Source organism: Cupriavidus sp. 05T42, from assembly GCF_056396345.1.
The window spans coordinates 1-57,671 of record NZ_JBFTLH010000024.1 but is presented as its reverse complement, the minus strand read 5'-3'; the positions used below and the strand labels follow the sequence as shown (position 1 = coordinate 57,671).

The 57,671-nt window shown below is 68.1% G+C and carries 46 protein-coding genes (1 of these 46 running past the window's edge); 19 read left to right on the top strand and 27 right to left on the bottom strand.

The genetic code is table 11. The features are described from left to right. Positions 1-343, top strand: the end of a protein-coding gene (locus tag AC1EJR_RS24140) for an ornithine cyclodeaminase (RefSeq protein WP_255370922.1). The gene continues 707 nt to the left of window position 1, outside the view; only the last 343 of its 1,050 coding nucleotides appear in the window; its start codon lies beyond the left edge, outside the window; it ends in the stop codon at positions 341-343. Positions 344-439: 96 nt separating this feature from the next. Here the strand turns inward: AC1EJR_RS24140 and AC1EJR_RS24135 are convergent, their stop codons facing one another. From AC1EJR_RS24135 to AC1EJR_RS24115, 5 genes are all read right to left on the bottom strand, one after another. Beyond that, positions 440-1,039: a helix-turn-helix domain-containing protein gene (locus AC1EJR_RS24135; protein WP_092298228.1), complete on the bottom strand. Its 600-nt coding sequence runs from the start codon at positions 1,037-1,039 to the stop codon at positions 440-442. 466 nt (positions 1,040-1,505) lie between these two features. Then, positions 1,506-2,825: a sigma-54-dependent transcriptional regulator gene (locus AC1EJR_RS24130; protein ID WP_477147673.1), complete on the bottom strand. Its 1,320-nt coding sequence runs from the start codon at positions 2,823-2,825 to the stop codon at positions 1,506-1,508. Between the two features lie 31 nt (positions 2,826-2,856). Continuing rightward, on the bottom strand, positions 2,857-4,779 hold the full coding sequence (locus AC1EJR_RS24125) for a sensor histidine kinase (RefSeq protein ID WP_477113803.1): 1,923 nt from the start codon (positions 4,777-4,779) through the stop codon (positions 2,857-2,859). Positions 4,780-4,986: 207 nt separating this feature from the next. After that, positions 4,987-6,297: a dicarboxylate/amino acid:cation symporter gene (locus AC1EJR_RS24120; protein WP_477147661.1), complete on the bottom strand. Its 1,311-nt coding sequence runs from the start codon at positions 6,295-6,297 to the stop codon at positions 4,987-4,989. Between the two features lie 423 nt (positions 6,298-6,720). After that, complete coding sequence (locus AC1EJR_RS24115; RefSeq protein WP_255370923.1) at positions 6,721-9,465, bottom strand: diguanylate cyclase; 2,745 nt, start codon at positions 9,463-9,465, stop codon at positions 6,721-6,723. A gap of 324 nt (positions 9,466-9,789) precedes the next feature. Here AC1EJR_RS24115 and AC1EJR_RS24110 point away from each other — a divergent pair, with 324 nt between their 5' ends. From AC1EJR_RS24110 to AC1EJR_RS24090, 5 genes are all read left to right on the top strand, one after another. Next, on the top strand, positions 9,790-10,671 hold the full coding sequence (locus tag AC1EJR_RS24110) for a c-type cytochrome (protein ID WP_477147660.1): 882 nt from the start codon (positions 9,790-9,792) through the stop codon (positions 10,669-10,671). A gap of 220 nt (positions 10,672-10,891) precedes the next feature. After that, positions 10,892-11,350 (top strand): (2Fe-2S)-binding protein, encoded by a 459-nt coding sequence (locus AC1EJR_RS24105; RefSeq protein WP_092298240.1) that lies wholly within the window; start codon positions 10,892-10,894, stop codon positions 11,348-11,350. 13 nt (positions 11,351-11,363) lie between these two features. Beyond that, the gene (locus tag AC1EJR_RS24100) at positions 11,364-13,622 is read left to right on the top strand and encodes a xanthine dehydrogenase family protein molybdopterin-binding subunit (RefSeq protein ID WP_477147659.1); all 2,259 of its coding nucleotides are present in this window, start codon (positions 11,364-11,366) and stop codon (positions 13,620-13,622) included. 700 nt (positions 13,623-14,322) lie between these two features. Beyond that, positions 14,323-17,259, top strand: coding sequence for an autotransporter family protein (locus tag AC1EJR_RS24095; RefSeq protein WP_441591846.1), 2,937 nt, complete (start codon positions 14,323-14,325; stop codon positions 17,257-17,259). A gap of 110 nt (positions 17,260-17,369) precedes the next feature. Continuing rightward, positions 17,370-17,654 (top strand): winged helix-turn-helix domain-containing protein, encoded by a 285-nt coding sequence (locus AC1EJR_RS24090; protein WP_092298249.1) that lies wholly within the window; start codon positions 17,370-17,372, stop codon positions 17,652-17,654. On the opposite strand, the gene AC1EJR_RS24085 is transcribed toward AC1EJR_RS24090, so the two are convergent. After that, on the bottom strand, positions 17,651-18,484 hold the full coding sequence (locus AC1EJR_RS24085) for a DUF1653 domain-containing protein (protein ID WP_477113809.1): 834 nt from the start codon (positions 18,482-18,484) through the stop codon (positions 17,651-17,653). The two genes, AC1EJR_RS24090 and AC1EJR_RS24085, sit on opposite strands and share 4 nt — an antisense overlap. Positions 18,485-18,741: 257 nt before the next feature. Here AC1EJR_RS24085 and groES point away from each other — a divergent pair, with 257 nt between their 5' ends. Next, positions 18,742-19,032, top strand: a complete 291-nt coding sequence (gene groES, locus AC1EJR_RS24080) for a co-chaperone GroES (RefSeq protein WP_008644494.1) — start codon at positions 18,742-18,744, stop codon at positions 19,030-19,032. A gap of 37 nt (positions 19,033-19,069) precedes the next feature. Then, positions 19,070-20,713 (top strand): chaperonin GroEL, encoded by a 1,644-nt coding sequence (gene groL / locus AC1EJR_RS24075; protein ID WP_477147658.1) that lies wholly within the window; start codon positions 19,070-19,072, stop codon positions 20,711-20,713. Positions 20,714-20,820: 107 nt separating this feature from the next. On the opposite strand, the gene AC1EJR_RS24070 is transcribed toward groL, so the two are convergent. The 12 genes from AC1EJR_RS24070 to AC1EJR_RS24015 all read right to left on the bottom strand — a co-directional run bounded on the left by AC1EJR_RS24070 (position 20,821) and on the right by AC1EJR_RS24015 (position 32,093). After that, positions 20,821-21,609: a metallophosphoesterase gene (locus tag AC1EJR_RS24070; RefSeq protein ID WP_092298255.1), complete on the bottom strand. Its 789-nt coding sequence runs from the start codon at positions 21,607-21,609 to the stop codon at positions 20,821-20,823. Positions 21,610-21,784: 175 nt separating this feature from the next. Beyond that, a complete protein-coding gene (locus tag AC1EJR_RS24065) occupies positions 21,785-22,834 on the bottom strand; it encodes a TadG family pilus assembly protein (protein ID WP_255370924.1) in 1,050 nt (349 codons plus the stop codon). Between the two features lie 27 nt (positions 22,835-22,861). Further along, a complete protein-coding gene (locus AC1EJR_RS24060; protein ID WP_477113800.1) occupies positions 22,862-23,329 on the bottom strand; it encodes a TadE family protein in 468 nt (155 codons plus the stop codon). A 17-nt stretch (positions 23,330-23,346) separates the two neighbouring features. Then, entirely contained in the window at positions 23,347-24,291 is a 945-nt protein-coding gene (locus AC1EJR_RS24055; RefSeq protein WP_441591851.1) for a type II secretion system F family protein, read from the bottom strand. A 51-nt stretch (positions 24,292-24,342) separates the two neighbouring features. After that, positions 24,343-25,320 carry a type II secretion system F family protein gene (locus AC1EJR_RS24050; RefSeq protein WP_441591853.1) on the bottom strand — a complete coding sequence of 326 codons (978 nt, stop codon included), beginning with the start codon at positions 25,318-25,320 and terminating at the stop codon, positions 24,343-24,345. Between the two features lie 9 nt (positions 25,321-25,329). Continuing rightward, positions 25,330-26,745, bottom strand: a complete 1,416-nt coding sequence (locus tag AC1EJR_RS24045; RefSeq protein WP_477113799.1) for a CpaF family protein — start codon at positions 26,743-26,745, stop codon at positions 25,330-25,332. 33 nt (positions 26,746-26,778) lie between these two features. Further along, a complete protein-coding gene (locus tag AC1EJR_RS24040; RefSeq protein WP_477147657.1) occupies positions 26,779-27,972 on the bottom strand; it encodes a CpaE/TadZ family protein in 1,194 nt (397 codons plus the stop codon). 39 nt (positions 27,973-28,011) lie between these two features. Further along, complete coding sequence (locus tag AC1EJR_RS24035) at positions 28,012-28,323, bottom strand: hypothetical protein (protein ID WP_092298273.1); 312 nt, start codon at positions 28,321-28,323, stop codon at positions 28,012-28,014. Positions 28,324-28,349: 26 nt separating this feature from the next. Further along, positions 28,350-30,083: a type II and III secretion system protein family protein gene (locus tag AC1EJR_RS24030; RefSeq protein WP_092298276.1), complete on the bottom strand. Its 1,734-nt coding sequence runs from the start codon at positions 30,081-30,083 to the stop codon at positions 28,350-28,352. A gap of 81 nt (positions 30,084-30,164) precedes the next feature. Further along, positions 30,165-31,010 carry a Flp pilus assembly protein CpaB gene (gene cpaB / locus AC1EJR_RS24025; protein ID WP_477113798.1) on the bottom strand — a complete coding sequence of 282 codons (846 nt, stop codon included), beginning with the start codon at positions 31,008-31,010 and terminating at the stop codon, positions 30,165-30,167. A 332-nt stretch (positions 31,011-31,342) separates the two neighbouring features. Then, a complete protein-coding gene (locus AC1EJR_RS24020; RefSeq protein WP_369823511.1) occupies positions 31,343-31,849 on the bottom strand; it encodes an A24 family peptidase in 507 nt (168 codons plus the stop codon). Positions 31,850-31,913: 64 nt separating this feature from the next. Beyond that, positions 31,914-32,093: a Flp family type IVb pilin gene (locus AC1EJR_RS24015; protein WP_369823509.1), complete on the bottom strand. Its 180-nt coding sequence runs from the start codon at positions 32,091-32,093 to the stop codon at positions 31,914-31,916. 1,175 nt (positions 32,094-33,268) lie between these two features. Here AC1EJR_RS24015 and AC1EJR_RS24010 point away from each other — a divergent pair. After that, positions 33,269-34,537, top strand: a complete 1,269-nt coding sequence (locus AC1EJR_RS24010) for an MFS transporter (protein ID WP_092298460.1) — start codon at positions 33,269-33,271, stop codon at positions 34,535-34,537. Positions 34,538-34,581: 44 nt separating this feature from the next. Here the strand turns inward: AC1EJR_RS24010 and AC1EJR_RS24005 are convergent, their stop codons facing one another. The 4 genes from AC1EJR_RS24005 to hemL all read right to left on the bottom strand — a co-directional run bounded on the left by AC1EJR_RS24005 (position 34,582) and on the right by hemL (position 38,032). Continuing rightward, entirely contained in the window at positions 34,582-35,100 is a 519-nt protein-coding gene (locus AC1EJR_RS24005) for a TPM domain-containing protein (protein ID WP_477113797.1), read from the bottom strand. 15 nt (positions 35,101-35,115) lie between these two features. Then, entirely contained in the window at positions 35,116-35,958 is an 843-nt protein-coding gene (locus AC1EJR_RS24000; protein WP_477105974.1) for a TPM domain-containing protein, read from the bottom strand. Between the two features lie 17 nt (positions 35,959-35,975). After that, positions 35,976-36,602: a LemA family protein gene (locus AC1EJR_RS23995; RefSeq protein ID WP_092298288.1), complete on the bottom strand. Its 627-nt coding sequence runs from the start codon at positions 36,600-36,602 to the stop codon at positions 35,976-35,978. Positions 36,603-36,739: 137 nt separating this feature from the next. After that, positions 36,740-38,032 (bottom strand): glutamate-1-semialdehyde 2,1-aminomutase, encoded by a 1,293-nt coding sequence (hemL, locus tag AC1EJR_RS23990; RefSeq protein WP_477113796.1) that lies wholly within the window; start codon positions 38,030-38,032, stop codon positions 36,740-36,742. A gap of 249 nt (positions 38,033-38,281) precedes the next feature. On the opposite strand from hemL, the gene AC1EJR_RS23985 reads away from it, so the two are divergent. The 6 genes from AC1EJR_RS23985 (at position 38,282) to AC1EJR_RS23960 (ending at position 48,722) form a co-directional block, all read left to right on the top strand. Beyond that, entirely contained in the window at positions 38,282-38,452 is a 171-nt protein-coding gene (locus tag AC1EJR_RS23985; protein WP_092298462.1) for a rubredoxin, read from the top strand. A 323-nt stretch (positions 38,453-38,775) separates the two neighbouring features. Then, positions 38,776-39,261: a response regulator gene (locus AC1EJR_RS23980; RefSeq protein ID WP_092298294.1), complete on the top strand. Its 486-nt coding sequence runs from the start codon at positions 38,776-38,778 to the stop codon at positions 39,259-39,261. A 41-nt stretch (positions 39,262-39,302) separates the two neighbouring features. Then, positions 39,303-39,671, top strand: a complete 369-nt coding sequence (locus tag AC1EJR_RS23975; protein WP_092298297.1) for a response regulator — start codon at positions 39,303-39,305, stop codon at positions 39,669-39,671. A 130-nt stretch (positions 39,672-39,801) separates the two neighbouring features. Then, positions 39,802-40,365: a chemotaxis protein CheW gene (locus AC1EJR_RS23970; RefSeq protein WP_092298465.1), complete on the top strand. Its 564-nt coding sequence runs from the start codon at positions 39,802-39,804 to the stop codon at positions 40,363-40,365. A 92-nt stretch (positions 40,366-40,457) separates the two neighbouring features. Beyond that, on the top strand, positions 40,458-42,659 hold the full coding sequence (locus AC1EJR_RS23965; protein WP_092298300.1) for a methyl-accepting chemotaxis protein: 2,202 nt from the start codon (positions 40,458-40,460) through the stop codon (positions 42,657-42,659). 51 nt (positions 42,660-42,710) lie between these two features. Beyond that, positions 42,711-48,722 (top strand): hybrid sensor histidine kinase/response regulator, encoded by a 6,012-nt coding sequence (locus AC1EJR_RS23960; RefSeq protein WP_477147656.1) that lies wholly within the window; start codon positions 42,711-42,713, stop codon positions 48,720-48,722. A 152-nt stretch (positions 48,723-48,874) separates the two neighbouring features. On the opposite strand, the gene AC1EJR_RS23955 is transcribed toward AC1EJR_RS23960, so the two are convergent. The 4 genes from AC1EJR_RS23955 to AC1EJR_RS23940 form a co-directional block, all read right to left on the bottom strand. Further along, entirely contained in the window at positions 48,875-50,185 is a 1,311-nt protein-coding gene (locus AC1EJR_RS23955) for an MFS transporter (RefSeq protein ID WP_477147655.1), read from the bottom strand. A 59-nt stretch (positions 50,186-50,244) separates the two neighbouring features. Then, positions 50,245-51,018: an SDR family oxidoreductase gene (locus AC1EJR_RS23950; protein WP_477147654.1), complete on the bottom strand. Its 774-nt coding sequence runs from the start codon at positions 51,016-51,018 to the stop codon at positions 50,245-50,247. A gap of 68 nt (positions 51,019-51,086) precedes the next feature. Beyond that, a complete protein-coding gene (locus AC1EJR_RS23945; protein ID WP_092298312.1) occupies positions 51,087-51,329 on the bottom strand; it encodes a hypothetical protein in 243 nt (80 codons plus the stop codon). After that, positions 51,322-52,758 (bottom strand): aldehyde dehydrogenase family protein, encoded by a 1,437-nt coding sequence (locus AC1EJR_RS23940; protein WP_477113793.1) that lies wholly within the window; start codon positions 52,756-52,758, stop codon positions 51,322-51,324. Before AC1EJR_RS23940 ends, AC1EJR_RS23945 begins: the two co-directional genes overlap by 8 nt. A gap of 188 nt (positions 52,759-52,946) precedes the next feature. Here AC1EJR_RS23940 and ppa point away from each other — a divergent pair, with 188 nt between their 5' ends. After that, on the top strand, positions 52,947-53,474 hold the full coding sequence (gene ppa / locus AC1EJR_RS23935) for an inorganic diphosphatase (RefSeq protein ID WP_092298318.1): 528 nt from the start codon (positions 52,947-52,949) through the stop codon (positions 53,472-53,474). Positions 53,475-53,529: 55 nt separating this feature from the next. Here the strand turns inward: ppa and AC1EJR_RS23930 are convergent, their stop codons facing one another. Further along, entirely contained in the window at positions 53,530-54,765 is a 1,236-nt protein-coding gene (locus AC1EJR_RS23930) for a GNAT family N-acetyltransferase (protein ID WP_477147653.1), read from the bottom strand. A gap of 208 nt (positions 54,766-54,973) precedes the next feature. Between AC1EJR_RS23930 and AC1EJR_RS23925 the strand changes: the two genes are divergently transcribed. From AC1EJR_RS23925 to AC1EJR_RS23915, 3 genes are all read left to right on the top strand, one after another. Further along, entirely contained in the window at positions 54,974-57,040 is a 2,067-nt protein-coding gene (locus AC1EJR_RS23925) for an NAD(+) synthase (RefSeq protein WP_092298324.1), read from the top strand. Positions 57,041-57,143: 103 nt separating this feature from the next. Continuing rightward, positions 57,144-57,482, top strand: a complete 339-nt coding sequence (gene glnK / locus AC1EJR_RS23920; RefSeq protein ID WP_061957551.1) for a P-II family nitrogen regulator — start codon at positions 57,144-57,146, stop codon at positions 57,480-57,482. Between the two features lie 83 nt (positions 57,483-57,565). Continuing rightward, positions 57,566-57,671, top strand: a 106-nt coding sequence (locus tag AC1EJR_RS23915; RefSeq protein ID WP_477147672.1) for a transposase, incomplete at its 3' end; no start/stop codon positions are given.

The window sequence follows — 57,671 nt, the reverse complement described above, 5'->3', positions numbered from 1 at the left end:
GACCGAGCTGCACGCGGACATCCTGCACGCCGCGCGCATCGTGGTGGAGTACGCCCCGCAGTCGCGCATCGAGGGCGAGATCCAGCAATGGCCCGAGGCKCCGGTGCATGAGTTGTGGGAAGTGCTGTCAGGCGCCGCGCCGGGCCGGGTGTCGGCGGACGATGTGACGATCTTCGATTCGGTGGGATTCGCGCTGGAGGACTACGCCGTGCTGCGCTGGCTCCATGCCGCCGCGCGCGCCCATGGGGTGGGACGGCCGATCGCGCTCGTGGCGCTGCCGCCGGACCCGCGCGACCTGTACGGCTGGATGATGGCGTCCTGCCAGGAAGCCGTGGCGGCCTGAGGGGAAGGGGAGCGGGAGTGTACGGGGCTCTTACTTAATACCGGACGCGTGGTCTTGCTCCCCTCTCCCGGAAGGAGGAGGGGAGCCAGCCTGCGCTCAGGCGCCCACGCGCCCCATCATCAGCTGCGCGCGCAGGAAGCCCTTGATCTCTTCCAGCGACGGCGTCTTCAGGAACACCATGATGCCCCATTGCTGGAGTGCATCGGCCACGCCGTCATAGGCCTGGCGGTTGGTGATCACGGCGAAGATCACGCGTTGCCGCGCGAAGAAGTTCTGGAGCTTCTCGATGGTCGCCGACTCGGCGTCGTTCAGCTCCTCCACGTAGTAGAGCACCACGCGCGGCCGGGCGTCGACCGAGGTGATGACCGTGTCGACCACGTCCTCGAGCACCTGGCTCTTGAGCGGCAGCGACCACTTGCCCAGCTGGGCGCTGATGCGCTGCGCTTCCTGGTGGTTCGGGTGAAACACCACAAGGTCGAGGTCGTGCTCGGCGGCCATGTCAGGCGTGGCGCGGCTCGCCAGCAGGCGATGGACGGTTTCCTTGTGAATGCGCCGATGGCCGCCGTTGGTCTTCCACGCGCCCAATTCGCCGCGTTCGACCATTTTCTGGACGGTGCCCAACGAGACGTTGAGAAGTTTTGCCGCGGTCCGCGTGCTGTAGTAGGGCTTTTCAGCCAGTTCCGGATCCAGTTTCATCCAATCACCCGTAGTGTCGATCGGCAGCACGGCGCCAGTTGCTCGCCGCGTGGCACCCTCGGACGCGCCACGCCGTTTTGATCCGGGCTGCCGGATTTACTGACCCTGACATTTGCGACCCGCTCCCCGGCCGGTCTTTGTTGCTTTTACGCGTGCGTGGGCTCAGGTGCCCGCGCGCGCGGTTGGAACCTGGCAGTCTGTGCCGCCTGTCGGTAGGGTTCCGCCATGCCAATAGTATGGCTTCATCGCGCTGTGCCGCCACAGGGAAACCCGTGGTTGGCGTCACACTTTTGTTGTTTAACGTACATCGGGCAGCTTCGGTGGACGGCACCAACGCTGCCGGTTCGCATTCTCGCCGGCATTTTTGCCCGCGTGCCAGTCCCAGCGCACCTCTCAAGGGACAGGTGCCAGGCGCGGCAGTTCCCCCGCTCGTACATTCGATACATTGCCGTCGACGGCGTGACGGTCAGTTCAGCCCGTACTTCCTCACCTTGTCGAACAGCGTGGTCTTGGCCACGCCCAGCGCCTCGCCGGCGCGGCTCAGGTTGCCATCGTGGCGGCGCAGCGCATCGGCGATCAGCGCGCGCTCGAACTGCTCCACGGCCTGGGGGAGCGGCAGCGCGTGCGGCGCGGCGCCACCCTGGGCGGGGTCGCAGCCCAGGCCGAGCACGTGGCGTTCGGCCAGGTTGCGCAGCTCGCGCACATTGCCGGGCCAGGGGTAGGCCACCAGCCGGGCCAGCTCGGCCGCTGTGGCCGGCACGGCCTCGCGCTCGAAGCGCAGCGCGGCCTGGGCGACGAAATGCTMGAATAGCTGCGGCACGTCCTCGCGCCGCTCGCGCAGCGGCGGCAGGGCCAGCGTCACCACGTTCAGCCGGTAGTACAGGTCGGCGCGGAACTGGCCGGCATCCGCCAGCGCGCGCAGGTCCGCCTTGGTCGCCGCCACCACGCGTGCGTTCACCGGCACCGGCAGGTTGGAGCCCAGCCGCTCCACCACGCGCTCCTGCAGCACGCGCAGCAGCTTGATCTGCATCGGCATCGGCATGCTCTCGATCTCGTCGAGGAATAGCGTGCCGCCGTCGGCATGCTCGATCTTGCCGATGCGGCGCCGCGCGGCGCCCGTGAACGAGCCGGCCTCGTGGCCGAAGATCTCCGATTCGAACAGCTGTTCGGGCAGGCCGCCGCAGTTGATCGGCACGAAATGGCGCGCCCGCCGGCCGCTGGCTTCGTGCAGGCAGCGCGCCACCAGCTCCTTGCCGGTGCCGGTCTCGCCGTGGATCAGCACGTTGGCGGCGGTGTCGGCCAGGTCGGCAATCATCTGGCGCAGCCGGCCGATGGCCGGGGAGTCGCCGATCAGCCGGGCGGACAGCGTCTCGCGCCCGGCCAGCCGCGCGCGCAGCTCGGCCACTTCCAGCGCCAGCCGGCGCTTGTCGAGCGCGCGGCGGCACGTGGCCACCAGCCGCTCGGGCGAGAACGGCTTCTCGAGGAAGTCGTACGCGCCTTGTTTCATCGCCTGCACGGCCAGCGACACGTCGCCGTGACCGGTGATCATGATGACCGGCAGCGCGGCGTCGCGCGTCATCAGCTCGCGCAGCAGCGCCATGCCGTCGGCGCCGGGCAGGTGGATGTCGCTGACGACGATGCCGGCGTAGCCGGCCTGCACCTCGCGCAGCGCGGCCTCGGCGMTGGGCACGCCGCGCGTGGCCATGCCTTCGAGCCGCAGCGCCTGCTCGCAGCCGAGCCGCACGTCCGGGTCGTCCTCGACGATCATCACCGTCATCGTCGTCATGCCAGCCGTCATGGCGTCCGGCTGCTGCACCTCAGCCGACATGCCGCGCCTCCGGCCCGGCCTCGGGCAGGGCGAGCGTAAAGCAGGCGCCGCCCTCGGGATGGTTGATMGCGGTCAGCGTGCCGCCGTTCTCGTTCAGGATGCCGGCGGACAGCGTCAGGCCGAGGCCCAGCCCCTCGCCAGCCGGCTTGGTCGTGAAGAACGGCTCGAACAGCCGCGCGAAGGCCGCCTCGGACAGCCCCGGGCCGCTGTCGCGCACGGTGAGGTGCACCAGCCCGCCGCTCTGGTAGGCGTGCAGCGAGAGCCGGGGCGCGGCGCGGCCGCCCATCGCGGTCATTGCATCGAGTGCATTGCCGACGAGGTTGACGAGCACCTGCTCGAGCCGGTTCGGGTCGCAGGCCACCATCAGATGGGGGTCGATGTCGCGCTCGATGGCCGGCGCCACCGCCGCGATGCGCGTCTCCAGCAGGAACAGCGCGTTGTCCACTGCCTCGGCCAGGCGGGCCGTGCCGCGCTGGCCCACCGACGGGTTGCGCGCGAAGGACTTCAGCGCGCCCGTGATGCGCCCCATGCGGTCCACCAGCCCGATGATCTTGCCGAGGTTTTCCTGCGCCGTGGCGTGGTCGCCGCGTTCGAGGAACTTGCCGGTGTTGCCCGAGAGCGTGCGCAGCGCCGCGAGCGGCTGGTTCAGTTCATGGGCGATGCCGGCCGACATCTGGCCCACCGCCGCGAGCTTGCCGGCCTGCATCAACCCGTCCTGCGCCTGGCGCAGGAAGGTCTCGGTGCGGGTGCGTTCGGCCACTTCGGCATGCAGTTGCTGGTTCGCGGCGAAGAGGTCGGCGGTGCGTTCGGCCACCTTGCGTTCGAGTTCGCTGTTGGCCGCCTCCAGCGCCGTGCGCGCCGCCAGCCGCTCGCTGACGATGCGCCGCCGCACGTTCCAGGCCGCCCCGAGCAGCAGCACGAACGCCGCCAGCACGCCGGCCAGCGCCGCGCTGTTGAGCGCGGCCACGCGGGCCTGCGAGGTATTGGTCAGCAGGGTCAGGTTCCAGTCGGTGCCGGGCAGGGCCAGGTGCTGGGCCAGCATCGGCGGGCCCTGGCGCAGCCGTACCAGGGCGTCGCCGCCCTCGCTGGGGCCGGGGCCGAGTTCGCGCACCGTGGTCAGCGCCAGCGGGGGCAGCGGGGCGCGGTTGTACTGGAGCGAGCGGTCCAGCTTCTCGCGCTGGGCCGGCGCCAGCGGCCGCGTGGCGGCCAGCTTCCAGGACGGGTCCGAAGCGAGGATCACCACGCCGTTCTCGTCGCTCAGCAGCATCTGGCTGTCGTTGCCCTGCCAGCGGTTCTCGAGCGGCTCCAGGCCGATCTTGACCACCGCCACGCCCACCGGCTTGTCACGGTCGCCCAGCGGGGCGGAGAGGTAGTAGCCAGACTCGCTGCGCGTGGTGCCCACGCCGTAGAAGCGGCCGAGCTGGCCTTCGATGGCGCTGCGGAAGTAGGGGCGGAAGCTCAGGTCTTCGCCGAGATAGCTGTCGGGACGCTGGAAATTGCTGGTCGCGAGGACTTTGCCGCGCGCGTCGAGGATATAGACCACGCGGGTGCCGGCCCGGCCGTTCAGCGCGGCGAGGTAGGCGTTGGCGGCGGCCACGCGCTCGGAGTTGCCCGGCTGGCGCAGCAGCCCCTCGATGCGGGCATCGAGCGAGAGCAGGCTCGGCACGTAGTCGAAACGGGCCAGTTCGCTCTCCAGCGCCTGGGCGTACAGGCGCATCTGCACCTGGCCACGTTCGGCCTGGCGGTTCAGCGCGGTGTCATAGGTAAAGCGATAGCCGAGCCAGCCCGCGGCCGTCACCAGCGCGGCCAGGGCCAGCAGGGCGACGATCGGCGCGGCGCGGCGCCAGGGCGAGGTGCCGCCGCCCCCGCCAGGAGCGAGGCCGGTTTCGGCGGAGGACAGGGGGCCGGTCATGAGGAATTCTGTGAGGCGGATGCACAGCCGTCGGGTGACGCCGACGCCGCATGCTGCTGGCGCGGTGCGGGCCGGATCCGCGGCGAGGCCCACGTTTTACCACACCCCATGCAAGTGCCGGCCAAATCGGACAGGTCAGACGTCCCGGTAAACGCAAAAAGGCCCGGCCGCCTGATCGGCAACCGGGCCCTGGCACGCCTGGCCGGCTTACTTGCTGGCCAGCGCCTGAGCGGGTGTCAGGCCGGTGTTGCTGTCCGCCGAGGTGTMGTCCTCGTCGGAGAGATCCGGCGCGCCGATCGCGCTTTCGCTTTTGGCGACGACGGTCGTGGCAATGGCATTGCCCAGCACATTGGTGACGGTACGGCCCATGTCCAGGATGTGATCGATCCCCAACACGAGCAGGATGCCGGCCTCAGGCAGGCCGAACATCGGCAGCACGGCGGCCACCACCACCAGCGAGGCGCGCGGCACGCCCGCGATGCCCTTGCTGGTCACCAGCAGCACCAGCAGCATGGTGATCTGCTGCGTGAGCGAGAGCTGGATGCCGTACACCTGCGCCACGAACAGCGCGGCGAACGAGGTGTACATGATGGAGCCGTCCAGGTTGAACGAGTAGCCGAGCGGCAGTACGAAGCCGGTGATGCGCGGCTTCACGCCGAAGCGCGTGAGCTGCTCGATCACCTTCGGGTAGGCCGATTCGCTGCTGGCCGTGGCGAAGCCGATCATCAGCGGCGCACGGAGCTGGCGGATCAGGCGGAAGATGTCACTTCCCAGGAAGTAGTAGCCGCCGGCGATCAGCGCCACCCAGAGCAGGGCCAGCGACAGGTACAGGCTGCCCAGCAGCTTGGCGTAGACGGTCAACACGCCCAGGCCCTGCGCCGTGATCACGGCGGCCACGGCGCCGAACACGCCCGCCGGCGCGAACGCCATCACGTAGTTGGTGACCTTCAGCATGACGTGGCCGAGGCCGTCCACGCCCTGCAGCACCGGCTTGCCGATGCCGTCCTTGAGCGTGCCGAGCGCGAAGCCGAAGAACAGCGAGAACACCACGATCTGCAGGATCTCGTTKGTGGCCATGGCCTCCACGAAGCTCTTGGGGAACATGTGCGCGATGAACTCGCGCAGGTTCAGCGCCCCGGTCTTCAGGTTCGAGGCGGCGTCCGCGGCTGGCAGCGGCAGGTTCATGCCGTGGCCCGGCGCCAGCAGGTTGGCCATCACCAGACCCAGCAGCAGCGAGGTGATCGAGGCGCCCAGGAACCAGGCCATCGCCTTCAGGCCGATGCGGCCGACGGCCTTGCCGTCGCCCATGCCGGCGATGCCGGCGACCAGCGTGGCGAACACCAGCGGGCCGATGATCATCTTGATCATCCGCATGAAGATGTCGGTGAGGATGGCGAAGTGGTCCGCGATCGATTTCGCGGTGGCGGCGTCGGGCGCCAGGTGGTGGGCAGCGGTGCCGGCCAGAACGCCGAGCAGCATCGCGATGAAGATCAGTGTGGGCAGTCGCTTCATTGTCATCGTCAGTACATCCTCCTTGGGGTCGGGCACGTAGGCGTCGCGCCCTGACAGCGGCGCCTAGGTGTGCACGAGGCGTGCCAGCGCGGCGGCGCCTGGGGGAGGGGGTAAGTCGATGAATAGAAAGGAAATTTACGCGCGCTGGCGGCGCGGCGTTCGGGAATCCGGACGGATGGGTGGGAAGGCCGTTCGGGAATCCGAACGGCCATGTGATGTTTTGCTCCCCTCGCCCGCTTGCGGGAGAGGGGTTGGGGGAGAGGGCCGGCGCTGGCCGAAGCCTGCGCGCTGGAGCACACCGAGGGCCCCGCTGTGTGTGGTCGCTTGCTAGACCACCCCTCTCCCCGGCCCTCTCCCGCTGAGGGGAGAGGGAGAAACGGTGGTGTCGATGTGCGCCTGGGCGTGGTTTGCGGTGTCGCCGTTAACAGGTCAGGCCGCGTCCGCCTCGTGCTCCCACGCCTCGAGCAACTGCTCCACCGGCACCGGCCGGCCGATCACATAGCCCTGGGCGTAGTCCACGCCGATCGCGCGCAGCGTGCCCAGCGTTTCCTCGTCCTCCACGGACTCGGCCACGGTCTGCACGCCCAGCCGGTGGCCGATGTCGTTGATCGAACTGACGATCTCGCGGTCCACCACGCTGCCGGTGAGGTTGCGGATAAAGCTGCCGTCGATCTTGAGGTAGTCCACCGGGAACTGCTTCAGATAGGAAAACGACGAAAGGCCGGCGCCGAAGTCGTCCAGCGCCACGGTGCAGCCGGTGCTGCGCATCTCGGCCACCAGCCGGCTGGCGGCGGTCATGTTGTTGATCAGCGCGGTCTCGGTGATCTCCAGCCGGATGCGGTTGGCGGGGAGCACGGAGTCGCGCAGGGCGTCGTGCAGGAAGGGCAGCAGGAAGGGCTCGCCCAGCGAGTTGGCCGACAGGTTGATCGACACCGACAGCCCCGGCACCGCCGCCAGCCGCCGCCCGTACTGGTGCAGCACGTTGCGGATCACCCAGCGGTCGATGTGACCCATCAGGTCGTAGCGTTCGGCGGCCGGGATGAACGCGCCGGGCATGATCAGCGCGCCTTGCTCATCGACCATGCGGACCAGGATCTCGACGTGCCGGCCCTGCTCGCCCTCGCGCAGCGAGCGGATCTCCTGGGCGTAGAGGCGGAAGCGGTTGGCGTCGAGGGCCGAATGGATGCCGGCGGCTACCTCCAGCTCGCGGTGATGGCGCCGCGCGTCGCTTTCATCGCGCCGGTAGACCGAGACCCGGTTGCGACCGGCGGCCTTGGCGGCGTAGCAGGCCACGTCGGCGCGGCTCATCAGCTCGCCTACCGGCGGGGTGTCCGCGTCGATGGCGGCGATGCCGATGCTCGCGCCCACGTCGTAGACGCGGCCTTCCCACGGGAAGCGGCGCTCGCGCACGGCGTCGATGACCTTCTGGCACACGTGCTCGGCTTGGTCCACCGAGCAGTCCTTGAGCAGCAGCGCGAATTCGTCGCCGCCCAGCCGGGCGAGCAGGTCGTCCGGGCGCACGTGGTGGCGGATCACGTAGCCCAGTTCGCGCAGCAGCACGTCGCCGGCGCCGTGGCCGGCGGTGTCGTTGACGATCTTGAAGCGGTCCAGATCGATAAAGCACAGCGCGGCGCGGTGGCCGTGCAGCCKGGCGGCCTCGCAGGACTCGCGCAGGCGCTTTTCGAACCAGGCGCGGTTGGGCAGGCCGGTCAGGGCGTCGTGGGTGGCCGAGTGGGCCAGTTCGCGCTGCAGCGCCCGGGAGGTCGTGATGTCCTGGAACACCAGCACGGCGCCGAGCACGCCGCCGTCATTGGTCAGCACCGGCGCGGCGGAGTCCTGCACGTCGTGGCGCTCGCCGGTCAGGCTTTGCAGCACCGCGCCTTCCTGGAGGTAGGCCGGGCGCAGGGTTTGCAGGCACTGCTCCACCGGGCTGGGGATGGTCACCCCGGTGATTTCATCGACGATGCGGAAGACCTGCTCGAGCGGCTGGCCCATCGCGGCGTCCATGCTCCAGCCGGTGAGCTGCTCGGCGATCGGGTTCATGAAGGTCACGCGCATCACGCGGTCCGTGCAGATCACCGCGTCGCCGATCGAGCGCAAGGTGATGTGCAGCCGCTCCTTTTCCTCGAACAGCGCGCGGTTCAGACGGCGCTGCTCGGTGATGTCCCAGTTCGTGCCGACCAGGGCGCGCGTCATGCCGCGGCGCGTGGGGGTGCCTGCGCTGGCGCCGCCGCCGCCATCGTCGTCGTCCTCATCGTCGTGGTGCGAGACCATGGCCATGGCGCGCACGTGGCGCACCTCGCCGGTGGGGCAGACCACGCGGTATTCGGTATCGAAGCGATGCACGCCGCGAATCGCCTGGCGCATCTCGGTGCTGACCCGGCTCACGTCCTCGGGGTGCAGCATGGCGATCCACTGCGCCAGCGTGGGCGCGCCCAGCTCCACCGAGGTGCCGTGCAGCGCGTGCATGCGGGCATCCCACGTGATGGTGGCGTTGGTGAAATCCCATTCCCAGATGCCCACGCCGCCGGCTTCCACGGCCAGTTCCATGCGGCGTGCCAGTTGTTCCATGCGCTCGTGGTCCAGCTTGCGGCTGTGGATATCCTCGATCTGGGCGATGTAATGGTCCGGCTGGCCGGTCTGCTGGTTGCGCACCATCGACACGGCCAGCAGCGCCCAGCGGTAGCGGCCGTCCTTGTGGCGGTAGCGCTTTTCCATGCGATAGGCGTCGATCTCGCCGGCGGTCAGGCGTTCCAGCTGGCGCAGGTCGGCGTCCAGGTCGTCCGGGTGGGTCATCCGCTGGAACGGAATCTCCCGGAACTCCTCGGGCGTGTACCCGAGCAGCTCGCACATGGCCCGGTTCACCAGTTGCCAGCGCCCGTCCAGCCCGACCAGCGCCATGCCGATGGCCGAATGCTCCAGCGCCTGCCGGAAGCGCTGCTCGCTGCTGCGCAGGTTGGCGCGGCTCTTGCGATTCTGCGCGCTCATGAAGGCGATGCAGGCCGGGAAGATCGCCACCAGCGCGGCCGAGACCAGCAGTTCGTGGCCGGCCCAGATGGCCGCCACCCCGGCGAGCGTGCACAGTGCCAGCAGCGCGCCCTGCAGCCGCCGCCGCCAGGGGGCAGCCGCCGGGGGCGGGGGTTGGAGGGGGTTCGCGGCCGTCTCTGGCGTCATGTCTTGTGTTGTCGATGGCTGCCCCTGTGCATCAGGAGGCGGTCCGGGGTACGGCGGGTGCCGGTGCAACGGTCGCACCCCTGCCCAGCGTATGGCGCAATGTAGTCGTTCTGCGGGGCGGACGAGCCCCGAGATACGGGGCATGGCGGGGCGTTGTTGGGGCTGGCGCTCGGGCGCATTTTTTGGTAGGGGGTGGGGAAGACCCGATGCCGCGGGCGGTCGGCGTCTGTATCATCGCGCACAGAATCCGCGCCCCGATCCGGCTGCAATCAGGCCGGGGCGGGCCGCGCGGCGGCCGTGCCTCCGCCACGGAGAGGGGAACCCATGGATATTGCGCGATTCTTCCGCATCGCCAGTTCGGCGTCGATTACCTTCGTTGTCGTGGTGGTGGTGGCCGTGGGCAGTACCTATTGGTGGGGCGGACGCAAGCTCGCGCGGACCGTGAAGGTCAACGTGACCCCGGTGACGATTCCCACCGACACCGCCGCCATCGCCCATGGCAAATATCTCTACGAATCGCGCGGCTGCATGGACTGCCACGGCGCCAAGGGCGCCGGCAAGCAGGTCTTCGACGAGCCCAACGGCCTGCGCGTGCGGGCGCCGGACATCACCCAGGCCAACCCCGACGTCGCCAAATACCGCCCGGAGGACTGGGACCGCGCCATCCGCCACGGCGTGGCGCCAACGGGCCGGCCGCTGCTGATCATGCCGAGCGAGGATTACAACCGGCTTTCAAACGAGGACTTCGGTGCGCTGGTGGCCTACGTGCGCAGCCTGCCGCCGGCCAACGGGCAGCCGGCCGAAGTGCGCTTCCCGTGGTTCGCGCAGGGGCTGTACGGCGCGGGCGTGATCCGGGACGCCGCCGAGAAGATCAACCATGACCTGCCGCCCGCGCCGGCGATTGCCGCCGCGGTGACGCCGGCCTATGGCCAGTACATGGCCAATGCCTGCATGGGCTGCCATGGCGGCGACCTGCGCGGCGGCCATATCCCCKGCGCGCCGCCCGACTGGCCGCCGGCCGCCGACCTGCGCCCGAACGGCGTGATGAAGCGCTACCCCCAGCCGGACCAGTTCGTCGCCATGATGCGCACCGGCAAGCGGCCGGACGGCACCGACGTCAGCCGGGTCATGCCGTTCTCCTCGTTCGCCAAGATGAACGACACCGACCTCAACGCGCTGCATCTCTATTTGTCCGCGACTAAATAGAAGGGGCGCTACGTAATTAGCAGGGCCCAGAAACTTTCGTTTCGCCCCATCCCGGTGCACGCCMACCCGTGTGCGTAGGGCGGCGCACGTTTCTCGAATTTGTTCTATCCTCCGTGGGCGCCGCCGGGTGGCCAGGGATCCCGTGCCACGTTGCTTGCCAACGAGCCCGGCGGTGCGATGCAAGAAGACTAAGGGCAACGCACCCAAGGAGTTCCCCGCAATGACTACCCTCACCCTCAACGGCAAGACCGTGGACGTGGACGCCGATCCGTCCACGCCACTGCTCTGGGCCCTGCGCGACAACCTCGGCATGACCGGCACCAAGTTCGGCTGCGGCATGGCCGCCTGCGGCGCCTGCACGGTCCACATCAACGGCCAGGCCACGCGTAGCTGCGTGATGCCGATCTCGGCCGTGGCCGGCAGCAAGGTCGGCACCATCGAATCGATGCCGGACGACAAGATCGGCCGCGCCGTGCTCGACGCCTGGCTGCGCCACGACGTGGCCCAGTGCGGCTACTGCCAGAACGGGCAGGTGATGAGCGCCGTGGGCCTGCTGCGCAGCAAGCCGCGCCCCACCGACGCCGACATCGACCAGGCCATGGCTGGCAACATCTGCCGCTGTGGCACCTATCAACGGATTCGCGCGGCCATCAAGGATGCCGCCCGGGCCATCGCCTGAGCGGGGAATCATCATGCGAATTCGTGGCATTGAAGCACTGGCCGGCGGCAGCGGCGCGCCGGTGAACGAGGCGTCCGCGCCGGCAGAAGGCATCGCCCCGCTCTCGCGGCGCAGCTTCCTGAAGCTGGGCGGGCTGGCTGGCGGCGGGCTGGCGATCGGCATCGGCGGGCTCAGCGCGGTTGCGCAGGCCCAGGAAGGCGCCCCCAAGGCGCCGTCCGCGCCGCAGGCGTTCCTGATCATCGCCCCGGACAACACCGTGACGGTGGCCGTGAACCGGCTCGAGTTCGGCCAGGGCGTGCACACGGCCCTGCCGATGGCGCTGGCCGAGGAACTGGATGTGGACTGGAAGAACGTGCGCGCGGTGCTGGCCCCGGCCGGCGACGCGTACAAGGACCCGGCCTTCGGCATCCAGATCACCGGGGGCTCCACGGCCCTGAACCACTCGTTCCAGCAGTATCGTGAGCTGGGCGCGCGCGCCCGGGCGATGCTGATCTCGGCGGCGGCCCAGCAGTGGAAGGTGGACCCGGCGAGCTGCAGCACGTCGCTGGGCGTGGTCACCTCCGGCAGCCATCGCGCGACGTATGGCGAGCTGGCCAACGCCGCCATGGGCCTGCCCGTGCCGGCGCAGGTCACGCTCAAGGACCCGGCGCAGTTCCGCATCGTCGGCAAGCCCACGCCGCGCCTGGATTCGGCGGCCAAGCTGCACGGCGACGCCGTGTTCGGCATCGACACCCGGCTCAAGGACATGGTCGTGGCCGTGGTGGCCCGCCCGCCGCGCTTTGGCGGCAAGGTCAAGACGTTCAACKCCGACCGCGCGCGCAAGATCAAGGGCGTGGTCGATGTGATGCTGGTGCCCGTGGACCGTGGCGGCACCGGCGTGGCCGTGGTGGCCGATGGCTACTGGCCCGCCAAGACCGCGCGCGAGGCGCTGGAGATCGTCTGGGAAGACACCGGCTCGACGGTGAGCACCGCCGCGCTGTTCGACCAGTACAGCAAGCTGGCCACGCAGCCGGGCACGGTGGCCAGGCCGCTGGACGGCATCGACGCCTCGCTCAAGGGCGCGGCGAAGGTCATCGACGCCGAATACCGCCTGCCGTACCTGGCCCACGCGCCGATGGAGCCGCTCAACTGCACCATGCAGGCCGAGGTTGCCGGCAACAAGGCCACGGCGGTGAAGGTGTGGGTGGGCTCGCAGTTCCAGACCGTCGACCAGGCCGCCATCGCCCGCACGCTGGGGCTGGCGCCGGAGAAGGTCACGCTGAACACGATGATGGCCGGCGGTGGTTTCGGCCGGCGCGCGGTGCCGACCTCGGACTATCTGGTGGAAGCCGCCAACGTGCTGCGCACGTGGGTCGGCAACGGCCACACCGAGCCGCTCAAGGTGATGTGGAGCCGCGAGGACGACATCAAGGGCGGCTACTACCGGCCGCTGCACGTGCACCGCGCGCGCATCGGCGTGGACGCCAAGGGCGCCGTGGTGGGCTGGCAGCACACCATCGTCGGCCAGTCGATCGTCAGCGGCACGCCGTTCGAGTCGATGATGGTCAAGAACGGCGTGGACGTGACGATGACCGAGGGCATCGTCGAGAACGACTACGACGTGCCGCTGCAACTGGCCGTGCATCATCCGAAGGTGGACGTGCCGGTGCTCTGGTGGCGCTCGGTGGGCAACACGCACACGGGCTTCGTCAAGGAAACGCTGGCCGACGAGATGGCTACCGCCGCCAGGCAGGACCCGGTGGCGTGGCGCCTGGCCCGGCTGGACCCGCAAAAGCACGCCCGGCACCGCGCCGCGCTGCAACTGGCGGTGGACAAGTCCGGCTACGGCAAGAAGAAGCTGCCGAAGGGGCATGCCTGGGGTGTGGCCGTGCATGAGTCGTTCGGCTCGGTGGTGGCCTATGTGGTGGACGTGTCGGTAGTCAAGGGTGAGCCGCGCGTGCACCGTGTGACCGCCGGCGTGCACGCGAACCGCGTGGTCAATCCGCTCTCGGCCGAGGCGCAGATCCAGGGCGGCTGCGTGTTCGGGCTGTCGATGACCCGGCCCGGGTTTGCCATCGAGATCGAGAACGGCGCGGTGAAGAACAGCAACTTCCCCGACTACCCGCCGCCCCGCATGCCGRACGCCCCGCAGGTGGACGTGTTCTTCGTCCCCTCGCAGGACAACCCGACCGGCCTCGGGGAACCGGGCGTGCCGGCCATCGCGCCGGCAGTGGCCAACGCGCTGTTCCGCCTCACTGGCAAGCGCCAGCGCCAGTTGCCGTTCGTGGTCTGAGGCACGCTGGCCGCGTCGGCCAGATACCGTTCCTCACCTCCCGCCCCTCTCCTGCCATGCATCCTGCAAGTGGGAGAGGGGCCATCACCGACAGCGACACCGCTGTTACGTGCCAGCGGCGACGCCGCGCCTCCATCCTCCTCTGACAGTAGTGTTCCGCCCCGAATCTGACGGGCCTGAATTGTCGCGCGCAGTCACTCGCACATCCCCCGGGGATGTGTTGTGGCGATGTAAAACATCATCATTTGACGTACCTCTTTCAGCGCCTAGGATGGTTGTACTTTCACGCCGATGCCGCGTGATGGCGCAGTCCACRCAGACTCTGACAAGGATGTTTCTAGAGAGGGCGCATATGAAAACCTTCAAAGCGAAGCTCGCTGCGGCAACGCTGGTGGCGCCATATTCACTGCTTCATGCGCAAGTCGTCACCGTTCCATCCTCGACCTCCACGGTCCGTTTGCAGACGCTMGATCCTGCGGCGACGAACTTTGAGGCGCCCGCCGGTACCGTTATCGCGGTAGCCACGGATGATGGCCTGAATGCGAATAACACGCGGAACTGGAATCTCGTCAATCGCGGCACGATCACGGGAACCAATGACGGGATCTCCCTTGACGCTCTCACTCCGGGTGGCTCACGCTTCGAGAATTACGGCACGGTGAGCACCTCGGCAACGACGGGGGCCGGACCATTCGGCGGCTTGTACGCGAATAGCGGGGCGACGGTGATCAATCACGCCGGCGCCACGATCTCCAGCGGAGACCGTGCCATCCACATGGGCGCGCCCGGCACGGTGACCAACAACGGACTGTTGCAAGGGGGGCAGGACACGGTCATCTTCGTGCAGGGCGGGACGTTCACGCAGGGCGCCACGGGCCAGGTTTCTGGCCTGAATGGGGTCGTCTTCAGCGCCAATACGCTGGCAGGCACCAACGCAGGGTTGATACGCGTGGCAGGTACCGGGTTATGGGTGCGCGGCGGCGCAGCCGGAACGTTCGACAACACGGGAGGGACCATCGAGGTCATTGCCACGGGCGGGCTGCGCACCGCGGTGGTGGCTGATACTGGCGCGAAGCTCGACTTGGTGGGCGGCTTCGTCCTGGCGGCCGGCGGGTTTTCGCGGGGGCTTGTCGCGCAAGACGTGCAATCGACGATCAACGCCCGCGACCTGTCGATTGAAGCCGATGGAAACCAGGCGCGGGCCGCCAACGCGATTGCCGGCGGCGTGACCACATTGACCAATACGAGCGTGACAGCGCGGGGCCCTGGCAGTGCGGGTGTCGTGGCGTTGACCGCAGGGCGTGTCCAGGTAAGCGGCGGCACGGTGACGACGACGGGCGCTGACGGTGACGGTCTGGTGGCCTACGGCGACAGTGCGGGCGGGGCAGGTGGCGTGGTCGTGGCCGATGGCGTGCGGATCAGCACGTCTGGCGCCACCGCCTATGGAGCACGTGCTGCGGGCGCGGGAACGGGCACGCCGGCATCCGTAACGATGACGGGCGGTTCGGTGGAGACGTCGGGTGATGGCGCCATCGGGCTGGTTGCCATCACGCAGACCACGCTGACCGCGGGCAACGTCGCCGTGACCACGCGTGGCGTGGGCAGCGAAGGCGCTACGGCGAGGAACGCCGCGCGACTTGTCATGAACGGTGGTTCCGTGACAACGACGGGCAATGACGCCGTGGGCCTCAGCACGGTGGGCTCGGGCGAACCTGACCAGGTGGGTGCCGTGAATGATCCGGATGCGGCGATCATTCCAGGCGCGTCCGTGGGCGGCGCCTCACTCGCGGCGACCGGGGTCACCGTCAACACAAGCGGTACGGGGTCGCATGGCGTTCGTGTGCGTGGCGACAGTGTGCTGTCGTTGGTCGACAGCACGGTCACGGCCAGCGGCGCCGGCGCCAACGCGGTGCAATACGAAGCGGCCGGCGGCGCGGGCACGCTGACCGCTGCGGGTTCGACCCTCGTCTCCCAGCAGGGCGCTGGCATTGCCATGAACGGGGGGACGATGAACGTGTCGATGACAACGTCATCATTGCATGGCAGCGGGGCGTTGTTCAACGTCACGGGTGGCGGCACGCTGAACCTGAATGCTGACGCCGGCTCCACGCTGACCGGTGCGGCGCTGACCGAGGCAGGCAGTACGTCGAATCTCGTCCTGCGGGACAGCACGTGGAACCTCACCGGCGACTCGCGGCTCACGACGCTCAACAACGACCCAAGCCAGATCCTGTTTTCCGCACCGGTGGGCGGGGTGTTCAAGACGCTGACCGTCGGCCAGTACAGCGGCGACGGCGTCATCGGGCTCAACACCTATCTGGGTGGCGATGGCTCGCCATCGGACAAGCTGGTGATCGACGGCGGGACAGCCTCCGGCACGTCCAGGCTACGGGTGACGAATGCGGGGGGGCCGGGGCTGGTCACGAGCGCGAGCGGCATCCAGCTCGTCGATACGATCAACGGCGGCACGACGCAGGCCGGTGCGTTCTCGATCGACGGCCGCGCGGTGGCCGGCCCTTATGAATACCGGTTGTTCCGGGGCAGCATCGACGGCACCGCGCCGCAAGCCTGGTACCTGCGCTCCGAGCAGGACCCGCCTCCGCCGCCGCCCGACCCCGCGCCGGGCCCCGCTCCGAGCCCGGCGCCGGACCCTGTGCCCGATGTGCCCAGGCCGGTACGTCCGCTGTATCGGCCAGAGGTGGGCGCGTATCTTGCCAATCAACGCCTGTCGGGCCAGATGTTCGTGCATAGCCTGCATGATCGCCGCGGCGAGCCGCAGTATGCGGAGGGGGTGGGCCTCGTGGGGCAAGGCAAGCCGGGTGCGGGCTGGCTGCGCATGGTGGGCAAGTGGGAAGGCGGGCGTAGCAAGGATGGCGTGTTCAAGACCAGCACCGATTCGTTCCTGCTGCAAGGCGGCGCGGAGTTGGCGACGTGGCAGGCGGGCGGCGTGGCGAGCCGCCTGCATGCGGGCGTGATGGGCAGCTACGGCTACGCCAGCAGCGATGCCGAGGCGCAAGCCAACAGTGCACACGCGAAAGGCAAGGTCGAGGGCTGGAGCCTCGGGATCTACGGCACCTGGTACCAGGACGACGAGAAGAAGCACGGCGCCTATGCCGACGCATGGTTCCAGTACGGCTGGTTCAGCAACCGCGTGGAAGGCGACCAGTTGCCCACGGTGAAGTACAGCGCGAACGGGCTGGCGGTGTCTGGCGAGGTCGGCTATGCCATGCCGCTGCGCGGCGGCTGGGTCGTCGAACCGCAGGCGCAGTTGATCTACGTCGACTACAACGAGAGCGACATCGACGAGCCGAACGGCACCCGCGTGCGTGGCGCCAGTGCGAGCGGCATCCTGACGCGGCTGGGCGTGCGAACGCACCGCACGTTCGTGCGCGAAGACGGTCGCAAGCTGCAACCCTATGTCACGCTCAACTGGTGGTACTCGGACACCGAGAGCCACATCGCCTTCAACCAGGTGCAACTGGGTTCGATGTACCCGCGCAACCGCTTCGAAGCCAAGGTGGGCATGAACCTGGCGCTGAACAAGTCGTGGTCGGGCTGGACCAGCGTGTCCGGCGCATGGGGCCAGCAGGATTACTACCAATACGCGGTGCGTGTGGGCGTGCGATACGCGTGGTGACCGGCACGGCCTGCCGGATGAGGGGTCAGCGCAACACCCGGACCGCAGACTTGCGTTTGCCGCGTCAGCACGGTACAAACGAACGCAACCATCACGACACGGGGTTGGACATGGCCACTCAGGAAAGCGCGCTGACGTTTGCGCTGCTCGCCGTGCCCGCGCGCGCGGCCATCTGCCGCGCCTTGCTCGAGGCCGGCGATGACGGCCTGCCGGCCGACCAGCTCGCCCAGCTTGCCGGGCTCACCCTCCATCGCGCGGCCCATCACTTCAGCGAGATGGTGCAGGCCGAGGTGCTCGTCCTCGTCATTCGCGACCGCCGGGTCGGCTATGTGCTCAAGGCGCGCCGCGAGGTGCGCGAGGCGCTGGGCTACCTCGACAGCAGCGGACTCGACTAAGCCGGGGGCCGGGCGGCCGCGATCCGGGCGATGTTGTCGCGCGCGGCTTGCTCGGCATCGGCAAAGGCGGGCGTCAGGAACAGCCGCTCGCGCTGCGCCAGCGTAGTGAGGAAGCCCACGCGGCGTGCCATGAAGGCCGCGTGCAGCGCCGCGCCGGCCAGCCCGGTGCGCCGGGCCAGCAGCGCGCGGTTCTCCTCGAACACGGCGTGCGTATAGGCGTCGAACGCCTCGGCGGGGGCCGCCAGCCGGTACAGGTCCAGATCGAGCACCGTGGCCGCGTCGGGCGCCGTCGGCGTGTGCGCGCGGGTGTCCAGCACGATCTGCATGGCCTGGCGCAGCACGTCGTCGTCCACCTCATCCACCATGGTTTCGATCAACGCCGCCGAGGCGGCCTCGTTGTGCTCGCAGCCGGGCACGTACACGGCGTCATGAAACAGCACCGCCAGCGCCTGCGCCGGGTTCAGCGCGAGGCCCCGGGCGTGCGCCACCTCGAACATCTCGAGCACATGGGTGCGGCCGTGGTAGCGGCGATAGGGCGCCTCATAGAGCGCCAGCGCCTGGAGCACGGTCTGGCGCGGCAGGAAGTCCAGGCGGGCCAGCGCGGCCGGCCAGTCCGGCGCGAAGCGGGGCATCTCGCCCGCGTCGGTCCGCACCGGCTCGGTGAAGACTTCCGCCGTGCGCACCCACAGGATCGAGCGGTCGCGCATGGACTCGTAGACCACCACGGGCGCCAGGTCGGCCTCGAAGCGGCCCAGGCCGGTCACACGGTAGGCGCCGCCCTTGTAGTGGCGGTAAGGCATGCCCGGCACGAGGTCCGGGTCGTTCGGCATCGGTATCGACTTCGGAATGGGATTCGCCAAGATATAGACTCCACGGTTGCGGCGGATCATAAGTCATAGGGTAAACCCTTGTGTAGGGAAACCCCGTATTCAGCGCCTGTCTTGAAAACGACAACCCTCGTCCCTATAATTAGCACTCCCCGGGGGTGAGTGCTAACAGAGCCCTTGCGGTACCCGAAAACCGTTGGCCGTCGCCTTCAGACGGCCATTTGTGAATCAAAACTCACTTTTTGTACCTAGGAGTCCGTATGAACCTGCGTCCTCTGCACGACCGTGTGATCGTGAAGCGTCTGGACAATGAAACCAAGACCGCATCCGGCATCGTGATTCCCGACAATGCTGCCGAGAAGCCCGATCAAGGCGAAGTCCTCGCCATCGGCCCCGGCAAGAAGGATGACAAGGGCAACAACATTGCCCTCGACGTCAAGGTGGGTGACCGCGTGCTGTTCGGCAAGTATGCCGGCCAAGGCGTGAAGGTGGATGGCCAGGAACTGCTGGTCATGCGCGAAGAAGACATCATGGCCGTGGTCAACAAGTAATCMACGCGTCACTCGTACAGATCAGGAGAAACAGAACATGGCAGCAAAAGACGTAGTGTTCGGCGACGCCGCCCGTGCCAAGATGGTCGAAGGCKTGAACATTCTCGCCAACGCAGTGAAGGTGACCCTGGGCCCGAAGGGTCGCAACGTGGTGCTGGAGCGCAGCTTCGGCGGCCCGACCGTGACCAAGGACGGCGTGTCCGTGGCCAAGGAAATCGAACTGAAGGACAAGCTCCAGAACATGGGCGCGCAGATGGTCAAGGAAGTGGCTTCCAAGACCAGCGACAACGCCGGTGACGGTACCACCACCGCTACCGTGCTGGCCCAGTCGATCGTCCGCGAAGGCATGAAGTTCGTTGCCGCCGGCATGAACCCGATGGACCTGAAGCGCGGCATCGACAAGGCTGTCGGCGCTGCCGTGGAAGAGCTGAAGAAGCTGTCCAAGCCCACCACCACCAGCAAGGAAATCGCCCAGGTTGGCGCGATCTCGGCCAACAGCGACGCCTCGATCGGCGAGCGCATTGCCGAAGCCATGGACAAGGTTGGCAAGGAAGGCGTGATCACCGTGGAAGACGGCAAGTCGCTGGCCGACGAGCTGGAAGTCGTGGAAGGCATGCAGTTCGACCGCGGCTACCTGTCGCCGTACTTCATCAACAACCCGGAAAAGCAGGTTGTTGCCCTGGACAGCCCGTTCGTCCTGCTGTTCGACAAGAAGGTGTCGAACATCCGTGACCTGCTGCCGGTGCTGGAGCAAGTGGCCAAGGCTGGCCGTCCGCTGCTGATCATCGCCGAAGACGTCGAGGGCGAAGCCCTGGCAACGCTGGTGGTGAACAACATCCGTGGCATCCTGAAGACCGCTGCCGTGAAGGCCCCGGGCTTCGGCGACCGCCGCAAGGCCATGCTGGAAGACATCGCCATCCTGACCGGCGGTACCGTGATCGCCGAGGAAATCGGCCTGACGCTGGAAAAGGCGACCCTGAACGACCTGGGCCAAGCCAAGCGCATCGAGATCGGCAAGGAAAACACGATCATCATCGACGGCGCCGGCGACGGCTCGGCCATCGAAGGCCGTGTGAAGCAGATCCGCGCCCAGATCGAAGAAGCCACTTCGGACTACGACCGTGAAAAGCTGCAAGAGCGCGTGGCCAAGCTGGCCGGCGGTGTTGCCGTGATCAAGGTTGGCGCTGCCACCGAAGTCGAAATGAAGGAAAAGAAGGCACGCGTGGAAGACGCGCTGCACGCCACCCGCGCTGCCGTGGAAGAAGGCATCGTCCCCGGCGGTGGTGTGGCCCTGCTGCGCGCCCGCGCTGCGATCTCGGGTCTGCAAGGCGAGAACGCCGACCAGAACGCCGGTATCAAGATCGTGCTGCGCGCCATGGAAGAACCGCTGCGCCAGATCGTGCTGAACGCTGGTGAAGAGGCTTCGGTCGTGGTGGCCAAGGTGATCGAAGGCAACGGTAACTACGGTTACAACGCTGCCTCGGGCGAGTACGGCGACCTGGTGCAAATGGGCGTGCTGGACCCGACCAAGGTGACCCGCACCGCGCTGCAAAACGCCGCTTCGGTTGCTTCGCTGATGCTGACCACGGACTGCGCCGTGGCTGAATCGCCGAAGGAAGAGTCGGCTCCGGCCATGCCGGGCGGCATGGGCGGCATGGGCGGCATGGACGGCATGATGTAAATCACGCCGGACCAGACGAGGCCTTCGGGTCTCGTCGACGTCTGACAAAAACCCCCGCGGGCGCAAGCTCGCGGGGGTTTTTGTTTGGGGGCGGAGGGGGCGGGGGTCTAGATCTCCACCACCCGCCCCCAATCAAACACCGGGTTCTCCGGGTTGCCCGTTCGTCTCGATATATACCCGCGCGGGTTGCAGACTACGCGGGACTGGTCGATCCAGTAGTCGAAGCTGGTGTGGGTGTGGCCGTGGATCCAGAGGTCGGCTTGGGCCACGAGGTCGGGGCGGCGGGAGAGGAAGCCGGCGGAGACGATGTCGTGGGCGTAGCGGGGGTCCAGGCTGCCGAGGTCGGGGCCGTGGTGGGTGACGACCACGGTCTTGCCGTCGAAGGGTTCGGCCAGGGTGTCCGTCAGCCAGGCGGTGGCGGCGCGGTGGCGGGCCAGGGCGTCGGCGGGGGTGTAGGGGCGATGCTGGCCGGCCTCGTCGGTGGTTTCGATCAGCCGGTGGTCCACCACCACGCGGGCGCAGGCCTGCATGGCGTCGTCGATGCGGTCGGTGCCGTAGAGGCAGTAGTCGGTCCACCAGGTGGTGCCGATCACGCGCACCGGGCGGCCGTCGCCATCGGCGTACTCGGCCACGGCGCCGTTGAGCAGCGCCACGTTGGGCGCCGCCTCCGCCGCTTCGGCCATCAGGCGGTCCACGGTGTCGAAGTTGTTCTCGTAGTACTCATGGTTGCCGGGCACGTAGACCACCGGCACATCGAAGGTGCGGGCGGCCCAGTCGATGCCGTCGCGGCCGTTGGCGATGTCGCCGGCCAGGATCACGAGGTCCGCCGCGCACGCGGGGATCGCGTCGGTCTGGTTGTGCTCCAGGTGGATGTCGCTGAGGATGCGCAACTTCATGGGGGCTCCCGGACTCGCCATGTTGGTGTGCGATCGATTCTTCAAAAAAAAGACAGCCTGGTCAAGACCAGGCTGCAAAAGAGGAGCCAGGGGGGCCTCGGCGCTGCTCATGGGGGGCAGCGCGAGGGGCTGGCCGTGCCCGGAGGCCCGGCCGTGCCACTGGCTCCTTTCCTGGCTAGTGGGCCAGGCGCGGGGGGACGTAGCCGCCGTAGTACGGCCCGACGCCGCCGCCGCTGTTCGTGACCTTGAAGTTGGGGATGAAGTAGCCCTCGATGTACTTGCCGCTGCCGCCCACCGAGGCGGTGATATGGAACGCCGCGAATGCGGTGATCGGGCCGAGCGAGCCCGGGTTKAGCGACGAGGTGACCGGCAGCAGGTAGTCCTGGTTGACCCCCACATAGTTGTAGTTCGAGGTCTTGGTACCGTCCTGCATCCAGATCTTGTCGCCGATGGCCACCGGCGACGGGTTGCCGCTCTGGAGCAGGTCGCGCGTGGCGGTGGCGCTGTTGTCGGTGGACTTGAACGTAGTCCACTGGCCCGATTCGCACGGCCCGTAGTGGTAGGCGGACCCGATGCGGAACAGGTAGGGCTTCTTGGTCGCCGGATCGAGCTTGGGCTGGTTGGTGGCGCTGTCCCAGAAGTTGTTGTACAGGCACTGGCTCAGGGCCACCGGGAACAGCCCGCCGTTGCCGATGATGCCCGGCGCTGCGATCACCGCCACCGCGGTGGCGGTGGTGCTTGCCGCTGCGCCATCGAAGACCTGCGCCAGCAGGGTCGGCACGGGCCCGCCGTTGCTGCCCGCCCCCCGGCTGATGGTCACCTGCACTGCGGGCACGTCATTGGACGTCGGCGTGATGTCCTGCGGCTGGAGCCCGGCCGGCGTGCCGGTCAGGTTCCAGTAGCCGGCCTGCACCGTGCCGCTGGTCAGCGTGACKCCGGCGGCCTTGTTCAGGCTGATGGCGTTCGTGCCCTTGGTGACGCCCGCGGTCCAGGCGGGCTTGGGATTGGCCGGGAACAGCCCGGCCGCCCCGGCCAGCGCGGCGGCATCGGCGGCGTTCTGCAACTCGTTGCGTACGATGGCCAGATGGGCGACATCCACCGCCAGCGCGCCCACTGACAGCACCGAGATCAGCATGAACGGCATCATGATGCCGATGGCGCCGCGCTGGCGGTGCCGACGGGTCAGTCGGGCTGGCGGGTCCTGCCGCAGGGTTTCCTGGCGCATGGCACACCTCCTGTCTCTAGATTTGGGCTACTCGCATAGCATGGTGGTGAGCGCGTTGATCGTCAGCGGCCCGGTGAAGGGCCGGATCAGCGGGCCGAGCAGCAGGCCGTTGAACGTGTACGACACCTGCACGGTCAGCGCGGTCCCGGTCGACGCGCACGGCGAGACGGTCAGCGGGAAGGTGCAGGTGGCGGCGGCGCCATAGGTGACCAGCTTGTTGGTGCAGTAGTTGAGCGCCACCTGCTTGATCTGGGTGTTGGTCATCGCCGGGGACTTCAGCACCACGCCGGCGCGGGCCGCCTCGCGGCTGGCGTTGGTGACCACGGACTTGTCATAAAGCGCGGTGCCGAACTCGATCACGCCGAACACCATGAACAGCAGCAGCGGAAAGATCAGCGCGAATTCCACGGCGGCGGCGCCGGCGTGGCGCGGGCCGCCCGGCTGGCGGTGCCGGGGGGGAAGGGGGCGAGGGGGACGAAGGGCGGGTCGACGCATGGCGGGCTCCGGCGGGGTCAGTTGTTGGTCACGCTGCGCAGGGCGGTGACCACCTGGATGGCGGCCGGCCCGAGCAGCACCACGAACAGCGACGGGAAGATGCAGAAGATCAGCGGGAACAGGATCTTGGTGCCGATCTTGGCCGCGCGTTCCTCGGCCAGCGAGTGGCGCTTGGTGCGCAGCATGTCCGAATGCACGCGCAGCGAATCCGCCACGCTGGTGCCGAAGCGGTCCGCCTGGATCAGCATCGCCACCAGCATGCTCACATCCTCCACGCCGGTACGTGCCGACAGGTTGCGCAGCGCCTTGTCGCGCGGCAGGCCGGCGCGCAGCTCCAGCGTCAGCAATTCGTATTCCTCGGCCATGGCGGGGCGGGCGGTGCGCATCTCCGCCACCACGCGCAGGATCGCGGCATCCAGGCTCAGGCCGGCTTCCACGCAGACCATGATCAGGTCCAGGCTGTCCGGGAAGGCCTCGAAGATGTCGCGCTGGCGGCGGCCCACCTTCCAGCGCAGCGCGAAGTTGGGCAGGTAGAAGCCCGCCACCGCCATCGCGAACAGTCCCGTCATGAATTCCTGCTGCCGCGCGGCTTCCACCTCGCCGACCAGCGCTACCCAGAGCGCCATCGGCAGGCCGAACGCGAGCACGGTCTTGATGCCGAAGTAGAGCGGAATCGCCTCGGCCGAGCGCCATCCGGCATGGATGAAGCGCGTGCGCAGCGCGGAGTTCTCCCAGCCCTCCTTCGGCAGCGAGAGCTGCGCCAGCGGCCGGGCCAGCCGCTCCATCCGGCGCATCCATTCGCGGCGGCCGTCGGGGATCGGCGCGCCGCCGGGCGCCTCGCGCTCGATCTGGCCGAGCCGGCGGGCCACGGGGTTCGGGCGCATCACGATCATCGCGACCCAGGCCGCGCCGAAGACGATGGCGAAGGTGACGCCCAACAGCAGGATCGTTGTGGTTGGCATGGTTGTCCGGGAATCTTCCCGCCTCGGTAATTGGGGTGCCTGAATCCTGCCCTACACGTGGATCCGCACGATCTGGCGCATCCACAAGATGCCCACGCAGGTCATGGCGACGGCGTACCAGAGCATCTGGATGCCGGTCGGGTCGGTCCACAGCGTGGCCATCATCTCGGGATTGATCTGGAACACGATGCCGCCGACCACCACCGGCAGCAGCGTMAGGATCCAGCCGCCGAGCCGGCCTTCGGCCGACAGCACGCGCACCTTGTCCAGCAGTTGCAGCCGCTTGCGGATCAGGCTGGCCACGTTGTCGAGGATCTCGGCCAGGTTGCCGCCGGACTCGCGCTGGATCAGCACCGCGATGACCAGGTAGCGCAGGTCCTCGATCGGCACCCGGTCGGTCAGGCCGGCCAGCGCGTCGTGCAGTGGAATGCCGTAGTTGATCTCGCCGAACACCAGGCCCAGTTCCGTGCCGATGGGCGCCGGCAGCTCGTTGCCGGCCATGTCCAGCGCGCTGGGCAGCGAGTGGCCGGCGCGCAGCGCGCGGCTGATCAGGTCGGCGGCCTCGGGCAACTGCGCTTCCAGCGTCGCGAGCCGCTTGCCCCGCTTGTGCAGCACGAACAGCAGCGGCAGCGTGCTGGCCGCGCCGGCCATCAGCAGCACGGCATACCACGGCGCGTTCAGCGTCGTCAGCACCATGCCGGCGAGGCTGGGCGCGGCCAACGTGAGGGCCAGGAAGCGTCCCACGGACATATTCATGCCCGATTGCAGCATGAGGTGATCCAGCGCCTGCATGCGCGGCAGGCGCCGCAGCAGCCGGGCCAGGGCCGGCGACTGGCTCATCACGCGCTGCTTGAGGATGCCGGCGTCCTGCCCGTGGCCGGCGCTGTTGAGCAGCGCCGCCTCCACGCGATGGCTGAAGCGCCGCGCGTGCTGGCTGTGATAGGTGTTCCACCACAGGTAGGCGCCGACCCCGCCCAGCACGATGGCCAGGAACACCGACAGCGCGAAGGCGATCATCATCGGATTCATGGCGCGCTCCTAGACTTCGTGCTGCACGGCGGGGTCGAACAGCGACTCCGGCAGATGGATGCCGAAGGCCTGGAGCCGCTCGCAGAACTTTGGCCGCACGCCCGTGGCGCAGAAGTGCCCGCGGATGCGGCCGTCGCGCTCCACGCCCTGGCGGCGGAAGGTGAAGATCTCCTGCATGTTGACGACCTCGCCCTCCATGCCGGTGATCTCCTGCACGCTGACGAGCTTGCGGCGCCCGTCGGTGAGGCGCGAGACCTGCACCACCACCGACAGCGCCGAGGTGACCTGCTGGCGCATGGTGCGCGTGGGCAGCGCCAGGCCGGCCATGCTGATCATGTTCTCGAGCCGCGTCAGTGCATCGCGCGGCGTGTTGGCGTGGATGGTGGCCAGCGAGCCCTCGTGGCCGGTGTTCATCGCGTGGAGCATGTCCAGCGCCTCGGCGCCGCGCACTTCGCCCAGGATGATCCGGTCCGGCCGCATCCGCAGCGCGTTCTTGACCAGCGCACGCTGGGTGATCTCGCCCCGGCCCTCGATATTGGCCGGACGCGTCTCCAGGCGCAGCACATGCTGCTGGCGCAGCTGCAGTTCCGCCGCGTCCTCGATCGTCACGACGCGCTCGTCGGCCGGAATGAAGGCCGAGAGGATGTTCAGCAGCGTGGTCTTGCCGCTGCCGGTGCCGCCCGAGATCAGGATGTTGAGCTTGGCGCGCACCATGGCGTCKAGCAGCTGGGCCATCTCGTCGGTCAGCGTGCTCAGGCCGATCAGGTCCTTGACCTGCAACGGGTTCACAGAGAACCGGCGAATCGAGAGCAGCGGGCCGTCGATGGCCGAGGGCGGGATGATGGCGTTGATGCGCGAGCCGTCCGGCAGGCGCGCGTCGACCATCGGGCTCGATTCGTCGATGCGGCGACCCATGCGCGACACCATCTTGTCGATCACGCGCAGCAGGTGGGCGTCGTCGAGGAAGGTCACGTCGGTCAGCTCGAGCTTGCCGCGCCGCTCCACGTAGACGTGGCGCGCGGTGTTGACGAGGATGTCGGAGATGGTGGGGTCGGCCAGCAGCGGCTCAAGCGGCCCGTAGCCGAGCATCTCGTCCTGGACGTCCGAGACCAGGCGGCGCCGCTCCGACTCGTTCACCGGATGGTTGCCTTCCTCGATGATCCGCTCCACCAGCTGCGCCAGCTCGCGCCGGACCTGTTCGGGCGGCATGTGCTGGAGGCGGCTGAGTTCCACACGATCGACCAATGTCTGGTGGATCTCCAGCGCCAGTTGCTGGTAGGCGGGCGTCACCGCGCCCGAGCCGGCCGTGCCGCTGGGGGCGTGGCTACTGCCGTTGACACCATGGACGGCGGCGCCGTTGGCGCGCGCCACGCGCTCGGGCAGGGCTTCGCCGGCCTGGCGGAAGAGTTGTTCTCGCAGTGACATCTCGGACTCCTGGTGTCGCCGTGGCGGTGCCGGTCAGGCGCGCGCCGGGGCATGGACCTGATTGTTCTGGCCGAACAGCTTGCGCAACAGGTTGTCGCGGCGCGGCTGGGTGTCGGGGTAGAGCTGCCGGGCCATGTCGGCCAGCGCGCGGGCGATGGCGCTGTTCGGTGCCAGTTGCGTCACCGGCACGCCCTGCTCGCTCGCGTCCCGGACCGGGCTGGCATCGTGCGGCAGCACATGGCTCACGCGCACGCCGAAGGCGTCTTCCAGCGTGCGCTGGGCGATGCTGGCGTGCCGGTCGTCGCCGTTGAGCACCAGGCGCACGCGGTCGGTGTGGTAGCTCAGCGACTGGCAGAGGTCGAACAACCGGCGGCCCGCACGCAGGTGGGCCAGGCTGCGGCGCATCACCGCGTAGATCAGGTTGCTGTGGTCCAGCACCACGAGGGTGGCGGGGTTGATGTCCTGGCCGATGTCGAAGACCACCGCGTCGTACTGCTGGCGCGCCACGGCCATGATGCGTTCCAGGTGCGCGGCCTTGATCTCGCCTGCCTTGATCGGGTCGCCGGCGGCGGGCACCACGTCGAAGCCGGGGCAGACGTGGGTCACGCAGGCTTCCAGCAGCGCGGCGTCGAGCCGGTCCACCTGGCGGCAGACGTCGGACAGCGTGGCGGGCGGGGTCTGGTCGGTCATCAGGAAGGCGGCGTCGCCGTACTGCTGGCTCAGGTCCACCAGCAGCACGCGCTTCTTGTGCMGGGTAGCCACCACGTGGGCGAAGTTGGCCGCCACGAAGGTGGTGCCGCTGCCGCCCTTGCAGGCCGCGAACGCCAGCACCTGGCCTTCGGCCCGACCGTTGCTGAGTGCGTGGCTGGTGCAGCGCTGGAGCTCGTCGCGGAACTCCTGGGCCTCGGGTGGCCACGGCAGCACGCCCTGCACGCCTGCGCGCATGGCTCGCATCAACAGGTCGGCGGACGGGCGCGCCGTCAACAGCATGCACAGTGTTTCCGGATGCTCGGTGGTGATGCGGCGCAGTTGGACGATGTCGTCCGCGCCGACCTCGGGCGCGTCCACGATCAGCAGGTCGGTGCCGAGCGTGAGCGCGGGGTCGGCCAGCGCGGCGGCCGGCGTGGCCCGCACACGCTGTACCACGTGGTTGGCGCTCTGGGCGATCAGGCCCGCCACGTAGTGCAGGTGCGCATCGTCGGCGGATACAACGGCGATCTTTGCCATGGCTTCTCTCCTGGAGACAGCGTGCGGCGGCCGCGTGGCCTACCGTCCCATATTGTTGAGACCGCCGGAGGCGCCCACGCCGATCGTGAAGGCGTTGGCGTCGGACTGCGGCGTGCGGAACTGGGTGCCGTAGCGGTCCATCGCCGCCGTGGCGGCGCGGCCGTCGATGCCCGTCACGGGGTCGGTGTTGTTCGAGGCATCGGGGTTCAGGATCTGCATCGCCCGCAGCGTGCGCACCGAATCGCCGAATTGCTTGTCATACATCGGCGTGGTGGCCATGCAGCCCGAGAGACCCGCGACGGTGCCGAGCAGGGCGGCGAGCGCGGCGGGGCGGAGGAAGTTGGTCGTCATGATGTGCTCCTGGTTCGGGTCTGCGCTTATTCGCCGGCGGCGCCTGCGGCGGTGGGGGCGGGCACGCTGGTGGTGGGCGCGGCGGAAGGGGCCGTCATCGGGGCCGCAGCAGGGGCCGCAGCCGGGGCGGGCATCGCGGCCGGGGCCGGGCGGGCGGGGTGGCCTTCCATGTTGCCGTTCAGGTAGACCTCGCCCGGGGTGGTCGGCCCGAAGGTGTCGGTCGGCAGCGGGTAGTTGGCCGGCAGCGGCTTCACCAGGCGCGGCGTGACCACGAACACCAGCTCGGTGCGGTCCTGCTGGAAGTTGGTGCTGCGCATCAGCGTGCCCACCACCGGCAGTTCACCCACGCCCGGCAGCGCCTTGAGGCTGCCCGTGATGTTGTTCTTGATCAGTCCGCCGATGGCGAAGCTCTGACCGTCGTAGACCTGCAGCGTGGTGGAGGCCCGCCGCGTGTTGATCAGCGGCAGGATCGACGTGCCCGACACGTTCGGCGCGGTCAGCGCTACCCCGGTCGGCGAGAGTTCGGACACTTCGGGCGCCACCTTGAGGTTGATGCGGCCGTTCTCCATCACCGTCGGCGTGAACTTCAGCCCGACACCGAAGGTTTCCTCCTGCAGGATGATGGTGGTGCCCGTGCCGCCAAAGCTCTGCGGCACCGGGATGAACACCTTGCCGCCGGCCAGGAAGCTCGCCTCCTGCCCGCTGATCGCCATCAGGTTCGGCTCTGCCAGGATCTTGACCAGCCCGTCACCCTTCTGCGCATCGAGCGCGAACTTGAGCGGCAGGTTGTTGGCCTTGCTGAAGGAGAGCAGGTCCGGGGCCCCGGAGAGGAAGTTGGCCAGCAGCCCGAAGCTCCAGCTGCCGAACGCGGCGTTCAGGTTCGCGGCGGAGCCCATCTGGTCGATCAGGCTCTTGGAGACCTCGGCCACCTTCACTTCGAGCATGACCTGCTGGGGCGCTTCCACCACCAGCATGTTGATGATGCGCGGGCTGCGCATCGGCATGCCGGTGTTGGCGGGATTGTTGGACATGGTCCCGTTCTGCTGCTGGCCCTGGGCCGCGCCCTGCGGATTCTGCGCCGGGCCGCGCGTCTGGCGCATGACGAAGGCGTTGGCGATGTCCAGCACTTTCTGCGCCTGCACCGAGTCCAGCACCGTGCCGCTCAGCACGAGGCTGTCTGCGGCGGACGAGACTCGCACGCGGCGTGCGTCGGGCATCAGGTCGCGCAGCGTGGCCTGCAGCCCGCCGGGATCGGCGCCGACCACCAGGTCGATCACGCTGCACGAGCCGCTGCGGCCCTGCACGATCATATTGGTGGTGCCCACTTCCTGGCCCAGCACGTAGAGCGTCTGCGGGGAGACCAGCATGGCCTGCGCCACGTTGGGGTTGCCGAGGGAGCGGGCCTTGACCGCCTCCGGCATCTCGATCATCGTCGATTTGCCGACCGGCACCTGTACCTCGCGCCGTTCGCGCATGGCGCCGACGCAGTTCGGTCCGCGTGCCGGCGCGGCGTCGCGGGGCGCGGCCGCCTCGGCGGCGACCCCGCCCTGGACGTTGCCCTGCATATTGCCAACCGCCGCGAGGCGAACCGGCCGGGTGGGGCCGGCGGCGTTGGCCGTGGCCATCGCCGCCTCCATGCCAGCCTGCCCCCGCGCAGGCGTACCCCAAAGCATGCCCAGAGCCGTCAACGCGAGCACGGTGGCCTGCAGTTGCGGTGCGATACGGCGCGCTGCGCCTTGATGCGTGGTGATGCGATCCATGATGTTCCCCCGGTGGGTTMGCGCAGTCATTGCGGGCAGTTACCGCGTGGGCCTGCCTTTCTCAGACGCGTGAGCCGTGGTTCAAAAGCATTCCTGATTGCGCTGGTTGCCGCTGATGACGCCGATGCAGGTGCCGGAGAAGGCTTTCTCCGCCACGTGCCGCACCACCTGTACTGTCCTGGTCACGGGGGCGGCCGCCGCGATCACGGGTTCCTTGAGGAGGGAATTCTTGGTGGCGCCGGCGGTCTCGGCCGGGCGCGGGTCCATCTGGTTGCGCAGCACCAGCGAGAGCGAGCCCACGCTGCGTGCCAGGTCGAGCTTCTCGGCCTCGTCGGGCGACACTTCCAGCGTGACCGCGTTGACCACCTTCGGCTTGGTCTCGTCGCGGTTCACCTCCTGGGCCACGGCCAGCACCAGGATCTTCTCAAGCACGATCTTCGAGATCGACTGGTCGGCGCGTTCGGCGCTGGCCTTGCTGTCCTGCTTGTCTTTCTGGGTGTTGACGATGATGTCGACGAAGCTGCCGGGCAGGGCGAAGCCGGCCACGCCGACCACGTCGTTCACACGCACGGTGATGGCGCGCTTGCCGTCGGCGATGACCGCCGAGAGGCCGCCCTTGGTGCCCATCGGCGTCAGCTTGGACTCCAGCACCGGCTCGCCGCGCGAGAGGCTGGCCTTGGTGACGCGGCCGGCGAGCGAGGTGGCGTCCTGGACCACGCCGGGCGGCAGGCTGGCCGCGGGCCAGTCCACCAGCTTCACGGCCTCGGGGGTGATCTGCTGGCCCAGGCTGATGTCGGCGGCGGCCACGGCCACCTTGGTGATGCCGTTGCTGCCTTGCTGCAGCAGCCAGCGGGACGCGAGCATGACGGCGCTRAGCCCCGCGATGGTGGCGATCAGCAGCATGAACAGGATGCGCAGGTTCTTCATTTTCGGCTCCCTTGCTCAGAAGAAGATGGTGCGATGTGCCAGGGTGCGCGGGCACGTGGCGGGAATGGCGGGGCGCCCGGCGTGCCTGGTGGCGCGTTGGCGTCCGGTCCGGCGGGCCGGGTCCTGGCCGCTGGCGGCTGTCATGTGGTGGTCTGGGCGCGACCCGGAGCCGTGGCGGTGTGCCGAGGCGCAGGGCCTGGCGTCTCTGTGTGGCGCATGCATGCGGCTGCTGTGGTGCATGGCGATTCCCCCGTTCCTGGTCCCTGTTGTCACAGCATCGGGACCTTCTCGTTAGTGGCGCGCAAGCCGGAGGCGCGCCGTCTCCGTGTTGTTCAGAACAGCTCCCACTTCACCAGCAGCGTGGCCGTGGCGATGGCCACGCCGTACGGCAGCCGGACGGGCTTGCGTGCGGCGATCCGGCGTGCCGCGGCGATGCGGCGCAGCAGCAGGGCGGCGATGGCCAGCGCACCGCCGGCCAGGAAGCCGACCACGGCCACATGCGCGGCGCCCGCCACGCCCATAAAGGCCCCCACGGCCCCCATCAGCTTCACGTCGCCGGCGCCCATGCCGCCCATCAGGTAGACCGCGAGCAGCATGACCGCGCCGGTGGCGGCCCCGCCGACCCAGACCACGGCGCCGTCCGCCGGGCCGTGGGTGGCAACCTGCGCCATCAGGGCCAGCGTCAGTCCGGCGGCCACGAGCCAGTTCGGGATGCGGCGCGAGCGGGCATCGCTCACGGCAGCGACGATCACCATGGCGACGAGGCTCAGATTGGCGGCTGCGGCAACGGAGAACATGGCGGCCTTCCCGTGGATCGGTGCGATCGATGCGATCGGCATGTCAGGAATCTGGCCGGACCGGGGCCCATGGCGCGGAGCCCGGTCCGGGGGTGCCGGAAGTCGTTCAGGCCGCGGCGAGCGCGGTGGCGATCGAATTCCAGATGGTGCCGACGGCGGTCTTCACGGTGGTGCCATAGGTCACCATCACGAGGGCCACGAAGGCCAGCAGCAGGGCGTACTCCACACCGGCTGCGCCGTCTTCTTCACGAACGAAACGCTTGATGCCATCGAACATGGTGGACATGTCTTTCTCCTTCACTTCACGGTTGGTGGGGAAAAAAGCGCCCGCTGGAGATCGGGCACAAGGTTTCGGCCGAACTTCCGACCGAGGCCAAACCGAAAGAGCCGCACTGTCGTGACATCTTTCCGATTCCACCTGGCTCAGGCTCGCGCACGCCCGGCAAGGCCGGTCTAGCGCTTGTCACCCGATGCATGGCCACTCCCTGCGGCATGCATCCTGGGCGGGTGCCGCGTACCGGTCCGAACCTCTCCAGGGACCGAAACGCGCCTGAAAGTGCTGCAAGACTGCGAGGCTTCGCGGCGTGCCGCTGGGCCGGACCGACCATGCAGCTGGCCGGTCGCTTTTTCCTCCCTGGGCGCTGACTCGCGTCACCGCCTTCCCCGTTCCCACTTGTTCTCTGGATCCGCCTGGCGCCTGTCTTTGCAGGTTGGCCTGGCATTCCGTGGTTGCGGTACATTCGCGACGAACGTGCCACGGACGCTAAGACGTTGATTTGTATAGGGGTGGGGGTTGGACCATGCGTCGTTTGCGAGACGATGTAACCAAATGTTTCTAGATGGTTACGAGTCGGCTCATGCACCCGGTTGCGGGTTTTCGCTGGAAATAGGCAGTGCAATTCCTATATGAGCGGGCAAATGTGCAGACAACCCGGCGTCCACGCGTTTTTTCCCCGGGGAAAGACGTAGAGGCCAAAATGGCCAAAAACGTTACATCCATGGAGCGCCGATTACTGCATAGACGACGGGACTCATCCGTATGGACTGGCGGTGTGGGGGACACACCTAACTGAAACGCGGTACACCGGAACCGCCGGTGATGCGTTTGGACCGCCCCGGAGCGGGCGATAGCAAGGGCCTGCGGATCGGTCGTTTGGGCGAGGCCAATTGCAGAAGAATTGTCTCCGCCACGTGGCCTCATCCTCGTGACCTAAGGGTGGACCGAAATTCGCCAAAAATGGCCTGCGGGCCAAAACGTTTCAAAGTTGAAACTGGACCCTCAAATCAACGATTCTCGTTTCGATCTTGGGGTAATGCAGAGGACACATCGTATTGCGGTGGGCCTGGCACTGTTACAGCTTGGAAACAGACACCGTCAATGATTTGCAAGCGTTACACGGCCTGCTGGCTTGCTGGGGGCGTGGTATCTTTCGCAGGTTTTGCACCACGATGGTGAAGATCATGCCAGGCGCCTCCCCGACAACCCCCTCCGATTCCCTCGCTTCCCAACCGAACCAGGCCGCCAACCCGCGCTGGCGCGTGCTCGCGGTGTTTTCGCTTGGGTTTCTGGTCTCATATATCTTCCGGGGCGTGAATCTCGGCTTCGCGCCGTTCCTGACGCGCGAGCTAGGCCTGTCGGCGGCCGATCTGGGGCTGCTCACCAGTTTCTATTTCCTCGGCTTTGCCTGCGCGCAACTGCCGGCCGGCATCCTGCTCGACCGCTACGGCCCGCGCCGTACCGAGGCCGCCTTGCTGCTGCTGGCCGTCGCCGGGTCGCTGGTGTTCGCCTTCGCCCCGGGCATGGCCGGCCTGGCCGCCGGGCGGGCGATGATCGGCGTGGGGGTGTCGGTCTGCCTCGGCGCGGCCATCCAGGCGCTCTCGATGTGGTTCCCGCTGTCACGCATGCCGTTGCTGAACGGGCTGGTGATGGCGATCGGCGGGCTGGGCGCGGTGGTGGTCGGCAGCCCGCTGTCCTGGCTGCTGGCCTGGACGGACTGGCGCACCATTAGCGTCGGGCTGGCGGCGCTGTCGTTCGCCATGGCCGTGCTGCTCTGGTTCGGCGTGCCGGACGCCCGGCGCCCGGGCAAGGAAACCTTCGCCGAGCAACTGCGCGGCACGCGGCTGATCCTGGTCAGCGAGAAGTTCTGGCGGGTGGTGCCGCTGACGCTGCTGAACCAGGGCATCTTCCTGGCCGTGCAGACGCTCTGGGTCAGCGCGTTCATGCGCGATGTGCAGGGGCTGGCGCCGTCCGAGGGCGCGCGGCTGGTGTCGGTGATCGGCTTCGCCATGATGGCCGGCTGCGTCGGCGCGGGCTGGGCGGCCCGGCACCTGGAGCGGCGCGGGGTTAGCCTCTACGCGTTCGCCGGCTTCGGGATGATCGGCTTCATCGTCGTGCAACTGCTGCTGATGGCGMGGCTGCCGTTCGTGCCGCTCGCCGTGCTGTGGGCGGCCTACGGGGTGTTCGGCTCCAGCGGGATCCTGACCTACGCACTGCTGGCGCGACGTTTTCCCGACGCGCTGATCGGGCGGGCGACGACAGCCATGACGTTGACTGTTTTCCTCGCGACCTTTGTGTTTCAGGTGGGGATTGGGTTTGTGCTCGATTTCTGGCCGTCATCCGGGGGGCGTTATCCGGTTGTGGCGCATTGGGTGGTTTGGGGTGGGTTGGTGGGGCTGCAGGTTGTGGCGGCGGGGTGGTATTTGATGGAGAAGCGGGGAGGGAAGGTTTGAGGGGCGGTGTTGGGTTTTGAGCCCAAAAGCCAACACCCCAAACCTCAGAGCACCATCGGCCGATCGTCCAACTCATTCTGATTAAACCCATCCCCCGAAGGAAAATGCTCCATCAGCAGCGCATGGATCTCCCCCACCGCATCCAGCACTGGCCGTACCGACAGCGACTCCCGTAGCCCCACCGTCAGCCCGGCGCAAACCTTCTCCCACACCCGCGCGCTAACGCACGCGTCAATCCCCCGGTCCGCGAGGATTTCCACCGCATGATCGGCGAGGTTGATATAGAGCAGCACGCCCGTGTGGTCCTCGGTGTTCCACACCTCCAGTGCGCCGAACAGCGCACGGGCGCGTTCGCGTGGCGTGGTGCCGCGCCAGGCCAGTTCCCACGGCATGCTCGCCTCGATGACCACGCGGACTTCCCCGCGATGATGCTGTTCGCCGGCGTGCACGGCCACCTGCAACTGGTGCTGGGCCTCGGCGGGGAACGCCTTGCGCGCCGCCGATGATGTCGAGCCGAGGTGCCGTAGCGCCCGCTTGAGAGACTTCTCCCTGATTGCTTTCATCAGCCAGCCTCCCGATTACCAGTTACCCGAGGCGCCGCCGCCGTCGAAGCCGCCGCCGCCTCCGCCGCTGAATCCACCGCCACCACCGCCGCCTCCGCCGAAGCCGCCACCACCTCCGCCCCAGCGGCGCCCGACCTCATACCCGCCCAGCCCGCCCAATCCACCAGCCGTGGTGGTCGGCCAGCCGCGCCGGCCGGTCACGATCTGCGGGCCGCGTCCGCGCCGCAGGATCGCTGAAAGAAAGAAAAATACGACGATGGCGAGCGGGAACAGCACGGGCAGCCAGTCGTTGAGGGCAGAGGTCGCTGCATTGCCGGCTTTCCGCTCGGGCCCAGGCAACGCCTCCTTGTCGATGGCGGACTGGATGGCCGAGATGCCCGCCGCGAGGCCRCCGTAGAAATCGTTCTGGCGGAAATGCGGGGCCATCACGTCGCGCAGGATGCGCGAGGACACCGCGTCGGTCAGCGACCCCTGCACGCCGCGCCCGGTCTCGATGCGCATCTTGCGCAAGCCGGGCGGGTTGTCTTTGGCGATCAGCAGGATCACCCCGTCGTCGATGCTCTGGCGCCCCGCCTTCCACGCGTCCGCCACGCGGATGCTGTACTGGTCGATGGTCTCGGGCTCGGTCGTCGGCACCATCAGCACGAAGATCTGGCTGCCGCGCTGTTGCTCGTACTCGGCCAGCACGTTTTCCAGCGCGGCGCGCTGTTGCGGGGCCAGCGTGCCGGTCAGGTCGGTCACGCGCTGGGTGAGCGGCGGCACCGCGACAAAGCCGTCTGCCGCCCGGGCGGGATGGGCGGCGAATATCGCCGCAAGGCATAGCCAGATGCCGAAAAAGCGGAGCAGGGCGGCGCGCATGATGGCGATGCGCCGCGTCAGAACTTGACGGCCGGCGGCGTGGAGATGGCCTTCTCGTTCTCCACCGTGAACGACGGCTTGACCGGGTAGCCGAACACCTTGGCCGTGAGATTGGTCGGGAAGCTGCGCGCCAGCACGTTGTACGACTGCACCGCCGCGATATAGCGCTGCCGCGCCACGGTGATGCGGTTTTCGGTGCCTTCGAGCTGCGATTGCAGGTCGCGGAACGCGGCGTCGGCCTTCAGTTGGGGATAGTTCTCGGAGATCGCCAGCAGGCGCGACAGCGCGCTGGTCAGCTGCCCCTGTGCCTGCTGGAAGCGGGCGAAGGCCTCGGGATCGTTGAGTGTCTCCGGCGTCACCTGAATGCTGGTGGCCTGGGCGCGGGCCTTGGTCACGGCCTCGAGCGTCTCGCGCTCATGGCTGGCGTAGCCCTTGACCGTGGCGACCAGGTTCGGGATCAGGTCCGCACGGCGCTGGTACTGGTTGACGACTTCGCCCCATGCCGCCTTGACGGCCTCGTCCTTCGACTGGAAATCGTTGTAGCCGCAGGCGCTGAGCAGGCTGGCCAGCAGGGCCATGGCGAGCCAGCGGCCAAGGGCGGCGGGCGAGGGCAGGACGAACAGGGATGGGAGGGCAGCGCGCATCGATGACTCCTGGAATGGCCGGGATCGGCAAAATCCAAGTGTAGCGCACGGCATTGGGGCGCCGCCCTGAGTGTGAAGGAAGAGTAAGGGGAGAGCGAGGCGCGCCGGGCGCGCCTCTTGGGTCACTCGACAGCCGCTTAGCCGGCCTGGAAGGCGCGGGCGGCCGCTTCCACGGTAGTGGCGATGATCGCGTCGTCGTGCTTGGCCGAGACAAAGCCGGCTTCGAACGCCGATGGMGCCAGGTACACGCCCTCGTTCAGCATGGCGTGGAAGAAGCGGTTGAAGCGCCCRACGTCGGCCTTGGTTACCTCGGCGAAGCTGGTCGGCACCGTCTGGGTGAAATAGAGGCCGAACATGCCGCCGATGGCGTCCGCGGCGAACGGCACGTTGGCGGCACGGGCAGCGGCGGTCAGGCCATCAGTCAGCTTGCGCGTCTGCGCGGCCAGCTGGTCGTGGAAGCCCGGCGCCTGGATCAGCTTCAGCGTGGTCAGGCCGGCGGCCACGGCCAGCGGGTTGCCGGACAGCGTGCCGGCCTGGTAGACACCGCCCAGCGGCGCCAGCTTGGCCATGATGTCGCGCCGGCCGCCGAACGCCGCCGCCGGCATGCCGCCGCCAATCACCTTGCCCAGGCAGGTCATGTCCGGTTTGATGCCGTAGTGGGCCTGCGCGCCGCCCAGCGCCACGCGGAAGCCGGTCATCACTTCGTCGAAGATCAGCACGGCGCCGTGCTCGCTGCACAGGTTGCGCATGGACTGGAGGAAGGCGGCCGTGGCGCGCACCAGGTTCATGTTGCCGGCCACCGGCTCCACGATCACGGCGGCGATCTCGCCCTTGTGGCGCGCGAAGGCTTCCTCGAGCTGGGTGACGTTGTTGTACTCGAGCACCATGGTGTGGCGCGTCACGTCGGCGGGCACGCCGGCCGAGGACGGCGCGTTCTGGGTGGTGTCCGCGAAGGTCAGCAGGCCCGAGCCGGCCTTGACCAGCAGGCTGTCCGCGTGGCCGTGGTAGCAGCCCTCGAACTTGATGATCAGGTCGCGCCCGGTGAAGCCGCGCGCCAGCCGCAGCGCGCTCATGGTGGCCTCCGTGCCGGACGACACCAGCCGCACCTGCTCGATCGACGGCACCAGCTTGCAGATTTCCTCGGCCATCTCGATCTCGCCCTCGGTGGGCGCGCCAAAGGAGAAGCTGCCGGCGGCGGTGTCCTGCACGGCCTTGACCACGGCCGGATGGGCATGGCCGAGGATCATCGGCCCCCAGGAGCCGATGTAGTCGATATAGCGCTGGCCGTCCGCATCCCACATATAGGCGCCCTCGGCGCGGGTGATGAAGCGCGGCGTGCCGCCCACGGAGCGGAAAGCGCGCACGGGCGAGTTCACGCCACCGGGAATGGTCTGCTGGGCGCGGTCGAAAAGCTGCTGGTTACGGGACATGGCAGGAGTTGTAATCCGATACAGGATGAAAATGGGCTTGCCGGGGGCCGGAGCCGGGCGGCTAGCGGTCAGATGCCGGAAAAGCAGGCAATCTGGGCGAAATACGCGCCGTTTGAACGGCATCTGCACGCTAACATGCGCGAACGCGACGATATTGGCAGGATTGCGCCGCCCCATGGGTGGCGCCGGCGGCGCGGTTTATGTACCATCTGCGCTGGAATTTTAATGGAGAGTGGCAAGAGCCTGCATATGGAATACAAGACTTGGATGTGCCTGATCTGCGGTTGGATCTACGACGAGGCCACCGGTTCGCCGGAAGACGGCATCGCGCCGGGCACCAAATGGGAAGACGTGCCGATCAACTGGACCTGTCCGGAGTGCGGCGCGCGCAAGGAAGACTTCGAGATGGTGGCGATCTGACGCCTGGCCGTCATCCACCCCGAAAACCCCGACGCGTCGCGCCAAAGCGACAGATCGGCGGGCCGCGCCGGACGAACCGGATTGACGGCCCCACCGCGAGTCGTCACACTTTGCGGCAAAACTAGCACTATCAGAGCAATAACACAGCAATACGTCGGGCGGACGCACGGGTCGCGCCGCCGGCGCCGGTCGGATTGACCGGGCTTTTTTTGATTGGGAATTTGGAAATCGGGGGCCGCCGGCGCGCCAAGCGTTGCCGTGCGGGTGTTCTCAAGTGAATACCGGCGCCTGCATTCGTGCGGGCAGCTGGTCGCGGGAACAGTATGCGGGTCGCTCAAACAGAAGAAAACACGTCCGTCGATGGGGTCAACACCGGCGACGCCGGTGCCGTCAAGGCAGCCGCGGCATTGCGCCGCAAGATCCTTGTGATCGACGATTCCAGCACCATCCGCCGGACGGCGGAGATCTTCCTGTCGCAGGCAGGCTATCAGGTCATGCTCGCCGAGGATGGCTTCGAGGCGCTCGCCAAGGTCGGCGACATGCACCCGGACGTCATCTTCTGCGACATCCTGATGCCCCGGCTGGACGGCTACCAAACCTGTTCCCTGATCAAGAAAAGCCCGAGGTTCCACGCGATCCCGGTGATCATGCTGTCGTCCCGCGACGGCGTGTTCGACCGTTCGCGCGGCAAGCTCGTCGGCGCGCACGACCATCTCGCCAAGCCCTTTTCCCGTGAAGCCCTGATGCAGGCCGTAGAGACCTGCCTTGGCGGCTGTGCGCAGGAAGAGGGTGCGGTCGTGGCGGCCTGACCCTGAACGCCGCCACGCAAAAGCATCCAGGAAACACACCAATGACCATCAGCAAAATCCTTATCGTCGACGATTCCCCCACCGAAGCGCTGTTCATGTCCGACTTGCTCGGCAAGAAAGGTTTCAAGGTCTCGGTGGCCGGCAACAGCGACCAGGCCATGGCCCGGCTCGAGGCGGAAGCCTTCGACCTGATCCTGATGGATGTGGTCATGCCCGGCCAGAACGGCTACCAGACCACCCGCGCCATCAAGCGCGACGACCGCTTCAAGGACATTCCCGTGATCATGTGCACCAGCAAGGGCCTCGACACGGACCGCATCTGGGGGATGCGCCAGGGCGCATCGGACTACATCGTCAAGCCGGTGGACAGCGACGAGCTGCTGTCGAAGATCGCCGCGCTGGCGCACTGAGCCGCACCGAACTGCCTGCCGGGCCTTGGAGGCCCGGGGTTTGCCGTCACGCCGCCCGCCGCGATGCGGGCAGGGGTGACGCTGTGTCCGCCATCTGCCAGGCGGTCTCTTATCCACCGGTATGCCGACCATGAACGCGCCGCGCCAAGACATCCGTGCCCGCCAGACCCGCTTGCAGGACTATCAGGCCATGCTGGCCCGTCGCCTGCGCGACGCGCGCAACCTGCCCGCCGTGGACAGCTACCTCGGCGTGCTGGTGGGCCAGCGCCACTGGCTGCTGCCGCTGCCCGATACCGGCGAGGTGCTGGAGATGCGCCAGCCGGCCGGCGTGCCGCTGACCCAGCCGTGGTACCGCGGACTGGTCAACGCGCGGGGCAACCTGCTCGGGGTGATCGATTTCGGCCTGTTCTGCGGCGAGGGGCACACGCCCGTGCAGCCGGGCAGCAAGATCGTGGTGCTGTCGCGCCACGTGGAGCGCGCGTGCGGGATCATCGCCACGCGGGTGGTGGGGCTGCGCCATGCCGGCGACCTCTCGCTGCCGCACGGCGACGCCCCGGCGGGGCACGCGGATCTCGCCGCCGAATGGCACGGCCCGCGCTTCGCGGACCGCGACGGGCGCGACTGGCAGGTGCTGGACATCCGCCAGTTGCTGGACGCCCCGGCGTTCCTCCAGGTGGGCCGCGTGGTGGCCTGAGCCGATGGTCGAAAGCCGATAGCTGACAGTCGATAGCGGAACATCAAGACGCAGTACCAACGAATCAAAAAACAAACGGACAGAGGGTTGCTATGGGTATCAAGAAGATGAGCCTGGGACGCCGGACGGCTGCCGCGGGAGCCGCCGCCGAAGCCGTGGCGCCGCGCCGGTCGGTGTTCGCCAAGGGCAGCGCTGGCGCTGACAAGGGCGGCCTGGGCCGTACCCCGGTGGAGCAACTGTCCGGCTGGCTGTCGCGCATGCCGTTCGCGTCGCAGCAGCGTACGCTGACGGTGGGCGTGGTGGTGTCGCTGGTGGCACTGCTGGCCTCGGTGTATCTCGATAACCGCCAGGCCACCAACGGCGCGGCGCAGATCGAAATCGCCGGTAACATGCTGATGCACTCGCAGCGTCTGGGCAAGGCGGTGCCGGTGGCACTGCTGGGCAACGCACAGGCCTTCACGCAGCTGCGCCAGTCCAAGGAACAGCTCACGGCCGACCTGCTGGCGCTCCAGAACGGCAGCGACGAGAAGCACGTCAGCGCCACCACGGGCACGGCGATTCCGCTGCTCGAGACCGCCATGAACTCGTGGAAGCGCTCCGAGAAGAGCGCCGGCGACGTGCTGGCCCAGCAGCCGATTCTGACCACCATCGGCCAGACGCTCCAGATCTTCAACGCCTCGAACCCCGAACTGCTCGAGGCCGCCGAACAGGTGGCCGCGATCAAGCTCCAGGCCGGCTCCAACGCCCGCGAGGTGGCCGCCTCCGCGCAGCTCGTGATGCTGACCCAGCGCCTGGGTAAGAACCTGAACGAGTTCCTCTCCGGCGAAGGCGTCAACCCCGAGACCGCGTTCCTGCTCGGCAAGGACACCAACACCTTCCGCGAAACGCTGGACGGCCTGATGAACGGCTCGGACGCCCTGCGCCTGACCGCCGCCACCGACGCCGAGACGCGCAGCTACCTCCAGCAGCTCTCGCAGCGCTTCGAGGCCGTGCAGAAGACCACGCAGACGATTCTCCAGAACCTGCCGGGCCTGATTGCCGCCAAGCGCGCCCAGCAGCAGATCTTCAACGACAACGAGGCCCTGCGCGGCGAGCTGTCCACGCTCCAGACCGCCTACTCGGACGGCGCCCGCTACCGCCCCTGGACCCTCGGCGCAACCATCGTCTCCGCGCTGTCCACGCTGATCTTCCTGGCCGGGCTGGCCGCGCTCTACCTGCGCGACTCGCGCGTCCGGGCGCTGGAAGCCGAGGCGCGCGAACGCGAGGCCGAAGCCCGCCGCCTCGACGAAAAGCGTAACAACGACGCCACCCAGAAGGCCATTCTGCAGCTGATGAACGAGCTGCAGGACATCGCTGACGGTGACTTGACGCGTCAGGCCACCGTGACCGAGGACATCACCGGCGCCATCGCCGACTCGGTGAACTACACCGTGGAAGAACTGAAGGAACTGGTCGGCCGGGTGCAGCAGACCGCCGTGGACGTGCAGCAGGCCTCGAGCCAGGTGCAGGAAACCTCGGTGCAGCTGGCTGCCACGACCGAAGAGCAATCGCGCCAGATCCGCCAGACCGGCGAGTCGGTGGTGGAGATGGCAGACCGCATCACGCAGGTGTCGCGCGGCGCGGCGGAGTCCGCCAACGTGGCCCGCGCCTCGCTGGCCGCTGCGGAGCAGGGCCAGCAGGCTGTGGAAAACGCGATTACCGGCATGAACGGCATCCGCGACCAGATTCAGGAAACGTCGAAGCGGATCAAGCGGCTGGGCGAGTCGTCGCAGGAGATTGGCGAAATCGTCGAGCTGATCTCGGACATTACCGAGCAGACCAACGTGCTGGCACTGAACGCCGCCATCCAGGCGGCTTCGGCCGGCGAGGCAGGCCGCGGCTTCTCGGTGGTGGCGGAAGAAGTGCAGCGTCTGGCCGAACGTTCCGGCGAGGCCACCAAGCAGATCGGCGCGCTGATCCGCACGATTCAGACCGATACCCAGGACGCCGTGCACGCCATGGAGCGCAGCACGCAGGGCGTGGTGGAAGGGGCGCGGCTGTCCGATAACGCCGGTGCCGCACTGGTCGAGATTGGCCGCGTGTCGCGCCAGCTGGCCGAGCTGATCGAGCAGATCTCGCAGACCACCTCGCACGAGGCCGGGCTGGCCACCAACGTGGCGCGCCACATCGACGGCATTCTCCAGGTGACCGCCCAGACCACGTCCGGTACGCGCCAGACCGCCACCTCGGTGCGCCAGCTGACGGCACTGACCGAAGAACTGCGTAACTCGGTGTCGCGGTTCAAGATCGCCTGACTTGCATAAAACCTGCATCGAGGCCCGCGCGCGGGCGCAACGGATTGTGTCATGTCATTGAATTTTTCCGTATCGAGCGACGTGGCTGACCCGGCCGCGCCGCAACCGCCGGTGCAGGGCGAGGCCGCCACGCCGGCCGCCGTGCCGCAGCGCGACCTGTCGGTGCTGGCCTGGCTCGCGCCGAGCCTGCGTACCGCGCTGGACGATGCCGCCGCCGAGCTTGGCCACTATGTGGACGAGATCCAGCAGGCCCCCGAGGCGCTGGGCGCGCGCGACACCACGTCGCTGCGCCTGGCCGGCCAGCAGCTGCACCAGGCTGCCGGGGCGGTACACATCGTCGGCCTGCGTGGCGTGGATGCGCACTGCCAGGCCATGCGCCGCCTGCTGGAAGCCATCGACGCCGGTACCGTCGCCGCCAGCCCGGAGACGCTCGGCGTGTTCCGGCGCGGCGTGCAGGCCCTGGCCGAGTATGTCGATGACCTGATGGCCGGCGATCCCGAGGATCCGCTGCGCCTGTTCCAGCCCTACGCCGACGCCCTTGTCCTGATGAAGGAGGAGCGCGTCCATCCGGCCGACCTGTGGCTGGAGGAATTGCAGATGCTGCCCGGCATCGTGCTGCCCACGCGCTCCACGTCGTCGGTCACGCGCGCGCGCCAGCGCTTCGAGGCCGCGCTGCTCAAGGCGCTGCGCCTGCCCACGCCCTGCACGGACGGCGCGCTGCTGCGCGAAGCCTACCTGCCGCTGCAAACGGCGCTGGACGATGTTCGGAACCACGAACAGAACGCGCGCCGCACCACCGATACCCCGGACCGGGGCATCTGGCTGACGCTGTCGATGGTGTTCCGCGCGCTGGCGCACGGGCTGCTGCCGTCCGACCTGCTCGCCAAGCGCTTCGCCGCGCGCGCCCACCTGCTGCTGCGCCAGTACCTGCAAGGGCAGGTGCGCGTGCCGCAGGCGCTGCTCAACGATGCCGTGTTCCTGCTGGTCAGCACCGGCCTGACGCCCGATGGCCCTGAGGACACCACGCCGCCGGCGGTACAGGCCGCCGTGCAGGTGCTGCGCGCCGACATCGCGCGCGGCCTGCAGGCTTTCCGCGTCGATCCGGCCCACGCCGTGGCGCGTGCCGACTATCGCCGGCGCTACTACGGCTGGCTCGATCCGATCGACACGCGCAACCTCCAGAACGCCGCCGCCGCGATCGAGCGCGCGGCTGCCGACGATCAGGCCGGATGGGAACTCGCGCTGGCTTCGCTGGCCGAGGCCGCGCAGCCGCTGGCCCAGCCCGCGCTCCAGCACTGCCTGAGCGCCGCTGTTGCCCATTCCGCTGCCCATGCCGGGCAGCGCAACGTGCCCGGCGAGACTGGCGCCGCCCTGGGGCCAACCGGCGTGGCGCTGTTCCTCGCGCGCGCGCTGGCCATGCCGTGGCGCGTGCATGGGCAGTCCGGCCATGCGTCCGCCGCCGAATTCGCCGCCCGCTGCGACCAGCTCGCCGCCTGCCTGGCCGACCCCGCCGCCACCGCGCCTGACTGGCTCGCCACGATGGTCGAGACCGCCAACGCCCAGGCGCTGCGCGCCGAGGCCGTGACCCGGCTGCGCGCCCAGCTCGACAGCGGCGAGTCCTGGCTCGATACCTTCGACCGCAACGCGGCCAAGCCCGATGCCGTCAACACGCTCGGCGATGCCGCGCAGGCGTTTGGCGGGCTGCTGGCCACGCTGGAGCGTTTGATCGGTAGCGCCGCGATGCCGGAAGGCATCGACGAAGCCGCCACCGCCGCACTGGCCGCCACGCGCGCCGTGCTGGCGCGGCTGGACGTGCTGCGTGGCATCGACACCCAGCCGGCCCGCGTGGCCCAGTTGTCCGAGATTGCCGCCGAACTCGGCGCGGTGCATGCCTTTGCCGACATCCTCGAATTCGGCCGCCGTCAGGCCGATGCCACCGACGACGGCGCCCTCGCGCCGCGCCGGAACGACGAGGTGCCCGCCACCGCGCTGGCCGCCGCGCGCCACGCCGCGATGGACGCCATCCGCGTAGCCGCCGGCGCCGATTCGCCCGAGATCCAGCGCCTGCGCGCCGCCTTGCAGGCTGTGAGCGACCAGGCCGCCATCGACGACGATGCCGCGCTGCGCCGCCAGGTCACCGACGCCACCACGCAGCTGCACGCGTGGCTGGCCGGCAGCGACTCCGCCGCCGAACGCATGATCGTGGCGCTGGCCGACCCGATGCCCGCCGCCGGGCTGGCCTCGTCCGCCGCGCCGTCCGCCCCGATGCCCAGCGACGCCGCCGGGGTCGACGCCGAACTGCTCGAGATCTTCCTGTCCGAAGCCGAGGAAGTGCTCGGCAACATCGCCGCCGACTTGCCCGGCGGGCTCGACGCGCTGCGCGACGCCGACGTGCTGAGCCGCACACGCCGCGCCTTCCACACGCTCAAGGGTTCCAGCCGCATGGTCGGCCTGAACCGCTACGGCGAGGCCGCGTGGGCTATCGAACAGGTGATGAACCTGTGGATTGCCGAGGCACGCGAGCCGATGCCCGCGCTGCTGGCGCTGCTGCACCACGCGCACGATCTGCTGCGCGAATGGGCCGTCGCCCTGCAGGCCGACGCCGGCACCCAGCGCGACATCGCCGCGCTTGTGGCGGAAGCTCAGGCCGTGCGCGAGCCCGGTCAGGCCGATCTGTCTGCCGATGCGCCCGCCGCCGCGCCGGAAGATGCCATCGATTCGCTCGATGCCCTGCTGGCCCACGCCCAGGCCAACGCGCCCGGGCAGGCCGCCCCGGCGCAGCCGGTCGCCCCTGAGCAGCCGGCGGCCGAGGCCGAGGACAGCAATGTGCTGCCGTTCCGCCTCTTGGGCGGGCTGGCCAGCGACGACGACCACTACAAGGTGATTGGCCCGGTGCGCATCGGGCTGGCGCTCTACAACGTCTACCTGCAGGAGGCCGACGATCTGGTGCGCCAGTTCGCCACCGACCTGTCCGAGTGGAAGCACGAGAACCATCCGTGCCCGAGCGAGCTGGCGCTGCGCGTGGCGCATACGCTGCAGGGCAGCGCCTCCACGGTGGGGCTGGAGCCGGTGCGCGACATCGCCGAGGCCCTCGAACAACTGCTGTTGCTGCTGGGCCGCCACCCCGTGGTGATGCATCCGGGCGACTTCCGCCTGCTCGAGCAGGCCGTGGAGCGGCTGCGCGCGATGCTGCACCAGTTCGCCGCCGGGGTCTGGCCCGATGCCGACCCGGCGCTGTGCCGTGACCTGAACGATTTCGGCGAACGCGCGCTGATGCGCCCGCGCGCCACCGTGACGGGCGAGCAGGCGCAGGCGGACCAGGAAGGCTCGGTCGCGCAGCTATTCGGCAATACCCAGATCCTGCAGGCCACGCCGCTGTCGCCGCTGCCGCCCGTTACCGAACCGGCCGCGCCGACCCCGGCACTGCCGGCCGTGACCGATGCGCCGGCCAAGCTGACGCCGATCACCTCGCTGCCGCCGGTGGCCCCGCCGACGCTAACGCCCATCAGCCCGGTCACTCCGGTGCACGATGCCGTGGTCATCGCCATGCCGACGGCGCCGCGTCATGAGCAGGTGGCTGTCGCCCATGTCTCCGCGCAGTCGCCGGAGGTGCCGCAGTCGGACGAATCGCTCGACGCCTCGTCGCTGGACGCCGATCTGGTCGACATCTTCCTGGAGGAGGCGCACGGCAGCCTGCCCGAACTCGGCAAGCTGGTGCGCACCTGGGAAGCCACGCCCGAGGAGACGCAGCAGGGCGGGCTGGTGCTGCGCGCGCTGCACACGCTCAAGGGCAGCGCCCGCATGGCCGGCGCGATGGCGCTGGGGCAGGCCGCGCATGAAATGGAAACGCTGCTGGAAGCCTCCGTGCGCGGCCAGCGCGTGACGCCGGACCTGTTCGGCAAGCTCTACGCCTGGTACGACCGGATCCTCGCGCACGTGGACGCGCTCCAGAACGGCCGCCTGCTGCCGGTGGACGATGCCGATGTGGTGAACGGGCTGGTCGAGCCGGACGCAGTGCCCGCTGCCTCGGCCAATGCGCCGGCTGCCATCACGGCATCGATCGACACCCCGGGCACCGCACTGGCCACGGCCGCTCCGCAACTGCCGGCCACTGCTACCAAGGCCCCGGAGGCCGACCGCCAGCGCGCGCTGGTGCGCGTGCAGGCCCGGGCGCTGGACACGCTGATCAACGACGCCGGCGAAGTCGGCGCCACGCGCGCCCGGCTGGACAGCGAGCTGGAAGCGCTGCGCGCCTACCTCGGCGAACTGAACGACAACGTGGGGCGTCTGCGCACCCAGTTGCGCGAGATCGAAATCCAGGCCGAGACGCAGATGGCGTCGCGGATTGCMGATACGCAGCAGAGCCCGGACTTCGATCCGCTCGAGTTCGACCGCTTCACGCGGTTCCAGGAACTGACGCGGATGATGGCCGAGTSCGTGAACGACGTGGCCACGGTGGAGCAGAACCTGCAGCGCGGCTTCGACCGCGCCTCGGGTGACCTCGCCGCGCAGGCCCGGCTCACGCGCGGCCTGCAACGCGGGCTGATGCAGGCCCGCATGGTGCAGTTCGATGCACTGGCCGAGCGCCTGTACCGCGTGGCGCGCCAGTCGGCCACCGAAACCGGCAAGGAAGTGCGCCTGCTGATCAAGGGCGGCACGGTGGAGATCGACCGCTCGGTGCTGGACCGCATGGCCGGCCCGATCGAGCACTTGATCCGCAATGCCGTGGTGCACGGCATCGAGCCGGCGGACGCACGCCGCGCAGTGGGCAAGTCCACCACGGGCGCGCTGACGCTGGAAGTGCAGCAGGAAGGCAACGAGGTGGTGCTGACCTTCTTCGACGACGGTGGCGGGCTGGACCTCGGGCGTATCCGCGAGCGGGCCATCAGCCGCCAGTTGCTGACGCACGAGGAAGACGCCAGCGACGCGCGCCTGACCGAGATGATTTTCACGCCGGGCTTCTCGACGGCGGACGAGGTGTCCGAGCTGGCCGGGCGCGGCGTGGGCATGGACGTAGTCCGGGCCGAAACCGTGGCGCTGGGCGGCCGGATCACGCTCTCCACCGAGGCGGGCCGGGGCACCAGCTTCACGGTGCACCTGCCGCTGACCACGGCCATCACGCAGGTGCTGCTGGTCTCGCTGGGCGGCCGCCTGTATGCGATGCCGAGCGGCATGATCGACCAGGTCCACCAGCTGCGCGAAAAGCCGCTGCTGGAGGCCTACAACGCCGGCCGCTTCGGCGCGACGACGGGTCCGGGCGCCGGTGTGGAAGCGCCGTTCTACTATTTCGGCACGCTGCTCGAAGAGAGCGCGGCGATTGCCTCGGGCCGGAAGTATTCGCCCGTGGTGGTGGTGCGCTCGGGCGCGGACCGCGTGGCGGTGCACGTGGACGAGGTGATCGGCAACCGCGAAGTGGTGGTGAAGCATATCGGTCCCCACCTCGCGCGTCTGGAGGGCATTGCCGGCGCCACCACGCTCGGCGATGGCGAGATCGTGCTGATCTACAACCCGGTGGTGCTGGCGCAGCGGTTCGTGCGCGAGCGCGGCGAGGTGACGCCGACGGCGCTTCTGGCATCGACCGACAACACCGGCGCGGTGGCCGAGTTCGTCGGGGCAGGGGATGCCCGGCCGGTCTCGGGCCTGATGACGCTGCCTACCGTGATGGTGGTCGACGATTCGCTCACGGTGCGCAAGGCCAGCCAGCGGCTGCTGACGCGCGCGGGCTACCAGGTGGTGCTGGCGCGCGATGGCGTGGATGCGCTGCGGCAGTTGCAGGAGGTGATGCCGGACGCGATGCTCGTGGATATCGAGATGCCGAACATGGACGGCTTCGACCTCACGCGCAACGTCCGCGCCGATAGCCGCACCACGCACATGCCGGTGGTGATGATTACGTCACGTACGGCCGAGAAGCACCGCCGCTACGCGGCCGAGATCGGCGTGAACGTCTATCTGGGCAAGCCGTTCAATGAGGATGAACTGCTGCGTACGCTGCGCCAGCTGATCGGCGAGAAGGCCGGCAACGCTGCCGGCTCGGTGGCTCAGATGCTGGGCGACGCCTGAGGGCTTGACGCGCCGGCCCGCTCCCCCGACCCCTCTCCCGCAAGCGGGAGAGGGGAGACAACAGTTGGCGTTTCAGATGCTCCCGGTGTTCTCCCCTCTCCCTCCGGGAGAGGGGCGGGGGAGAGGGACGGCGTTGGCCGAAGCCAATAGCGTCAAGCCTTGCGATTCACCATCGTCGCCGGCACCGACAGCGTCAGCGCCGCGCCCGCCACCAGGCAGATCGCCAGCAGATACATGCCMGAGTCGGTGCTCTGGGTCAGGTCCTTGAGCCAGCCCACCGCGTAGGGGCTGATAAAGCCGGCCAGGTTGCCGAGCGAGTTGATCAGCGCGATACCAGCCGCTGCGCCCGTGCCGGCCAGGAAGGCCGTGGGCAGGCTCCAGAACAGCGGCAGCGTGGTCAGGATGCCGATGGTGGCCAGCGTCAGCGCCACCATGGCCAGCGTGGTGTCGCCATGCCACTGCACCGACAGCACCAGCCCCACCGCCCCGGCCAGCGCCGGCAGCGCGATATGCCAGCGCCGCTCGCCCCGCTTGTCGGCGCTATACGCCACCAGGATCATGCCGATCACCGCGCAGCCGTAGGGAATCGCCGTCAGCAGGCCGATGTCCAGCGCGCCCTTCACGCCGGTCTGCTTGATGATCGTCGGCAGCCAGAAACTCACGCCGTAGAGGCCCATCACGAAGCAGAAGTAGATCGCGCTCATCAGCCAGACGCGCGGGCTGGACAGCACCTTGCGGATCGGCGGGTCTTCCTTGTGCTGCTCCTCGTTGGCGATATTGCGCTCGAGCAGCGCCTTCTCGTCCTCGGTCAGCCACTTGGCGTGGCGGATGCGGTCATCGAGGTAGGCGAGCACCCACAGGCCGACCAGGATCGACGGAATGCCTTCGAGCAGGAACATCCACTGCCAGCCGGACCAGCCGTTGTGGCCATCGAACGCCTGCATGACCCAGCCGGACAGCGGCCCGCCGATCACGCCCGAGAGCGCGATAGCCGTCATGAAGAACGTAGTGGTGCGCCCGCGCCGCTCCGCCGGGTACCAGTAGGTCAGGTACAGGATGATGCCGGGGAAGAATCCCGCTTCGGCCACGCCAAGCAKGAAACGCAGCACGTAGAACATCGTCGGCGTGGTCACGAACATCATCGACGCCGAGATCAAGCCCCAGGTGATCATGATCCGGGCGATCCAGATGCGCGCGCCCACGCGATGCAGGATTACGTTGCTGGGGACCTCGAACAGGAAGTAGCCGATGAAGAAGATGCCGGCACCCAGCCCGTAGATGGTCTCGCTGAACTTGAGGTCGTTGAGCATCTGGAGCTTGGCGAAGCCCACGTTCACGCGGTCCAGGTAGGCCACCACGTAGCACAGCAACAGGAAGGGCACGAGGCGCCAGCTCACCTTGCGGTAGGTGGCGTCTTCGAAACCGGCGTCGCGCACGCCGGGGTTCACTGCGGTCGTTGTCATGAATGTCTCCTCATTGGGTTCTTATAAGACGTTGCCGCGGGTTGTGAAGGGGGCGGGCGCTACACGCAGCGCCCGCCGTCCACTTCGATACAGGTGCCGGTGATGAACGCCGCCTCGTCCKAGGCGAGGTAGAGGCAGGCATTGGCCACGTCCTGCGGGGTGGACATGCGCCCCATGGGGATCGTGGCGAGGAATTTGGCGCGGTTCTCGGGGGTGTCCGGCAGGCCCATGAACTGTTCGAGCAGGCCGGTGGCTCCGATCACCGGGTTGACGCAGTTCACGCGGATGTTGTCCGGGCCGAGTTCGGCCGCCATGGCCTTGCTGGCCGTGATGACGGCGCCCTTGCTGCCGTTGTACCAGACCAGCCCTGGGCGGGGCCKGATGCCGGCGGTGGAAGCCACGTTGACGAAGTTGCCGCCGCCGCGCTGGCGGAAGTGGGGGATGAAGTGCCGGGCCGACCAGTAGATGCTCTTGACGTTGACCGCGTAGACGCGGTCGAACTCGTCTTCGGTGATTTCCAGGATCGGCTTGTTGCGATGGGTGGTGCCGGCGTTGTTGACCACGATGTGCACGTCGCCGAAGGCGGCCAGCGTGGCGTCGCGCATGGCGGCCACGTCGTCGCCCTGGGCTACGTCGGCGCGGACTGCGCGGGCGTTGCCACCTGTYGCGCCATGCTGTTCGCGGATCGCGGCGGCGACGCGCTCGGCCGCCTCCAGGTTGAGGTCGGCCACCATCACGGCGGCGCCTTCGCGCGCGAACGTATGGGCGATGCCTTCGCCGAAACCCGAGCCACCGCCCGTGACCACGGCCACCTTGCCAGCCAGTCTTGCCATGTTGCTGTCTCCTATATCGATAGGCCCGTCGCGGTCTTGGCGCCGCTGGCGGACATGCTGCTAGTTAACTAGTGCGAGAACGGCCCTCGTCCGCGCAGGGCGTTGGCCACCATCATCACGGCCAGCAGGAAGGGCAGGGCCACGTAGAGGCACCAGTGGACGCGGTCGCCCACGGTGTCGCCCCATTTGCGCTTGAACACCTGCAGGCGGGGCATGCCGGACGGGTTGGTGGCACGCTTGTTCCGGACATGCCAGGCCATCCAGAAAAAGAAGATGGCGAACGCGATCGACAGAAAATTGATGTTACCCATGTTGAATGGCGATGGTTTTCAGAGTGGTGAATCCGTACAGGGCCTCGAAGCCCTTCTCGCGGCCGTAGCCCGACTGGCCGGTGCCGCCGAACGGCAGCTCCACGCCGCCGCCGGCGCCGTAGTTGTTGATGAAGACCTGGCCGGCGCGCAGCTTGCGGGCCAGCCGCAGCTGGCGGGCGCCGTCGCGCGTCCACAGGCCGGCCACCAGCCCGTAGGCGGTGCCGTTGGCGAGGCGCAGCGCTTCTTCCTCGCTATCGAAGGGCATCGCCGCCAGCAGCGGGCCGAAGACTTCCTCCTGGGCCAGCCGGTGCGTGGGCGGCACGTCGCGGAACAGCATCGGCACCTGGTAGTAGCCAGACTCCGGGGCCTCGCCGACGATCTGGCCCTGCGCCATCACCGCAATACCGGCGTGCTGGGCATCGGAAACGAAGTCCCAGACGCGTTGCTGCTGCTTGCGGCTGATCAGCGGGCCGCATTCGAGGTCGAGTTGGGACGGCCCCACGCGCAGCGACTCGAACACGCCCGAGAGCCGGTCCAGCAGGGTCTCGTAGACAGAGCGCTCCACCAGCAGCCGGCTGCCGGCCGAGCAGGTCTGGCCGGCGTTCTGGACGATGCCGTTGACGATGACGGGCAGCAGCACGTCCAGGTCGGCATCGGCAAACACGATCTGCGGGGACTTGCCGCCCAGTTCCAGCGTCACCGGCACATGGTTTTCGGCCGCCAGCTGGGCGACGATCTTGCCGGTCTCGGGCGAGCCCGTGAAGGAGATATGGTTGATGCCCGGATGGCGGGCCAGCGCGGCGCCGGCCTCGTGGCCATAGCCAGTGACGATATTGAGCGCGCCTTCCGGCAGGCCGGCCTCGGCAGCCAGTTCGGCCACGCGCAGCAGGGACAGGCAGGCATCCTCCGCAGGCTTGACCACGCAGGCGTTGCCGGTGGCCAGGGCCGCGCCGACGCTGCGGCCGAAGATCTGGAGCGGGTAGTTCCAGGGGATGATGTGGCCCGTCACGCCGTGCGGCTCGCGCACGTTCAGCACCGTGTAGCCGGGCTGGTAGGGGATGGTCTGGCCGTGCAGCTTGTCCGCCGCGCCGGCGTAGAACTCGAAATAGCGGGCCACGGCCCGGGCGTCCGCGCGGGCCTGGCGCAGCGGCTTGCCGGTGTCGCGGGCCTCCAGCGCGGCCAGTTCGTCCTCGTGGTCCATCAGCTTGACGGCCACGCGGTTCAACAGGCGGACACGCTCTGCAGGTGCCATGGCACCCCAGGCGCCCTCGGCGGCCTGGCGGGCGGCCAGCACGGCCACGCTGATGTCCGTGCTGTTGCCACGGGCAATCTCGGCGAACGGCTCGCCGTTGGAGGGATCGAAAACCTTGATGCGCAGGCCGGAATCGGGGGCGATCAGGCGGTTGGCGACGAAGTGCTGGGCGTGCATGCTTATCTCCGTGCTCGGGTATGGAGCGACTGCTGAATCGGGAATGCCGCATTATCGCGCACCGTGCGCGCCGCGCAAGGCACTTGGTACTTCGGGCGCGGCACGGCTGCAGTGCTTGTCAGCGTGGGGTCAGGAGCGAACCGCTATAATGCCCGCCATCCCACAACACTGGCATTCGGAGAACTCGCATGAGCTTCAACCTCGTCTCCCCGGGCAAGGACCTTCCCAACGATTTCAACGTCATCATCGAGATTTCGGCTCAGAGCGATCCGGTGAAGTACGAGGCCGACAAGGAAACCGGCCTGCTGTTCGTCGACCGTTTCATCGGCACGGGCATGCGCTACCCGGCCAACTACGGCTTCATTCCGAAAACGCTGTCCGGTGACGGCGACCCGGTGGACGTGCTGGTGCTGACGCCGTTCCCGATCCTGGCCGGCGCGGTGGTGCGCTGCCGTGCGCTCGGCATGCTGAAGATGACCGACGAGTCCGGCGTGGACGCCAAGCTGGTGGCCGTGCCCGTGGACAAGCTGAGCCCGGCTACCGCCTTCATGAAGGGCCTGTCCGACGTGCCGCAAAACACGCTCGACCAGATCAAGCACTTCTTTGAGCACTACAAGGCACTTGAGGCCGGCAAGTGGGTCAAGGTGGACGGCTGGGCCGGCATCGAAGAAGCCCACAAGGAAATCACCGACGGCGTGGCGAACTTCAAGAAGTAAGCTGGTTCGCACCAGATCGATGATCGATAAAAAACCCGCCAGTTGGCGGGTTTTTTTATTCGCCCCGGGCAAAGGGGCTGTGATCGTTCAACTCGTCGAGATAGGCGTCGATGCCCTGGCGCTCGCGGGCCAGGAAGCGCTCCACTGCATCGGCAAAGGACGGGTGCGCCAGCCAGTGCGCGGACCGCGTGGCCACCGGCAGGAAGCCGCGCGCCATCTTGTGCTCGCCCTGAGCGCCGCCTTCGAAGGTGCGCAGGCCCTCGGCGATGCAGAATTCGAGCGGCTGGTAGTACGCAGTCTCGAAGTGGAGGCACGGGTGGTGCTCCAGCGCGCCCCAGTAGCGGCCATAGAGCGTGCTGACGCGTGGATCGGTATCGAACACGACCAGCGAACTGGCGATGTCGCGGCCTTCCCGGGTGGCTATCACCAGCAGAAGGTTCTCGGGCATGGTCTCGCCGATGCGCCGGAAAAAGTCCAGATTCAGGTAGGGCGACGAATGGTGCTCGCGGTAGGTCTGGCGATAGCAGCGGTTGAAGAACTTCCACGCCTCATCGTCGATCTCCGCCCCGTGCAGCTGCCGGAAGGTGATGCCTGCCTCCGCCACGCGCCGGCGCTCCGCGCGGATATTCTTGCGCTTCTTCTGCGAAAGCGTGGCCAAAAAGGCGTCAAAGTCGGCGTAGCCGGGGTTGGTCCAGTGGAACTGCACGCCATGCCGCATCATCATGCCGGCTTCGTCCATCAAATCGGCCTCATGGTCGGACGGAAACAGCACGTGCAGCGAGGACATGCCCGATTCCTCGGCCAACGCCAGCGCAAAGCGCAGCAGCAGGCGGCGGGCGATGTCGTCCTCGGCCAGCAGCCGGGCGCCGCGCACCGGCGTGAACGGAATGGCGGACAGCCACTTGGGGTAGTAGGGCACGTCGTGCTGGCGATAGGCGTCGGCCCAGGCCCAGTCGAACACATACTCGCCGTAGGAATGCGATTTCGCGTAGAGCGGCATCGCAGCGGCCAGCCGGTCGCGGCCCGTGCCGTGGCCGGCTTGCACCCCGTCTTGTACCCAGAGCGTCAGGAAGCGCGGCGACCAGCCGGTGTCGTCGGTGGCGCTGCCGCTGGTGTGCATCGCGTGCAGGAAGGCGTGGCGCAGGAAGGGCGTGGCGTCGGGCTGGGCGGCCACGAGGGCGTCCCAGTCGGCGGCTGGCACCTCGGCCAGGTCCAGGACGATCTCCRTCCGGTAGTTAGCCACCGGGGTGTCCGGCTGTGCACTCACCGGCTGACACGATTCCGACTGCATTCCGCCCGATCCCACTCAAGAATTGAAGATTATTTGATMCGTCTGACGTCCGTCAGGTGCCGGACGAGTCTACCGGAAGACGTGCGGCGGCGCAGCCATGGGCCGCCAGGTGGCGTGCACGACGGTTGCGCGGTGCGCATCGTAGAATGACAGGCATCACGCCGATTGCCGCGCCGGCATGCGGGCGTCCCGAATCCGAAGGCCAGACATGACTCATCCGTTCTTCAACCTGTATTCCCACGGCTTTGCGCGCGTGGCCGTGGGCGTGCCCGAGTGCCGCGTGGCGGATCCGGCCTATAACGCCGACCAGACCCTGGAGCTGGCCCGCCAGGCCGTGCAAGGCGGCGCGGCGCTGGTCGCGTTCCCGGAACTGGGCCTGTCGGCCTACACCTGCGACGACCTGTTCCATCAGCGCGCGCTGCTGCGCGAGTGCGAACTGGCGCTCCAGCGCATCGTGGAAGCCTCGGTGTCGCTGCCGGCCGCGCTGGTGGTMGGGATGCCGCTGGTGGTGGAACATCAGCTATTCAACTGCGCCGTGGTGGTGGCCAACGGCGCCATCCAGGGCGTGGTGCCAAAGAGTTACCTGCCGAACTATTGGGAATTCTACGAGGCGCGCCAGTTCAGCGCGGCGGACTGCGCCCCCACCGAGGGCCGTATCTCGCTGCTCGGTGCCACGGTGCCGTTCGGCGCGGGGCTGCTGTTCGAGATCGAGAACATCCCGTTCTTCCGTTTCCATGTGGAAATCTGCGAGGACGTCTGGGTGCCGGTGCCGCCGTCGTCGTTCGCCGCGCTGGCCGGGGCCACCGTGCTGGTGAACCTGTCGGCGTCGAATATCGTCATCGGCAAGTCCGGCTACCGGCACCAGCTGGTGTCGCAGCAGTCGGCACGCTGCCTGGCGGCCTACCTGTACACCTCGGCGGGCAAGGGGGAGTCCTCCACCGACCTGGCCTGGGACGGCCAGGCGCTGATCTACGAGAACGGGGAACTTCTGGGCGAATCGGAGCGGTTTTCGGACCGTTCCCACCTGTTGACGGCCGATGTGGACCTGGAGCGGCTCTCGCGCGAGCGCATGCACCAGACCACCTTCGGCCATTCGGTGCGCCGTCATCGCGAGGAAGTCGAGAAATTCGAGATCGTCTCCTTCCGCGTGGACGTGCCCACGACGCAGAACCTGCCGCTCGCGCGCAAGGTAGAGCGCTTCCCCTATGTGCCGGCCGATCCGCGCCGCCGCGACGAGCGCTGCATGGAGGTCTACAACATCCAGGTGCAGGCGCTGGTGCAGCGGCTGTCGTCGAGCAAGATTTCGAAGGTGGTTATCGGCGTCTCGGGTGGGCTGGATTCCACCCATGCCCTGCTGGTCTGCGCCGCCGCGATGGACCGCCTGGGCCTGCCGCGCGCCAATATCCTCGGCTACACCATGCCGGGCTTCGCCACCAGCGACCGCACGCTCGATCAGGCGCGGCAACTGATGGCCTGGATTGGCTGCACGGCGCGCGAGATCGATATTCGTCCCAGTTGCATGGCGATGCTGAAAGATCTCGACCATCCCTACGCGAAAGGCGAGCCGGTCTACGACGTGACCTTCGAGAACGTGCAGGCCGGCGAGCGCACCAACCACCTGTTCCGGCTGGCCAACCACAATCACGCCATCGTGATTGGCACCGGCGACCTCAGCGAGCTGGCGCTCGGCTGGTGTACCTATGGGGTGGGTGACCATATGTCCCACTACAACGTCAACGCCAGCGTGCCGAAGACGCTGATCAGCCATCTGGTGCGCTGGGTGGCCGAAACGGGCCAGGTGGCGGAGGGCGGGGAAGCGGTGCTGACGGCCGTGCTCGACACCGATATCAGCCCCGAACTGGTGCCCGGCGGCACAGCTGCGGACGGCCAGGACAAGGCGCCGGGCCAGAAGACCGAGCAGGTCATCGGGCCGTATGAATTGCAGGATTTCAACCTCTACTACACGCTGCGCTTCGGGTTTTCGCCCAGCAAGGTGGCCTTCCTGGCGCTCAGCGCCTGGGGCGACGTGGCGCGCGGCGAATGGCCGAACGGGCCGCATGTTGCGCGTAACGCCTACGAACTTGCCGAGATCAAGCGCGTTCTGGGGATTTTCGTCGACCGATTCTTCCGCACCAGCCAGTTCAAGCGGTCCTGCGTGCCGAATGCCCCGAAAGTGGGCTCGGGCGGGTCGCTTTCGCCGCGTGGCGACTGGCGCGCCCCGAGCGACGGGGAGTCGGCGGTCTGGGTGCGTGATCTGGCCCGGATTCCGGACTGATCGAACCGGGGCGAAGGGGCCAAGTGTGCCCATACCCGCAATCCCGAGGCGGGTTTCGGGCTAGAATCTGTCATCTTCCGACAAACACAAATAGAGGCCAGCCATGAAGCAGATTACCGCCATCATCAAACCGTTCAAGCTCGACGAAGTGCGCGAGGCGCTGGCGGATGTGGGCGTGACCGGCCTCACCGTGACTGAGGTAAAGGGCTTCGGCCGCCAGAAGGGCCACACCGAGCTGTATCGTGGCGCCGAGTACGTGGTCGATTTCCTGCCGAAGATCAAGATCGAAGTGGTCGTGGCCGAGAACCAGCTCGACACCGTGCTCGATTCGATCGTGAAGGCTGCCCACACGGGCAAGATCGGTGACGGCAAGATCTTTGTGACCGAGATCGAGCGCGTGATCCGTATCCGCACCGGTGAGCAGGACGAAGCCGCAGTCTGATTGGGACTCATCGTCCAGACGCAAAAAAGCCGGCCCAGTGAACTGCACCCCAAAAGTTGGACACCAACTTTTGGGGTGTTTTCATGTATCGGTACTCGGAGCAGTTCAGGCTGACAGTTATCCAGAGCTACCTGGACGGTCAGGCAGGCTATGGTGAGATCGCCAAACGCCATGAAATAGACACAGCGG

Coding starts and splice junctions, on each gene's coding strand:
- AC1EJR_RS24135 (WP_092298228.1), bottom strand. CDS start 1,039: ATGAAACTGGATCCGGAACTGGCTGAAAAGCCCTACTACAGCACGCGG.
- AC1EJR_RS24105 (WP_092298240.1), top strand. CDS start 10,892: ATGACTACCCTCACCCTCAACGGCAAGACCGTGGACGTGGACGCCGAT.
- AC1EJR_RS24090 (WP_092298249.1), top strand. CDS start 17,370: ATGGCCACTCAGGAAAGCGCGCTGACGTTTGCGCTGCTCGCCGTGCCC.
- AC1EJR_RS24085 (WP_477113809.1), bottom strand. CDS start 18,484: ATGCCGAACGACCCGGACCTCGTGCCGGGCATGCCTTACCGCCACTAC.
- groES (WP_008644494.1), top strand. CDS start 18,742: ATGAACCTGCGTCCTCTGCACGACCGTGTGATCGTGAAGCGTCTGGAC.
- AC1EJR_RS24070 (WP_092298255.1), bottom strand. CDS start 21,609: ATGAAGTTGCGCATCCTCAGCGACATCCACCTGGAGCACAACCAGACC.
- AC1EJR_RS24060 (WP_477113800.1), bottom strand. CDS start 23,329: ATGCGTCGACCCGCCCTTCGTCCCCCTCGCCCCCTTCCCCCCCGGCAC.
- AC1EJR_RS24055 (WP_441591851.1), bottom strand. CDS start 24,291: ATGCCAACCACAACGATCCTGCTGTTGGGCGTCACCTTCGCCATCGTC.
- AC1EJR_RS24035 (WP_092298273.1), bottom strand. CDS start 28,323: ATGACGACCAACTTCCTCCGCCCCGCCGCGCTCGCCGCCCTGCTCGGC.
- AC1EJR_RS24030 (WP_092298276.1), bottom strand. CDS start 30,083: ATGGATCGCATCACCACGCATCAAGGCGCAGCGCGCCGTATCGCACCG.
- AC1EJR_RS24020 (WP_369823511.1), bottom strand. CDS start 31,849: ATGCCGATCGCATCGATCGCACCGATCCACGGGAAGGCCGCCATGTTC.
- AC1EJR_RS24015 (WP_369823509.1), bottom strand. CDS start 32,093: ATGTCCACCATGTTCGATGGCATCAAGCGTTTCGTTCGTGAAGAAGAC.
- AC1EJR_RS24005 (WP_477113797.1), bottom strand. CDS start 35,100: ATGAAAGCAATCAGGGAGAAGTCTCTCAAGCGGGCGCTACGGCACCTC.
- AC1EJR_RS23995 (WP_092298288.1), bottom strand. CDS start 36,602: ATGCGCGCTGCCCTCCCATCCCTGTTCGTCCTGCCCTCGCCCGCCGCC.
- AC1EJR_RS23985 (WP_092298462.1), top strand. CDS start 38,282: ATGGAATACAAGACTTGGATGTGCCTGATCTGCGGTTGGATCTACGAC.
- AC1EJR_RS23980 (WP_092298294.1), top strand. CDS start 38,776: ATGCGGGTCGCTCAAACAGAAGAAAACACGTCCGTCGATGGGGTCAAC.
- AC1EJR_RS23975 (WP_092298297.1), top strand. CDS start 39,303: ATGACCATCAGCAAAATCCTTATCGTCGACGATTCCCCCACCGAAGCG.
- AC1EJR_RS23970 (WP_092298465.1), top strand. CDS start 39,802: ATGAACGCGCCGCGCCAAGACATCCGTGCCCGCCAGACCCGCTTGCAG.
- AC1EJR_RS23965 (WP_092298300.1), top strand. CDS start 40,458: ATGGGTATCAAGAAGATGAGCCTGGGACGCCGGACGGCTGCCGCGGGA.
- AC1EJR_RS23945 (WP_092298312.1), bottom strand. CDS start 51,329: ATGGGTAACATCAATTTTCTGTCGATCGCGTTCGCCATCTTCTTTTTC.
- AC1EJR_RS23940 (WP_477113793.1), bottom strand. CDS start 52,758: ATGCACGCCCAGCACTTCGTCGCCAACCGCCTGATCGCCCCCGATTCC.
- ppa (WP_092298318.1), top strand. CDS start 52,947: ATGAGCTTCAACCTCGTCTCCCCGGGCAAGGACCTTCCCAACGATTTC.
- glnK (WP_061957551.1), top strand. CDS start 57,144: ATGAAGCAGATTACCGCCATCATCAAACCGTTCAAGCTCGACGAAGTG.